Origin of the sequence: Paraburkholderia fungorum (genome assembly GCF_046027605.1) — a bacterium.
Taxonomy (GTDB): Bacteria; Pseudomonadota; Gammaproteobacteria; order Burkholderiales; family Burkholderiaceae; genus Paraburkholderia; species Paraburkholderia fungorum_F.
In genome coordinates, this window is the sequence record NZ_JAQQEF010000022.1 from 1 (window position 1) to 57,671 (window position 57,671).

The 57,671-nt window shown below is 62.2% G+C and carries 46 protein-coding genes and 3 pseudogenes (1 of these 49 running past the window's edge); 36 read left to right on the top strand and 13 right to left on the bottom strand.

All coding sequences use genetic code 11. The features are described 5' to 3' along the window. Positions 1–385 (top strand): hypothetical protein (locus PQR53_RS28705; protein WP_408461648.1); only part of this gene is annotated, 385 nt, incomplete at its 5' end. Between the two features lie 109 nt (positions 386–494). Beyond that, positions 495–1,346, top strand: a complete 852-nt coding sequence (locus PQR53_RS28710) for a hypothetical protein (protein ID WP_408461651.1) — start codon at positions 495–497, stop codon at positions 1,344–1,346. An 8-nt stretch (positions 1,347–1,354) separates the two neighbouring features. On the opposite strand, the pseudogene PQR53_RS28715 reads toward PQR53_RS28710, so the two are convergent. Then, positions 1,355–1,600, bottom strand: a pseudogene (locus tag PQR53_RS28715) (transposase); the annotation flags it as partial. Between the two features lie 168 nt (positions 1,601–1,768). On the opposite strand from PQR53_RS28715, the gene PQR53_RS28720 reads away from it, so the two are divergent. After that, complete coding sequence (locus PQR53_RS28720; RefSeq protein WP_408461654.1) at positions 1,769–2,935, top strand: porin; 1,167 nt, start codon at positions 1,769–1,771, stop codon at positions 2,933–2,935. Between the two features lie 142 nt (positions 2,936–3,077). Here the strand turns inward: PQR53_RS28720 and PQR53_RS28725 are convergent, their stop codons facing one another. After that, entirely contained in the window at positions 3,078–4,043 is a 966-nt protein-coding gene (locus PQR53_RS28725) for a LysR family transcriptional regulator (protein ID WP_408461657.1), read from the bottom strand. Between the two features lie 237 nt (positions 4,044–4,280). On the opposite strand from PQR53_RS28725, the gene PQR53_RS28730 reads away from it, so the two are divergent. From PQR53_RS28730 to PQR53_RS28745, 4 genes are read left to right on the top strand one after another with little or no spacing between them, the layout of a single operon-like run. Then, on the top strand, positions 4,281–5,621 hold the full coding sequence (locus PQR53_RS28730) for an MFS transporter (protein ID WP_408461660.1): 1,341 nt from the start codon (positions 4,281–4,283) through the stop codon (positions 5,619–5,621). Between the two features lie 10 nt (positions 5,622–5,631). After that, complete coding sequence (locus PQR53_RS28735; protein ID WP_408461663.1) at positions 5,632–6,411, top strand: SDR family NAD(P)-dependent oxidoreductase; 780 nt, start codon at positions 5,632–5,634, stop codon at positions 6,409–6,411. 57 nt (positions 6,412–6,468) lie between these two features. Continuing rightward, positions 6,469–8,196 carry a dihydroxy-acid dehydratase gene (gene ilvD, locus PQR53_RS28740; protein ID WP_408461666.1) on the top strand — a complete coding sequence of 576 codons (1,728 nt, stop codon included), beginning with the start codon at positions 6,469–6,471 and terminating at the stop codon, positions 8,194–8,196. Continuing rightward, positions 8,193–9,101 (top strand): NAD(P)-dependent oxidoreductase, encoded by a 909-nt coding sequence (locus PQR53_RS28745; protein WP_408461669.1) that lies wholly within the window; start codon positions 8,193–8,195, stop codon positions 9,099–9,101. The genes ilvD and PQR53_RS28745 overlap by 4 nt, the downstream gene beginning before the upstream one ends. Positions 9,102–9,662: 561 nt before the next feature. On the opposite strand, the gene PQR53_RS28750 is transcribed toward PQR53_RS28745, so the two are convergent. Both PQR53_RS28750 and PQR53_RS28755 read right to left on the bottom strand, forming a co-directional pair. After that, complete coding sequence (locus PQR53_RS28750) at positions 9,663–10,421, bottom strand: SDR family oxidoreductase (protein ID WP_408461672.1); 759 nt, start codon at positions 10,419–10,421, stop codon at positions 9,663–9,665. Positions 10,422–10,510: 89 nt separating this feature from the next. Next, entirely contained in the window at positions 10,511–11,473 is a 963-nt protein-coding gene (locus PQR53_RS28755; protein WP_408461675.1) for a GlxA family transcriptional regulator, read from the bottom strand. 149 nt (positions 11,474–11,622) lie between these two features. On the opposite strand from PQR53_RS28755, the gene PQR53_RS28760 reads away from it, so the two are divergent. The 4 genes from PQR53_RS28760 to PQR53_RS28775 all read left to right on the top strand — a co-directional run bounded on the left by PQR53_RS28760 (position 11,623) and on the right by PQR53_RS28775 (position 16,200). Beyond that, positions 11,623–12,564: a LysR family transcriptional regulator gene (locus tag PQR53_RS28760; protein WP_408461678.1), complete on the top strand. Its 942-nt coding sequence runs from the start codon at positions 11,623–11,625 to the stop codon at positions 12,562–12,564. Between the two features lie 105 nt (positions 12,565–12,669). Continuing rightward, positions 12,670–13,863 (top strand): CaiB/BaiF CoA transferase family protein, encoded by a 1,194-nt coding sequence (locus PQR53_RS28765; protein WP_408461681.1) that lies wholly within the window; start codon positions 12,670–12,672, stop codon positions 13,861–13,863. Further along, the gene (locus PQR53_RS28770; RefSeq protein WP_408461684.1) at positions 13,860–14,807 is read left to right on the top strand and encodes a hydroxymethylglutaryl-CoA lyase; all 948 of its coding nucleotides are present in this window, start codon (positions 13,860–13,862) and stop codon (positions 14,805–14,807) included. The genes PQR53_RS28765 and PQR53_RS28770 overlap by 4 nt, the downstream gene beginning before the upstream one ends. 61 nt (positions 14,808–14,868) lie before the next feature. Continuing rightward, positions 14,869–16,200, top strand: coding sequence for an MFS transporter (locus tag PQR53_RS28775; protein ID WP_408461687.1), 1,332 nt, complete (start codon positions 14,869–14,871; stop codon positions 16,198–16,200). Between the two features lie 1,300 nt (positions 16,201–17,500). On the opposite strand, the gene PQR53_RS28780 is transcribed toward PQR53_RS28775, so the two are convergent. Next, positions 17,501–18,226 carry a GntR family transcriptional regulator gene (locus tag PQR53_RS28780; protein WP_408461866.1) on the bottom strand — a complete coding sequence of 242 codons (726 nt, stop codon included), beginning with the start codon at positions 18,224–18,226 and terminating at the stop codon, positions 17,501–17,503. A 161-nt stretch (positions 18,227–18,387) separates the two neighbouring features. Between PQR53_RS28780 and PQR53_RS28785 the strand changes: the two genes are divergently transcribed. The 4 genes from PQR53_RS28785 (at position 18,388) to PQR53_RS28800 (ending at position 25,046) form a co-directional block, all read left to right on the top strand. Next, positions 18,388–19,608, top strand: coding sequence for a pyridoxal-phosphate-dependent aminotransferase family protein (locus PQR53_RS28785; protein ID WP_408461690.1), 1,221 nt, complete (start codon positions 18,388–18,390; stop codon positions 19,606–19,608). Between the two features lie 319 nt (positions 19,609–19,927). Further along, positions 19,928–21,214: an MFS transporter gene (locus tag PQR53_RS28790; RefSeq protein WP_408461693.1), complete on the top strand. Its 1,287-nt coding sequence runs from the start codon at positions 19,928–19,930 to the stop codon at positions 21,212–21,214. A 37-nt stretch (positions 21,215–21,251) separates the two neighbouring features. Then, positions 21,252–22,001: a 2-keto-4-pentenoate hydratase gene (locus PQR53_RS28795; RefSeq protein WP_408461696.1), complete on the top strand. Its 750-nt coding sequence runs from the start codon at positions 21,252–21,254 to the stop codon at positions 21,999–22,001. Positions 22,002–22,025: 24 nt separating this feature from the next. Then, the gene (locus PQR53_RS28800; RefSeq protein WP_408461699.1) at positions 22,026–25,046 is read left to right on the top strand and encodes an FAD-binding and (Fe-S)-binding domain-containing protein; all 3,021 of its coding nucleotides are present in this window, start codon (positions 22,026–22,028) and stop codon (positions 25,044–25,046) included. 13 nt (positions 25,047–25,059) lie between these two features. Here the strand turns inward: PQR53_RS28800 and PQR53_RS28805 are convergent, their stop codons facing one another. Next, positions 25,060–25,980, bottom strand: a complete 921-nt coding sequence (locus PQR53_RS28805) for a helix-turn-helix domain-containing protein (RefSeq protein ID WP_408461702.1) — start codon at positions 25,978–25,980, stop codon at positions 25,060–25,062. A 160-nt stretch (positions 25,981–26,140) separates the two neighbouring features. On the opposite strand from PQR53_RS28805, the gene PQR53_RS28810 reads away from it, so the two are divergent. The 5 genes from PQR53_RS28810 (at position 26,141) to PQR53_RS28830 (ending at position 31,389) form a co-directional block, all read left to right on the top strand. Continuing rightward, positions 26,141–27,040 (top strand): DMT family transporter, encoded by a 900-nt coding sequence (locus PQR53_RS28810; protein ID WP_408461705.1) that lies wholly within the window; start codon positions 26,141–26,143, stop codon positions 27,038–27,040. 871 nt (positions 27,041–27,911) lie between these two features. Beyond that, positions 27,912–28,628 (top strand): ABC transporter permease, encoded by a 717-nt coding sequence (locus PQR53_RS28815; protein ID WP_408461708.1) that lies wholly within the window; start codon positions 27,912–27,914, stop codon positions 28,626–28,628. Further along, positions 28,625–29,521, top strand: coding sequence for a glycine betaine ABC transporter substrate-binding protein (locus tag PQR53_RS28820; RefSeq protein WP_494471275.1), 897 nt, complete (start codon positions 28,625–28,627; stop codon positions 29,519–29,521). Before PQR53_RS28815 ends, PQR53_RS28820 begins: the two co-directional genes overlap by 4 nt. A 15-nt stretch (positions 29,522–29,536) precedes the next feature. Continuing rightward, positions 29,537–30,190, top strand: coding sequence for an ABC transporter permease (locus tag PQR53_RS28825; RefSeq protein ID WP_408461711.1), 654 nt, complete (start codon positions 29,537–29,539; stop codon positions 30,188–30,190). Beyond that, positions 30,187–31,389, top strand: coding sequence for an osmoprotectant ABC transporter ATP-binding protein OsmV (locus tag PQR53_RS28830; protein WP_408461714.1), 1,203 nt, complete (start codon positions 30,187–30,189; stop codon positions 31,387–31,389). The genes PQR53_RS28825 and PQR53_RS28830 overlap by 4 nt, the downstream gene beginning before the upstream one ends. A gap of 116 nt (positions 31,390–31,505) precedes the next feature. On the opposite strand, the gene PQR53_RS28835 is transcribed toward PQR53_RS28830, so the two are convergent. Beyond that, the gene (locus PQR53_RS28835; protein WP_408461717.1) at positions 31,506–31,895 is read right to left on the bottom strand and encodes an MFS transporter; all 390 of its coding nucleotides are present in this window, start codon (positions 31,893–31,895) and stop codon (positions 31,506–31,508) included. A 4-nt stretch (positions 31,896–31,899) separates the two neighbouring features. Between PQR53_RS28835 and PQR53_RS28840 the strand changes: the two are divergent. The 3 genes and pseudogenes from PQR53_RS28840 to PQR53_RS28850 form a co-directional block, all read left to right on the top strand. Further along, positions 31,900–32,052 (top strand): annotated as a pseudogene (locus tag PQR53_RS28840) (transcriptional regulator); the annotation flags it as partial. 118 nt (positions 32,053–32,170) lie between these two features. Then, positions 32,171–32,428 carry a hypothetical protein gene (locus PQR53_RS28845; RefSeq protein ID WP_179739730.1) on the top strand — a complete coding sequence of 86 codons (258 nt, stop codon included), beginning with the start codon at positions 32,171–32,173 and terminating at the stop codon, positions 32,426–32,428. 115 nt (positions 32,429–32,543) lie between these two features. Continuing rightward, positions 32,544–33,143, top strand: a complete 600-nt coding sequence (locus tag PQR53_RS28850) for a LysE family translocator (RefSeq protein WP_408461719.1) — start codon at positions 32,544–32,546, stop codon at positions 33,141–33,143. 79 nt (positions 33,144–33,222) lie between these two features. Here PQR53_RS28850 and PQR53_RS28855 read toward each other — a convergent pair whose 3' ends face one another. The 5 genes and pseudogenes from PQR53_RS28855 to PQR53_RS28875 form a co-directional block, all read right to left on the bottom strand. Beyond that, positions 33,223–34,446, bottom strand: coding sequence for a winged helix-turn-helix domain-containing protein (locus PQR53_RS28855; protein WP_408461722.1), 1,224 nt, complete (start codon positions 34,444–34,446; stop codon positions 33,223–33,225). 70 nt (positions 34,447–34,516) lie between these two features. After that, positions 34,517–36,229, bottom strand: a complete 1,713-nt coding sequence (locus tag PQR53_RS28860; protein WP_408461724.1) for an FAD-dependent oxidoreductase — start codon at positions 36,227–36,229, stop codon at positions 34,517–34,519. 93 nt (positions 36,230–36,322) lie between these two features. Then, positions 36,323–37,315 carry a DedA family protein/thiosulfate sulfurtransferase GlpE gene (locus tag PQR53_RS28865; protein WP_408461726.1) on the bottom strand — a complete coding sequence of 331 codons (993 nt, stop codon included), beginning with the start codon at positions 37,313–37,315 and terminating at the stop codon, positions 36,323–36,325. A gap of 338 nt (positions 37,316–37,653) precedes the next feature. Further along, positions 37,654–37,905: a hypothetical protein gene (locus PQR53_RS28870; RefSeq protein ID WP_007178686.1), complete on the bottom strand. Its 252-nt coding sequence runs from the start codon at positions 37,903–37,905 to the stop codon at positions 37,654–37,656. A gap of 590 nt (positions 37,906–38,495) precedes the next feature. Then, a pseudogene (locus tag PQR53_RS28875) lies at positions 38,496–39,222 on the bottom strand (chemotaxis protein); the annotation flags it as partial. A gap of 350 nt (positions 39,223–39,572) precedes the next feature. On the opposite strand from PQR53_RS28875, the gene PQR53_RS28880 reads away from it, so the two are divergent. Then, entirely contained in the window at positions 39,573–43,130 is a 3,558-nt protein-coding gene (locus PQR53_RS28880) for an ATP-binding protein (protein WP_408461729.1), read from the top strand. Positions 43,131–43,253: 123 nt separating this feature from the next. Here PQR53_RS28880 and PQR53_RS28885 read toward each other — a convergent pair whose 3' ends face one another. Beyond that, complete coding sequence (locus tag PQR53_RS28885) at positions 43,254–44,654, bottom strand: GntP family permease (RefSeq protein ID WP_323043656.1); 1,401 nt, start codon at positions 44,652–44,654, stop codon at positions 43,254–43,256. Between the two features lie 311 nt (positions 44,655–44,965). Here PQR53_RS28885 and PQR53_RS28890 point away from each other — a divergent pair, with 311 nt between their 5' ends. From PQR53_RS28890 to PQR53_RS28945, 12 genes are all read left to right on the top strand, one after another. Then, entirely contained in the window at positions 44,966–46,450 is a 1,485-nt protein-coding gene (locus PQR53_RS28890; RefSeq protein ID WP_408461732.1) for a sigma-54 interaction domain-containing protein, read from the top strand. Positions 46,451–46,551: 101 nt separating this feature from the next. Then, positions 46,552–46,812 carry a hypothetical protein gene (locus PQR53_RS28895; protein ID WP_408461735.1) on the top strand — a complete coding sequence of 87 codons (261 nt, stop codon included), beginning with the start codon at positions 46,552–46,554 and terminating at the stop codon, positions 46,810–46,812. Positions 46,813–47,322: 510 nt separating this feature from the next. Beyond that, complete coding sequence (locus PQR53_RS28900) at positions 47,323–47,526, top strand: hypothetical protein (protein ID WP_408461737.1); 204 nt, start codon at positions 47,323–47,325, stop codon at positions 47,524–47,526. A 94-nt stretch (positions 47,527–47,620) separates the two neighbouring features. After that, entirely contained in the window at positions 47,621–48,820 is a 1,200-nt protein-coding gene (locus tag PQR53_RS28905; RefSeq protein WP_408461740.1) for a serine hydrolase domain-containing protein, read from the top strand. A gap of 188 nt (positions 48,821–49,008) precedes the next feature. Continuing rightward, positions 49,009–49,299, top strand: coding sequence for an H-NS histone family protein (locus PQR53_RS28910; protein ID WP_408461742.1), 291 nt, complete (start codon positions 49,009–49,011; stop codon positions 49,297–49,299). Positions 49,300–49,914: 615 nt separating this feature from the next. Then, positions 49,915–50,439: a formaldehyde-activating enzyme gene (gene fae, locus PQR53_RS28915; RefSeq protein ID WP_408461743.1), complete on the top strand. Its 525-nt coding sequence runs from the start codon at positions 49,915–49,917 to the stop codon at positions 50,437–50,439. Between the two features lie 93 nt (positions 50,440–50,532). Continuing rightward, positions 50,533–51,570, top strand: a complete 1,038-nt coding sequence (locus PQR53_RS28920; RefSeq protein ID WP_408461744.1) for an aldo/keto reductase — start codon at positions 50,533–50,535, stop codon at positions 51,568–51,570. Next, positions 51,567–53,006 (top strand): NAD-dependent succinate-semialdehyde dehydrogenase, encoded by a 1,440-nt coding sequence (locus PQR53_RS28925; RefSeq protein ID WP_408461745.1) that lies wholly within the window; start codon positions 51,567–51,569, stop codon positions 53,004–53,006. The genes PQR53_RS28920 and PQR53_RS28925 overlap by 4 nt, the downstream gene beginning before the upstream one ends. A gap of 162 nt (positions 53,007–53,168) precedes the next feature. Beyond that, positions 53,169–54,557, top strand: a complete 1,389-nt coding sequence (locus PQR53_RS28930; RefSeq protein WP_408461747.1) for an MFS transporter — start codon at positions 53,169–53,171, stop codon at positions 54,555–54,557. Between the two features lie 378 nt (positions 54,558–54,935). Further along, positions 54,936–55,493, top strand: coding sequence for a fimbrial protein (locus PQR53_RS28935; protein WP_408461749.1), 558 nt, complete (start codon positions 54,936–54,938; stop codon positions 55,491–55,493). Positions 55,494–55,572: 79 nt separating this feature from the next. After that, complete coding sequence (locus PQR53_RS28940; RefSeq protein ID WP_408461751.1) at positions 55,573–56,316, top strand: fimbria/pilus periplasmic chaperone; 744 nt, start codon at positions 55,573–55,575, stop codon at positions 56,314–56,316. 135 nt (positions 56,317–56,451) lie between these two features. Beyond that, positions 56,452–57,671 carry the 5' end (the start) of a fimbria/pilus outer membrane usher protein gene (locus tag PQR53_RS28945; RefSeq protein ID WP_408461754.1) on the top strand. It continues 1,492 nt past the right edge of the window, so only the first 1,220 of its 2,712 coding nucleotides appear in the window; it begins with the start codon at positions 56,452–56,454; its stop codon lies off the right edge, out of view.

A 57,671-nucleotide genomic window follows, 5' to 3' on the forward strand; every position in this document is an offset into this window, starting at 1 on the left:
GGGGTTCGAGGCAGGAGCCTGGGTATACGCCGGAGTACTTCCTGACAAGCCGCTTGAGCCCGCCAGAGCAAACTTCCAGATGGAATACATCAACATAGGATGCCAGTACGGACCGTTCTTTCGGGCGTTCAATCCCGGCGATCCTGTCGACCAGAATCGCATGGAAGTCCAGTTGCACGAAGTGGCGCACCTTCGAAATACGGCTCACGCGAAGGATCAGAAGGTTGAACTGGCGGCTACGGTCGCGGACCCCCAGCTCTTCGATCAGCAAACTGCTTACGGCGCGAGTGCGGCACGCGTGCTGGCTGAATTCACACCCAACCGGGCATTGGCGAATGCCGAGAACATTGCATTTTTTATCGAGAGCGCGAAGGATGAAATCTGACCATTGGATGATGAACGGTATCCGGTCCGCCGCCCTTATTGCGGGTTTCGTGGCGACGTTGGCATGTTTCGCCTCACCCGCATCTACGACTCAAACTACGGATAGTTCCATGACAGACAAACAGACTTCAGGTCAAAGTGCCAACCAGACGGGTGTCGTGCCTGATGAACGGGTTAGCTGGGTCAAGAATCCGCTGATTACACAGATCAGGTGGGCGAGAGTGAACATTGACCCCGACTATCTGGAAATCAGGTATTACGTGATGTACATAAATCCGGGTGACAAAGACGTCAAAACAACAGGTCGGCCCACGCCGAGCGGTCCGGTCATGAGGCTTTATTCCGAGGGAAAGGAGATTCAGCCGGCACAGTCAAAAAAATTGGATGTTGAGCCGTATATGGCCGCTCCGCGAGACGCAGATATAGTGCGGTCTACTCATTTTATGAAGCCGCATGAGCGTTGGGATGGAGAAGTGGCGGATGAGTTCGTAATCATGAACAGCCAGTTCCTTCCCGGCACGCACATCTACGAGATCGTGTACTGGCAGACGCAACTGGACTGGATCGATGTCCGGAAAGTTCTCGAAGGCACCGACGCGCAGGGCAAAGGCCGGATGATGTATCCGATCACCGACAACGCACCGTCGAACCGTCTGTATTTCAAGGTCTATGTGCCGACCGATGAAGAAGCCAGAAACGGGCGCCACATGGAATTCCTTGGGGAAGTGGATGCCCGCACCCAGCTTCTTCCTGCCATGCCTTACGCGCGGCCCGGTGACTACGCACCCGCATCCGGCTACTGGTCGGCGACAGGCGAAAGCATCGAGCGTTTGGGCGGGTATCACGAAGTGTTCGTGAAGGACGGTGATTCGCTACCAAATCTGCCAGGCGACAGGGGTGTAGACCCTTTCGGCTTCAGGTGGAAGTACATGGGCGAACACAGTCAGACCGTAGGGAAATAGCGTCGCGTCGCCTCGAAGCAACCTGCGCTCAGCCAAGGTTGCGTTTGCTGGTAGACCAGCTCCCACGGCGGAAAGTTGGTCGGCAGCATACGCTACGATGCACCGGCTCGCGCCATCCAGCGCAGCGCGTTGAACATTTCGCGCTGTTCGTATCGGCGCTGCGGTGCGTCTTCGTTCATCAAGGTGAGGTAAGGAGCGGCGAAGCTCCATTCCTCGTCCGAAACATCCGTCGGGTATGGCTTGCATTCTCTCATCCCGCCAGGTTGCCAGGTCTGACCGGAAGTGCCTGACACGCTCTAGCAGCCATCGCGCGATTGTCGCTTTCATATTCATCGAAGAATTAGTTGGTTTGCCCACGCAAACCCGTCTCGTATCGTTTCGCCAGTTTTAAACAAATACAACATCGAAACGGGAATCTGAAAATGAAACGACTTTCTCTCCTCGCCTTGCCCGCGGGCCTTCTGCTCGCTACCGGCGCTCAGGCGCAAAGCAGCGTCACGCTGTACGGCATCGTCGACGCCGGTATTGCCTATGTGCACAACGCACAAGGCGCGAATGGCCAGAATCAATCGACGCTCGTGAAGTTCAACAGCGGCAACATGTCCGGCAGCCGCTGGGGCCTCAAGGGCACCGAAGATCTGGGCGGCGGACTGGCCGCGGTGTTCCAGCTCGAGAACGGCTTTAACGTCGGCACCGGTGCGCTGGGGCAAGGCAGCCGCGAATTCGGGCGCAAGGCGGTGGTCGGCCTCTCGAGCGGTACGTGGGGCGCGGTCACGCTGGGACGTCAATACGACCCGGTCGTCGATCTGGTTCAAGGCCTGACTGAAGACAACTACTTCGGTGGCGTGTTCGCTTCGCCCGGCGACCTCGACAACTACGACAACAGTCTGCGTGTGAGCAACTCGGTCAAGTACGTGAGTCCGCTGTTCGCCGGCTTCCAGGTCGAAGCACTGTATGGCGTGGGCGGCGTGGCCGGTGCAACCGGCAGCGGCCAGACGTACAGCTTCGGCGCGGCCTATGCGAATGGACCGCTGTCGCTCGGCGCAGCCTATTTCTACGCGAACGGCGGCAACACCACCACGGCGAATGTGCGCACGTGGACCAGCAGTTCCGATTCGCTGTTCAACACGGTGATCAACTCGGGTTTTGCGAGCGCGAAGTCGATTCAGATCGTGCGGGTCGGCGGACAGTATGTGATTGGCGCGGCCACCCTCGGCGCGGCTTACTCGAACACGCAGTACGCAAACGATGCGTTCTCCGCGTTCCACGACACGGCCAAGTTCAACAACGGTTCGGTGTTCTTCAACTATCAGATCACCCCAGCCTTGCGCACCGGTGTGGGTTACAACTACACGTCGCTCACCGGTCCGAGCTCGGCGCACTACAACCAGGTCAACCTCGGTGCGGATTACGCGCTGTCGAAACGCACCGAACTGTACGCGCTGGCCGCCTACCAGAAGGCGAGCGGCAATACGCTGAACGCGAGCGGCAAGGTGGTGAGCGCGCAAGCCTCGATCGGCAGTTATGGCGTGAATTCAGGGACGAACAGCCAGGAATTGGCGGTGGTGGGCATCCGTCACAAGTTCTGATGTCTGTATGATCGAGCCGGTTGCCTTGCTGGGGGCCGGCTTTCCGAAGGCCTTCCGACGCTCTTCCCGATGCCTTCAAAAAGCGCAAAGGTGAGGACATTCGGGAGGCGGTGCACAATCGCGATACGTGAGCCGCGCCCCATCACTCCGCCTCACCCTCCAGCAATTCCGACGACGACTCCCGCAAGCATTCGCTGAACAGATCCGCCGCCGGCGCCGCGGTATCCGCGCGCCACACCAGCACGACTTCGCCCAGCGGTTCGAGCGGGGCGAGCGGCAATACGCGCATGCGTCCACGGCTCACGTGATGCCGCGCGACCGACAGCGGCAGGATCGACACGAAGTCGCCGCCGATCAGCAGCGACAGATTCAATGTCAACGAACTCGATTCAACCGCGCCGCGATCGAGCGGAATGCCGTGCTCCGCTAACGCCTCCGCCAGCGTCGCGAAAGCGGGGGAACCGCGCAGCGGCGTAATCCAGCGCGCCGGGCGCAGATCGTTCCAGCTCACCGGCATGTCCACCTTGCCGAGCGGATGGCTCGCCCCCACGACGAACACGAACGGCTCGCGATGCAATGTCTGCTGGCTCAACAAGCCCGGGTTGCCGGTGATGCGGTTGCGGCCGAGCGCGAGATCGAGCTCGCCTTCGTCGAGCATCTTGATCAGCTTGTCGAGCGTTGCTTCCACGAACGACAGTGTCGCTGACGGCGCGCGCCGCATGAACAGTTCGACCGCATGCGCGATCAGCGGCTGCGGAATCGTGACCACTGCGCCGAGGCGCACGTGACCCGCCGTGCCGGTGGTCAGCGCGCTGACGTCGCGGCGCGCGAGTTCAATGTGCCGCAGAATTTCGCGGCCACGCGCGGCCATCACTTTACCGATGCTGGTCAACTCGACCGCATTGCCGACCCGTCGCGCGACCGGCACGCCGAGCGCCTCCTCGATTTCGCCGATCTGTTTCGAAATGGCCGGCTGTGTCACGTGGAAGGCGGCCGCGACTCGCGTCACCTGGCCAAGCTCCGCAAGGCTCACCAGGATGCGCAGATGCGGCAGCTTCAGGCCGCTGCGAAAGAAGCGGTCGATTGCGTCGTTTTCGGTGGTTGCCATCAGTGTTGACTCGATACACATAACTGAACAGTAATGACCTGCGCCGAAACGGTGATTTGCCGTACGGCGCTCAATCCGGCTAATCTTCAATATCGGCAGGACGGTAAGGCGTGAAGCGGGTGGGTCGAGGATAGCAGTTACGCTTCGATCGCATGACTCAGGGTATAACCGGAGCCGCTCCATGCGCCGCATCGCCGCGACCACAGCGCGCATTCAAGCGCGCGGAAGGAGACAAGTATGAGCACCCCTCTATACGGCGGCGCCGAGCGGCGCACTGTGCCTGATGAACCGTCGGAACCGGTGGAATCCGCTGAACGCGCGGCGTTGTATCGAAAGCTCGCCTGGCGCATCGTGCCGTTTCTGTTTCTCGCCTTCATCGTCGCGTATATCGATCGCGTGAATGTGAGCTTCGCCAAATTGCAGATGCTCACCGATCTCTCGTTGAGCGAGACCGTGTACGGCGCGGGCGCCGGCATCTTCTTTCTCGGTTATTTCATTTTCGAGGTGCCGAGCAACCTCATCTTGCATCGCGTCGGCGCACGCGTCTGGATCGCGCGGATCATGGTCACGTGGTCGATCGTCTCCTGTCTGACGATGTTCGCGAGCGGCGCGACCTCGTTCTATGTGCTGCGTTTTCTGCTCGGCGTGGCCGAAGCGGGCTTCTTTCCAGGCATCGTGCTGTATCTGTCGACGTGGTTTCCGTCGAACCGGCGCTCGCAGATCATTGCGCTGTTCATGGCGGCGATTCCCGTGTCCGGCGCGATCGGCGGTCCGGTGTCGGGCTGGATCATGCAGCAGCTGGCAGGCGTGCACGGGCTCGCCGGCTGGAAGTGGCTGTTTCTGATTGAGGGGATCGCCTCGTTGGTCGTGGGCGTTGCGGCGTTCTTTGTCTTGCACGACCGCATCGAGTCGGTGAGCTGGCTGAACAAAGACGAAAAAGCGTTGCTCGCACACGACCTCGAAGCCGATGCGCAGACTCGCGCGCATCAAACGGTACGCGGCGCGTTCACTAATCCAAAGGTGTGGCTGCTCGGCCTGCTGTATTTCTGCATCGCGATGGGCAATTACGGACTCGTCTTCTGGCTGCCGACAATGATCCGCGCAAGCGGGGTGGTGAGCGTGGCGAATATCGGTTTGTTGTCGGCGGTGCCGTCGCTGATCAGCGCAATCGCGATGATTCTGATCGCACGTCACGCCGACAAGCACGACGAACGGCGCAAGCACGTCGCAGTGTGCGCCGTGCTGGGAGCCGCCGGCATGCTGGCCTCGGTGCTGCTCGGTCAACACGTATGGCTTTCCATGGCGGCGCTGGTGGTCGCGGCGATCGGCATCAATTCGATTGCGCCGGTGTTCTGGGGCATCCCGACCGCGCTGATGGGCGGCGTGGGCGCGGCGGCGGCCATCGCGGTGATCAACTGCACCGGCAATCTGGCGGGCTTCGTGAGCCCGTACGTGATCGGCTTCCTGAAAGACGCGACCGGCACCTTGCTGCCCGGCATGATCGTGCTCGCCTGCGCGTTGGTGCTGGCCGCGGTGATTGTGATGGCCATGCCGGCTACGCGCAAAAATTCAGCATGAGGAGAGCAGGATGACGCAGCAGGTTTGTATGGTCACCGGAGCGGCCACGGGTATCGGCGCGGCCACTGCGTTGCGCTTTGCGAGCGCCGGTTGGGCGGTGGCGATCGGCAACTTCGACGACAGCACGCGTGAAGCGGCGCTGGCTGTCGAAGCGCAATGCCGGCAACTCGGCGCCGAGACGCTGGTGTTCGATGCCGATGTCGGTTCCGACGCCGCGTGTGTGCAAGCGGTCGATGCGGTGACCTCGACGTGGCAGCGCATCGACGCGCTCGTCAACTGTGCCGGTACGACGCGATTTATTCCGCACGGCGATCTGGCCGCCATCGACGAGATGGAATTCGAGCGCGTGTATCGCGTGAACCTGATCGGCATGTTTCAGATGACGCGCGCCGCGGTACCCGTACTGCGCGATTCGTCGACAGCTTCGCATAGCACGGCGGTGATCAATATTTCGTCGCTGGCCTCGCTGAACGGCACGGGATCTTCGATTGCTTACGCGGCCTCGAAGGGCGCGGTCAATACGCTGACGCTCTCGCTTGCGCGCAATCTCGCCCCGCGCATTCGCGTGAATGCGCTTGCGCCCGGCATGGTGGACGATGGCCTGCCGCGTCGCGTGCTCGGCGAAGAAGCGTACGCGAAGATCGTCGACAGCATGACGAAGGTCGCGCCGCTCAAGCGCGTGTCGCAGCCCGGCGAGATCGCCGACCTCGCGTGGTTCATCGTTGCGCATGCGCCTTCAATGACCGGCCAGGTGATCGCCGCCGAGAACGGCATGCTGCTGAACGGCTGAACGGCTGAACGGCTGAACGGCTGAACGCATAGCAGACGCACACGTACAGGAAAAACCATGAGCAATCTCCACAAACACCGTTCGCGCACCGTCACCGAAGGCATCACGCGCACACCGCATCGCGCGTTCCTCCGGGCGACCGGCATGGACGACGCCGCGATCGAAAAGCCCTTCGTCGCGATTGTCGATACGTTCGGCGAAAACACGCCGTGTTCGATGTCGCTCGCAGCCGTTTCTGACAACGTGCGCCTCGGCGTCGCGGCGGGCGGCGGTGTGCCGATTCGAGGCTCGGCGATTTCAGTGTCGGACGGCACCTCGATGAATCATTCGGGCATGCGCTTTAGCCTCGTGTCGCGCGAGATCATCGCGGACAGCGTCGAGGTGTTCGTGCGCGCGCATTGCTACGACGCGTTCGTCGGCGTGGCGGGTTGCGACAAGACGTTGCCCGGCATTCTGATGGGCATGGTGCGGGTGAACGTGCCGGGCGTGTTTCTGTTCGGTGGCGCGATGCTGCCGGGCATCGCACCGGACGGCACACAAGCGACGATCCTGACCGCGATCGAAGCCGTCGGCGCGGCGCAACGCGGCGACATGTCGCTCGAAACTTTGCGCGGCATCGAGAAGCGTTGCACGCCAGGTGCGGGCTCTTGTCCCGGGCAATTCACCGCGAATACGATGGCGATGGTCGCCGAAACGCTGGGTCTCGCGCCGCTCGGTTCAGCGATGGTGCCTGCCGTCTACAGCGAGCGTATTGCGATTGCCCGGCGTGCCGGCGAAACGGTGATGAACACGCTGAAAAACGGCGGTCCGCTGCCGCGCGATCTGGTTACGCGCAAGAGCCTGGAGAATGCGTGCGCCGCGGTGGCCGCGACCGGCGGCTCGACCAACGCCGCGCTGCACATTCCGGCGATCGCGCATGAAGCCGGCATCCGCTTTACGTTGGACGATGTGTCCGAGGTGCTCGCCCGCACGCCGTTGATTGGCGATTTGCAGCCGGGCGGCAAGTACCTCGCATTAGATCTGTATCACGTCGGCGGCGTGCCCGCCGTGCTGAACGCGCTGCTCGCGGGCGGTTATCTGCATGGCGATACGCTGACGCAAACCGGCGAAACGCTCGAAACCGCCTTGAAGGCGTTTGCGGGTCCTGATGGACGCGTTGTTCGTCCGCATAACGAGCCGCTCAGCGAGAACGCCGGGCTGGTCGTGTTGCGCGGCAATCTCGCGCCGGATGGCGCGTGCCTGAAGACGGCGGGATTGAAGTCGCTGGTATTCAGCGGGACTGCGCGCGTGTTCGAAACCGAAGAGGCGTGCATGTCGGTCGTATCGAAGCGCACCTATCAGGAAGGCGACGTCCTCGTGATCCGCAACGAAGGGCCGAAGGGCGGCCCGGGCATGCGCGAGATGCTCAGCGTGACGGCGGCGATCTACGGTCAAGGAATGGGCGAGAAAGTCGCGTTGCTGACCGATGGTCGTTTCTCGGGCGCGACGCGTGGCATGTGCATCGGCTACGTCGGACCGGAAGCGGCGGCCGGCGGCCCGATTCGTTTGCTAAGAGACGGCGATCGGATTCATATCGACGCGCACAAAGGCACGCTCGACGTCGAATTGAGCGATGAGGAACTCGCGCGGCGCGGCAAGGAAGTGGTGCCGTTCACGCGTGGCCGTCTGGGCGGCGTGCTGGAGAAATACGAAGCGCTGGTGCGGCCGGCGAATCTCGGTGCGGTGACGCATTCGGGCGCGGTGGACTGGCCGTATGAGGCTTCGATCGGTGAGGATGAGGCATGAGCGCCGGCGTCGTGCAAGATGTGGCGCGAGTGGGATTCTGCGGTATCGGCAAGATGGGTGGCCCGATGGCATTGCGGCTGATCGCGGCCGGGCATGCAGTCAGGGTGTGGAATCGGTCGCCGGGGAAGATGGCGGAATTGACGACACAGAGTGCCGTTATCAGTGCGTCGCCCGCGCAGTTGGCCGAGGCCAGCGATGCCGTGATGTTGTGTCTCGGCGACGCTCAGGCGGTTGAAGACGTCGTCTTCGGTGCGCAAGGACTCGCGCACGCATCAACCGCACCGCGTTTTCTAATCGACCATTCGACGATCACACCCGCCGAAACCCGGCGCTTCGCCCGGCGTTGGCACGAACTGACGGGCGGCGCGTGGATCGATGCGCCCGTGTCCGGTGGTACAGCAGGCGCAGCCGCGGGCACGCTTGCGATCATGTGCGGCGGCAGCACGCACGATATTGCCGCGATCGAACCGTTGTTGCGCGCCTATGCCTCGCGCGTCACACGCATGGGCGCCACTGGCGCCGGACAAGCGACCAAGCTCGCGAACCAGGCGATTGTCGTGACGACGATCGCGGGCATTGCCGAAGCTTGTGTCCTAGCTCAACGCGCCGGCATCGACGCGGCGTCGATGCCGGCCGCCTTGCAAGGCGGTTGGGCCGATTCGGTGTTACTGCAAACCTTGATGCCACGGATGCTGACACCGCCGTCGAGTCCATCAGGCACGATCAAAACGATGCTGAAGGATCTCGATGCTGCGGCGGAGTTGGCGCGCGAAGCTAACGCGCCGTTGCGCGCCGTCGGCGAAGTGCGCAGGATTTTGCAGGAAGCCGTGGCGCGGGAACTCGGTGATGAAGATATCTCACAGATCGTTCAGGTTCTGCTCGATCAGCGAGTGACGCAGTTGTGAGTAAGCGGTGGACACAGAGCGACGAGCACGGAGCACGGAGCACGGAGCACGGAGCACGGAGCACGGAGCAACGGGCACTGAGCGCTACGCGCGAGCGCCGCTCGCACCCCCTCTTACCTGGGTATGCAGATTACTCAGACCCATCCAAAGGTGAGGGTTTGCGGGAGTAGCCTGTTCTGGACCCTCGGTGCCGCGCCCAGCATGCCTTTGCGGCCTGTCCCCGAACGCTGGAGGTGAGCGTTTTCGGGAGTCGCCTGATGTGCGCTTCGCGCCTGGCCTCGACCGCTCCGCGTTAAAGGTGAGACTTTTCGGGACCCGACGCGCGCGTCGTACAGCGACTATGCGAGCCGTCCAATACCACCTTCCCTATTGAAGGCATTGCGCCTCTACACCGGTTGATCGACATCGATCTTCCTGAGCCGCGCTATTTGCAGAGGGTATTTGCGTGCCGCACGATGAGATTAGAGGCCGAGCGCGACGCAGTGGTTATCGCGCCCGGCACGTGACGATCGGCATGTCAGCCGAAAGGTGAGGTTTTACGGGAGCCTGAAGCTTGCCGCATCAGCCTTGCTTCGCGACCTCGCGAATATCGGCCACGGGCGTTTGCCCGAATGCATCGCTGAAGGCGTAGTCGAGCAGTTGGGTCGCGCATTGTTCGGGCGTCGACAACTGGCCGTTACGCTTGAGGTCTTCGAATCTTTCGCGCATCGGAAATTGCTCGATGCCGCTGCCGCGAATTTCCGCCTGCATGTTCGTATCGATCACGCCCGGCGCGAGGCTGCAAATACGCAGCGCGCGATTCGCGTCGAGTGCCACCGCGCGTGCGTGATGATCGAGCGCGGCTTTGGTCGCGCAGTAGATGCTCCAGCCGGGATACGCATTGCGTGCCGCGCCGCTGGAAATATGCACGATGCGCCGGTCGGTTGCGTCGACGCTGGCTGCGGTCACGGCGGCCGCCAGCATCAGCGGTGTTGCCACGTTCAGGCTGACGGCGGTTGCGATGTCTGCGGCGGCCTGGCCTTCGATCGGACCGATCGGCTGCACCATGCCCGCGTTGTTGATCAACAGGACGCTCTGCGCGCCGCTGACGAAGCCGCGTAATGCATCGGTTGCGACCCACTGCGCGACGCGGGCAGGGTCGGCAAGTTCGAGTTCGATTTCTTCGAGCAGGGCCGGGAAACGGTCTTTCAGCGTGGCGTGACGCGAGCGGGACAAACCCAGCACCGCGACGCCACGGGCCAGCAGTTGTTCAGCAAGAGACGCACCGAGGCCGCGATTATGGCCGGTGACGATCGCGCGGATCGGAGAAGAAGAGGTCATATTGTTTACTTGGGATCGTTGGCTGACGAGGCCGCTATTTTCTCACGCAATGTTTACGGCTTGCAGCGAGGCGGTTTTTCGAGCCGCATTCAGCCAGAGCGGAAGCGTTCCCGATACTGCATCGGCGTCGCGCCGATCCGCCTCGAGAAGACAATGCGCATCCGGTCGGCGGTGCCGAAGCCGCAATCGTAAGCAATCGCCTTGAGCGCCGCGCCACTGCTTTCGAGCAACTTGCGGGCCGCATCCACGCGAGCGCGCTCGACGAATTCGTGGGGCGTCACGTTCGTCTCCTGCACGAACACGCGCGCGAAATTCCGTGCGCTCATTCCCGCGACGTCGGCGAGTTGCTTCACCGTAAAACTCTCGCGAATCCGCTCCATCACGTGTGCCTGAACTTTGGCAACCGGCGAGGTTTCGTCGGCCGGTGCCGTGAGATAGGGGCTGAACTGCGATTGCCCGCCCTGGCGCTGTGCGAACACGACGAGGCGCTTGGCGACAGCCAGCGCCGTGTGCGGTCCGTGATCCTCCGCTACGAGCGAAAGCGACAGATCAATGCCCGCCGTGACGCCGGCTGAAGTTACGAGCTTGCCGTCACGCAGATAGATGCGGTCGAAATCGACGCACGCTTGCGGAAATTGCGCGGCGAGTTGCGCTGCATGCTGCCAGTGCGTGGTGACATTGCGCGCGTCGAGCAGTCCGGCGTGGCCGAGCGCGAAAGCACCGGTACAGATCGAGCCATAGCGTTCGCATTGCGTGGCCGCGTTGCTCAGCCAATCCAGCAACCGTGGATCGGACGCGTTGCCGTCGGGCAGCGCGGGTCCGCCGGCGACCAACGCCAGGTTGAAAGGGCGGCGCATCTGCTCGAAGGTGGCGTCGGCGATGAGCGCCATGCCGTTGGACGCGCGCAACGGACCGGGCTCCGCGCTGACCAGCGCGACCTCATAGCGCTCTTGCGGCGCGACGAACCGATTGGCTTCGGAGAATACATCGACGGGACCGGCGACATCGAGCGCCTGTACGCCGGGAAAGATCGCGATCGCGACGGTAGGCATCGAATGATTTCCTTTGATGATGGACGGAATCCGCAGGCCGCGCCAGTCGTCCTGGAAGGAATAGAGAATAGGGGTTAGGCCGGGCCCCGCACCTATTTTCGCACCAGGCGTCAAAATAGGCGCATTGCACAACCACGCGGCGCCTCGCCATGGTAATCAAAAACCTTCTACGAAGGCTCGACCTCACCACGCTTCAACTCTTCCTCGCCGTGTACGAAGAAGGCACGCTCACGCGGGCGGCGGAGCGTGAGGCGATTGCCGTATCCGCCGCGAGCAAACGTCTGCTCGAACTCGAACAGGCGGTCGGCGCCACGCTTTTCCAGCGCAACGCGCGCGGCATGACGCTGACGCCCGCCGGCGAAACGCTGCTGCATCACGCGCGCCGCGTGATGCGTGACATCGAAAACATCGGTATCGAACTGGCCGGCCATGCAAGCGGGGTACGCGGCTACGTGCGGATGATGGCCAACCTCTCGGCGATCGTCGAGTTTCTGCCGGAGGATTTGCGCGCTTTCCAGTTGCAGCACGAACGCGTCAAGCTCGATCTCGAAGAGCGGCCGAGCGGCGGCGTGGTGGAAGCCGTCGACGACAGCCTCGCCGACCTCGGCATCTGTTCCGGCGAGGCTGACACGCGCGATCTGCACGTTGCGCACTATCGGCACGATTCGCTGGTGCTGGTGATGCGCGACGACCACCCGCTGGCCGCGCGCGCCAGCATCATGTTCGCCGAAACCCTGGATGGCGATCACGTCGGCCTGCACGCGGCCAGTTCGATCAATGCCCGCACCCACATGGCCGCGCGCCAGGCCGGCAAGCCGTTGCGCTTGCGCATCCACGTGCCGGGTTTCGACGCGGTCTGCCGGATGGTGCAGGCCGGCATGGGCGTCGGTGTCTTGCCGCTCAAGGTGTATCAGCTCATGGGCCGCTCGCTTGGCCTCGTCGGCGTGCCGCTGGAAGACGAATGGTCCGAACGCAGCCTGGTGCTGGTAGTGCGCGATGTCGAGGCGCTGTCGCCGGTGAGCCGCCTGCTGTTCGACCACTTGGGTTCGATCGAAGCGTCCGAAGCCCCGCTGGCCGTCGCGGGCACCTGAGCGTTCGCCGTTCGCGAACGGTCGTTGGCGAATTGCGGTTGGACGCCGTTACAGTGCTGCTCCTAAGCTGTCTCTCAACACGAAACCAGCATCGGAGACAGCATTATGGGTGGACCCCTTCAGGGTATTCGCGTCATCGAGATCGGAACCCTCATCGCCGCGCCGTTTGCCGCGCGCCTCATGGCCGAGTTCGGCGCCGAAGTCATCAAGATCGAAGCCCCCGGCACCGGCGACCCCCTTCGCAAATGGCGCAAGCTGCACGAGGGCACCTCGCTCTGGTGGTATCTGCAGTCGCGTAACAAGAAATCCATCTGCGTGAACCTGAAATCGGCCGACGGGATCGACATCGTCAAACGGCTCGCCGCCGATGCCGACGTCGTGATCGAAAATCTCCGCCCCGGCGCGCTCGAAAAGCTCGGCCTCGGCTGGGACGTGCTGCACGCGATCAATCCCAAGCTGACGATGGTTCGCATCTCCGGCTACGGCCAGTCCGGCCCATATCGCGACCGGCCTGGCTTCGGCGCGATCGGTGAAGCGATGGGCGGCATCCGCTATACGACAGGCGAAGTGGACGGCGCACCGGCACGCGTCGGTGTCAGTCTCGGTGATTCACTTGCTTCGCTGCATGGCGTGATTGGTGCGCTGATGTCGCTGCTGCGCGTGAAGACGGGACAAGGCGAAGGCCAGGTGGTCGATGTCTCGCTGGTCGAAAGCGTGTTCAACCTGATGGAAAGCCTGGTGCCCGAATACGACCTGCTCGGTCATGTGCGCGAGCGCAGCGGCGGCGCGTTGCCCGGCATCGCGCCGTCGAACACCTATCCGACCGAAGACGACGGCTATGTCGTGATCGCCGGCAACAGCGATCCGATCTTCAAGCGGCTGATGCATGTAATTGGCCGCGCCGATCTCGCCGACGATCCCGCGTTGGCCCACAACGACGGCCGCGCGAAGCAATGCGCACTGCTCGATCAGGCGATCGCCGCATGGACTTCGCACCATTGCACCGACGACGTACTCGCCGCGCTCGAACGCGCTGAAGTGCCGGCAGGGCGCATCTATTCCGTGGCCGACATCGTCGCCGATCCGCACTACCAGGCGCGCGACATGTTGTTGCCAACGCAACTGCCTGGCGGCGCCTCGGTGAAGATGCCGGGCATCGTGCCGAAGCTGTCGGACACGCCGGGCGAAGTGCGCTGGCAAGGTCCCACGCTGGGTGAGCACACCGGCAGCGTGCTGAGCGGACTCGGATTCGCCAACGAAGATATCGAGCGGCTGCGCCGCGAGGGAGCCGTGCAATGAAAGCGAGCGACACGAATCTCGACAAGCTGATCGTGCAGGAAGTCGCGCCGCGCGACGGCTTGCAGATCGAACCCACCTGGGTCGAAACCGCCGACAAGATCGCGTTGATCAACGCGCTTTCCACGGCAGGCTTCGCACGCATCGAGGCGGGCTCGTTCGTCTCGCCGAAAGCGATTCCGGCGTTGCGCGACGGCGAAGCCGTGTTCCAGCAGATCGAGCGCCATCCGGGCGTGATCTACGTTGCGCTGATTCCGAATCTGAAGGGCGCCGAACGCGCGCTGGCCTCGCGTGCCGACGAACTGAATCTGGTGATGTCGGCGAGCCAGACGCACAACCGCGCCAATATGCGGATGAGTTGCGAGGCGTCGCTGGCGGCGTTCGGCGATATCGTGCGGCACGTCAAGGATTCGGGCGTGTTGCTGAATGCCTCGGTGGCTACCGCATTCGGTTGTCCATTCGAAGGCAAGATCGTCGAAGACCGCGTGATCGGCATTGTCGATACGTATCGCGAGATGGGCATACAGGGCATCACGTTAGCCGATACGACCGGTATGGCGAATCCACGCCAGGTGTCGCGGCTAGTCACGCGCGTGCTTGAACGACTGCCGGCTTCCGCGCTCACGCTGCACTTTCACAACACACGCGGTCTGGGTCTTGCCAACGTGCTGGCCGCCTACGAAGCCGGTGCGCGCCGCTTCGACTCCGCGTTGGGTGGCCTTGGCGGTTGCCCGTTCGCGCCAGGTGCCTCCGGCAACATCTGCACGGAAGACCTCGTGAATATGTGTGACGAAATCGGCATCCCGACGGCGATCGACCTGGAAAAGTTGCTCGCGTTGTCGCGGGGATTGCCTGCGCTGCTCGGCCATGACGTGCCCGGGCAACTCGCGAAGGCCGGCCGTAACTGCGACCTGCATCCCGTGCCCGAATACGTTCTGCAGATCTGACATTTCCCCTAACTGATTACACGACCGGACGGCATCGCCGAACCCGGCATTGGAGACAAGCATGAGTGACCTTGGCGCAATCGCAAGCGGCGGCCGTGAGTACAGCGCGGACGACGCCGTGGCAATCATCCGCAAAGTAGCGTGGCGGCTCATGCCGCTGATCATGGTCTGCTACCTGTTCGCGTTTTTCGACCGCATCAATATCAGCTTCGCGAAGTTCCAGTTGCAAAGCGACCTCGGGCTCTCCGATACCGCCTATGGTCTCGGCGCGAGTCTCTTCGTGATCGGCTATGTGTTGTTCGAGGTACCGAGCAATCTGTTTCTGTACAAGGTCGGCGCGCGTCGCTGGATTGCACGGATCATGATTTCATGGGGCCTCGCGACGGCGGCGATGGTGTTCGTCAACAACGAGTGGCAGTTCTATGGACTGCGCTTTGTGATCGGCGCGATGGAAGCGGGCTTTGCGCCGGGCGTGCTGTATTACCTGACACTCTGGTTTCCGCCGAGCTATCGCGGACGCATTACGTCGATGCTGTTTCTGGCGTCGGCATTCTCCGGTTTGGTCGGCGCACCGCTCGCGGGGCTGGTGATCGGGCATATGAACGGCGTGCTCGGCATGCCGGGCTGGCACTGGTTGTTCCTGCTTGGCGGCCTGCCGTGCGTTTTTCTCGGCTATCTCGTGTTGAAGCTGCTGAAGGATCGAATCGAGGACGCGGGGTGGTTGACGTCGAAGGAGAAGTCTTTTCTGTCGACGCAGATTGCTCAGCAAAGCCGGCATCCTGGCACGGGGCATTCGTTGCTTGGCGCAATCAGGACGCCCGGATTCCTGACCTTGGGCCTGGTGTACTTCCTGATTCAGGTGGCATCGTACGGCTTGAATTTCTGGGCTCCGCATTTGATTCGCGTCGCGGGCACGAACAATCCGACGGTGATTGGTTTGCTGACGGCGGTGCCTTATGTGTGCGGTGCGATCTGCATGGTCGTGGTGGGGCGGCTGTCTGACGCGAGCGGCGAGCGGCGCAAGTTTGTTTGCGGATTGCTCGTGATGGCGGCGGTTGGATTCTTTGCCGCGGGCTTCTTCGACAAGCAGACTACGTTGCTGGTTGTCGCGTTGGCGGTGATGGGCGCTGGGGTGGTTGCTTCGATTCCGGCGTTCTGGGCACTCCCGCCGAAGTTGGTCACGGGCGCGGGCGCAGCAGGCGGGATTGCGTTGATCAACACGCTCGGCCAGCTTGGCGGGATTGTCAGCCCGGTGATGGTCGGTCGGGTGAAAGATCTGACTGGCAGTACGACGCCCGCGTTGTACGTGATCGGCGCGATGAGCCTGGTTTGCGCGTTGATCGTGTTGTACGGGTTGCCTGATTCGCTACGGCAAAAGGATGCCGCGCTTTGATGGCGGCAGTGGCATGGACGAAAGCGCCGCCGCCGAGCCGCCGAGCGACATGACCGTCAGCCTCTGCTATGCAGCGCTGTGATCTCCTGCAAATCCGGATCGTGGGGTGTGGTTCTATGGGGTTGGCCTTTCCTTGATCTGGCTTTTTGGCCTTTCCTTGATTTGTTATTGGTCTATTAGCGTCGCCCCTGTGCGGGGCGGGCACTTACTTCTCTTTGCCGCCGCAAAGAGAAGTAAGCAAGAGAAAGCGGCTCAAACCGCCAATTCTTAAGCGGGTCCCCCGCACAGCCGCGGTAGTGGTCCATCTGGAATCCGTGCTCTCGCACATTCGGCGTTAGTGACTAGGCCGTCATCAGTTCCCACTCCGCACTGCGTGCGTCGCGGATGGGTATGCATGGGAAACCAGGAGCTTCGTTTGGGCGTAGTGGGGGCCATCGGCTTCGCCTCGGCCAAGCGCCTCCGCACTCTTCGGCAAACCCCCGCTTCGATTGAAATATCGAGGTGTTGCACTCGCACTCGCACTCGCACTCGCACTCGCGCCCAAAGCCAAAGCCAAAGCCAAAGCCAAAGCCAGCGCTAAAATTGAAGTCAAAACAAATCAGCCGAAGTCTCAGCTAGAGCTAGAGCTAGAGCTAGAGCTAGAGCTAGAGCTAGAGCTAGAGCGCGGCTAGGCTAGAGCGGCAATGGCAATGGCAATGGCAATGGCAATGGCAATGGCAATGATGCGCGAGGATACTAGGCGGAATGCGAGAGGCAAAACGAAGTGGGTGGTTTTAAGAGGAGCTCTTCGGCGCGCGCGGCGCCGCCGGAAGAATGACGGCTTTGTCACTGAGGCGGAATGTGCGAGAACACAGATTCCAGATGGACCACTACCGTGACTGTGCGGGGGACCCGCTTAAGAATTAGCGGTTTGAGCCGCTTTCTCTTGCTTACTTCTCTTTGCGGCGGCAAAGAGAAGTAAGTGCCCGCCCCGCACAGGGGCGACGCTAATAGACCGATAAGAAAACAAGGAAAGGCCAACGCCGTAGGCAACCAGACAATAAGCGCCGAGTAGGCAACCAGCTCAAGGAAAGGCCAACGCCGTAGGCAACCAGACAATAAGCGCCGAGCAGGCAACCAGCTCAAGGAAAGGCCAACACCGTAGGCAACCAGACAATAAGCGCCGAGCAGGCAACCAGCTCAAGGAAAGGCCAACGCCGTAGGCAACCAGACAATAAGCGCCGAGCAGGCAACCAGCTCAAGGAAAGGCCAACGCCGCAGGCAAACAGACAACAAGCGCCGCAAAGGCAAAAAAAACCCTTTAAACCTTCAGCGGCGAAGCCGCCACTTCCTCCCTCGACTGCACCTGCAAAACCGCATCCCGTTTATCCAGCAAATGCTGCCGAAGAATCGCACTTAACCTCTTCCCATCCCGCGCCTCGAGCGCCTTCAACATCTCATCATGATCATGAATCGCACTATCCCACTTCGGGACCTGAAAATTCGACCGAAACCTCAACGCCTGCAGGCGTCGATTAACCGCCATATAAGTCTGCCGCAGTGCTGAATTCCTCGCCGCTTCATTGATCTTGTCGTGAATCGCCTGGTTACGGCTGTAATACCCCGCCAGATCATTCTGCGTCCGGCACGCCAGCATCGCGTAATGCAATGCCTTGATCTCGGCAAGCTCGGCCGCCGTCATCCGCTGCGCCGCCAGTTCGCCGGAAAACGCTTCAAGACCACTCATCAATTCGAAAGTCTCGCGCAACTCCGCTTCCGACATCTTCGACACCGACGCGCCTCGATTCGGCGAAATCTCGATCAGCCCTTCCGCAGCCAGCACCTTTAACGCCTCCCGCAACGGCGTGCGCGAAATCCCCAGCGTCTCGCACAACTCGCGCTCGTTCAGCTTCTTGCCCGGCTCGAGCACCCCCTCGACGATAAAGCGGCGAATGTGCTCCACCACCGTGTCGTGCAAGCGCTGACGCTCAACCTTCGGCATCAGAGGGGAAGTAGTTACACCCATGTCGAAATTCGAATTTTGCATACAAAAGCCCTCAACCTCGTGTAATGGGATTTTATCGGAAGCATACAGATTAGTTAAGAGCGCGGGTAAACACTGGTGCCATCGGGCAAATTTCGCCTTGGGATCGTCGCCGATCCTCTGATATAGTTTTTTTGCATGCAAAATTCAATCGGAGGAGCCAAATGCTCAAGCTAGACTTTCATCCCGCTGGCCGTCACTTCCTGCAGATCCCGGGTCCGAGCCCGGTGCCCGATCGCATTCTTCGGGCGATGAGCTACCCGACCATCGATCACCGTGGCCCGGAATTCGGCGAACTTGGTCTGAAGGTGCTCGAAGGCATCAAGAAGATCTTCAAGACGCAGCAGCCGGTGGTGATCTATCCAGCCTCCGGCACCGGTGCGTGGGAAGCGGCGCTGTCGAACACGCTGAGCCCTGGCGACAACGTGCTGATGTTCGAAACCGGCCACTTCGCGACGCTGTGGAAAAAGATGGCGGAAAGCCTCGGGCTGAAGCCCGAGTTCCTCGGCCTGCCCGGCATCGAAGGCTGGCGGCGTGGGGTTCAGCCGCAAATGATCGAGGAGCGCCTGCGTGCCGACACCCAGCATGCGATCAAGGCGGTGTGCGTCGTCCATAACGAAACCTCGACGGGGGTCACGTCGGATATTGCCGCCGTGCGCCGCGCGATCGACGCCGCGGGTCATCCGGCGCTGCTGCTGGTCGACACGATCTCGGGCCTCGCCTGCGCCGACTACCGCCATGACGAATGGGGCGTGGACGTCACCGTGTCGGGCTCGCAAAAAGGCTTGATGCTGCCGCCGGGCATCAGCTTCAACGCCATCTCGCCGAAGGCGTTCGCCGCCAGCAAGCAGGCCAAGCTGCCGCGCAGCTTCTGGGACTGGGCCGACATCGTCGAGATGAACAAGACCGGCTACTGGCCGTACACGCCGAACACGAACCTGCTGTACGGGCTCAACGAGGCGCTGGAAATGATTCTCGGCGAAGGGCTCGACAACGTGTTTGCCCGTCACGCGCGTCTCGCCGAAGCCACCCGCCGTGCGGTGCGTGCCTGGGGCCTGGAGATCCAGTGCGCGGATCCCGCGGTGTATAGCCCGGTGCTGACCGGCGTGATGACGCCGGAGGGCATCGATGCCGACGCGGTGCGCAAGGTCATCTACGAACGCTTCGACATGTCGCTCGGCACCGGCCTCGGCAAGATGAAAGGACGCATGTTCCGCATCGGCCATCTCGGCGATTGCAACGACCTGATGCTGCTGGCAACACTCGCCGGTTGCGAAATGGGTCTGCGCCTCGCGGGTGTGCCGCTCAAGGAAAGCGGGTTGCCTGCCGCCATGGAGTGGTTGAGCCAGCCGAAGCAGGCCTCGGGGCTGAAAGCAGCGGCTTAAGCACCTGGGCGCGTGGTGCGTCACCGCACCGGCAACTGCAACTGCAACTGCAACTGCAACTGCCGGCGCTATGCCGCACTTCAATGCAGTCGCGGAGCGGCGCCGCGCGCATCAGTGCGTCAGCGCATCCGCACCACAGGCGACAAGCAACAGCTCATCTCGCACCCAAGGAAGGCGGGAAGTACTTCCCTCACGAAGCCGCGCATAGAACGCGGCCCATGAACACCATGCAAGGGTCCCGCAGCGTACCTCGCTGACGGGCGACGACGCAGCACGCCATTCCAGGCGCGCCGTCGATAGACTGCAACGGAGAGAGACGATGAAGCGGTTTCGTATAAGCAGTGCGACCAGTATCGTTCTAGTGATGCTAAGCATCATGTACTTCATCACTTACCTCGACCGCGTCAACGTCAGTACCGCGGCCGCCGGATTTGGCAAGGAGTTCGGACTCTCGCATACGGAAGTGGGCCTGGTGTTTTCGGCCTTCGCCTATCCGTATCTGATTTTTCAGATCATCGGTGGCTGGGTCAGCGATCGTTTCGGTGCGAAACGCACGCTGATTTTCTGCGGCGCCATCTGGGGCGTCGCGACTTTGCTGACCGGCCTTGCCGGCGGCCTGGCGTCGTTGCTGGCCGCGCGCGTGCTGCTTGGTTTCGGCGAAGGCGCCACGTTTCCCGCTGCCACTTCCGCGATGGCGCGCTGGGTCGCGAAAGAAAAGCGGGGTTTCGCGCAGGGCATCACGCATGCGGCATCGCGTATCGGCAATGCGGTGGCGCCGACTTTGATCGTGCTGGTGATGGCGACCTGGGGCTGGCGCGAATCGTTCTATATCTGCGGCGTGTTCAGCCTGCTGTGGGTGGCGGTGTGGTCGTTCACGTTCACCGAACATCCGAAAGATCATCCGCGTATCACGAGCGAAGAACTCGAGGTTCTGCCCGCGCCGAAGCCCAAAGTGGCCGCTGTGCCGTGGGGCAAACTGTTTCGCCGCATGTGGCCGGTCACGATCGTGTACTTCTGCTACGGCTGGACCTTGTGGCTGTTTCTCAGCTGGATTCCGCAGTACTTCCTTCATAGCTACCACCTGCAACTGCAAAAGTCGGCGATCTTCGCGTCGGTCGTGTTTTTTGCCGGAGTACTTGGCGACACGCTCGGCGGCGTCCTGACCGATTGGATCTTCACGCGCACCCGCAGCCTGAAGCGTGCTCGTAGCTGGATGGTGTCGGTGTGCATGCTGTTCTGTCTGCTCTCGCTCATTCCGTTGATGTTCACGCACAGCCTGTATCTGTCGATGGCGTGTCTCGCGTCGGGTTTCTTCTTCGCCGAAATGACGATCGGTCCGATGTGGGCGATCCCGATGGACATCGCGCCGGAATACTCGGGCACCGCGAGCGGCATGATGAACACCGGCTCGGCATTGGCCGCGATCATTTCGCCGGTGGCCGGCGGGTTTCTGATCGACTACTTCGGTAGCTGGGAGTTGCCGTTCGCCGGCAGCATGCTGTTGATGGCGATCGGCGTGGTACTCGCGCTTCGCATGCAGCCGGAAAGCAAATTCGAATTTAATGCGGCCGACAAAGCACACGTTACGACGGGTGCGGGCGCATAAACGCAATGCGTTATCCCCTCACTACGCTTTTAAAGAAATGACGACACTATTGAGTCAACGTCTCGCCGATGCACGCCGCCAGCACCTGACGCTCGATGCATTGCCGCCCGGGCAAACACCCGCTGACGGCGCTGCCGCCTACGCGATCCAGCACGATGTCCTGCGCATACTTGACGCGCCGATCGGCGGCTGGAAGATCGGCGCGAAGTCGGATAGCGGGCCGATCCAGGGCGCGCCGTTGCCCGCGAGTGATTTACATGCGGACGGCGCACGGCTACCGCGCGAAGCTTTTGCGCCGTTGGGGCTCGAACTGGAGATCGCATTCCGCTTTGGCCGCCGCTTCGAGCCCTCCGCCACCCCTTATAGCGAAGCAGAAGTGCGCGCGGGCATTGGCTCGATTGGCGCGGCCATCGAGATCGTGGCGAGCCGTTACGCCGGGTGGCCCAACGTCGACAAGCTCGCTCAACTCGCGGATTTGCAGAATCACGGCGCGCTGATCGTGGGCGAATTTACGCCGTATCACGAGGACTTTCCTTGTGTGGCTCCGCAACTGCGTTTCTGCTTCGACGGAGAGGACGTGGTCAAGGCGACGCCCGCCAACCCGGCCGGCGATCCGCGACGCCTGCTGACATGGCTCGTCAATCACGCCACCTCGCGCGGTATCGCGGTTACGCCGGAGATGGTCGTCACCACCGGTTCGTACACCGGTATGTTTTTTCCGCAGAGCGCGGGCACGGCAAGCGGGCACATTGAAGGGCTCGCGCCGCTCAGCCTGACGCTGTACTAGCCCGCTTTCTTATAGGCCGACGATATGACGAACCCCACTTCCGCTTTACTCGTCAAGCCGATCCATCTGGTGCCGTCGGCCGCACGCCTGACGACGCCGCTCGCGCAGCATCTGCGCAAATCATTGCGTGGCGACGTGTTGTTCGATGCCGCGAGCCGCGGCCGTTACGCGACCGATGCGTCGATCTATCAGATCACGCCGATCGGCGTGGTGGTCCCGCGCGATCAGGACGATCTGCGCATTGCACTGGAAATTGCACGCAGCGAGAAAGTGCCATTGCTCGCGCGTGGCGCGGGCACGAGCCAATGCGGTCAGACGGTCGGTGAAGCGCTCGTGCTCGACACCAGCAAATGGCTGAACAACATCGTCGCATTCGATGCCGACGCGCGCACGGTGACGGTCGAACCGGGCGTCGTGCTGGACCATCTGAACGCATGGTTGAAGCCTCACGGTTTGTGGTTTCCGGTCGATGTGTCGACGGCAGCGCAATGCACGATAGGCGGCATGGCCGGTAACAACTCGTGCGGTTCGCGCTCGATCGAATACGGCAATATGGTGCACAACGTCGAAGCCATCGACGCGATTCTCGCCGACGGCAGCGAAGCACGTTTCGCGTCATTGCGCGAAGCGCCGCAAGGTGTGCGCTTGCAGCAGATATACGAAGGCGTGAAGCGGATCGCCGGGCGGGAGCGCGATGAAATCGTCGAGCGCATACCGAAGGTGCTACGCCGTGTGGCGGGCTACAACATCGATGTGTTCGATTGTCAGAACCCGCGCGCCTATACCGACGACGGCATCGCGAACCTCGCGCATCTGCTGGTCGGCTCCGAAGGCACGCTCGCGTTCAGCCGGCAACTGACGCTGAAGCTTGCGCCGCTGCCCGCGCATAAAACGCTGGGTGTGGTGAATTTCCCGACCTTCTGGCAGTCGATGGATTGCGCGCAACACATCGTCAAGTTGAAACCGGTGGCCGTTGAACTGGTCGATCGCACGATGATCGATCTGGCGATGAGCAATCCCGCCTTCCGGCCGGTGATCGAGAAGGCGTTGGTCGGCGAGCCGCAAGCGATCCTGCTGGTGGAATTCGCGGGCGAGAACCGCGACGAGCAGCTTGCGTCGCTCAAGCAACTCACCGAACTGATGGCGGATTTGGGCTTGCCCGATTCGGTCGTCGAAATGCCGGCCGCGAATGAGCAGAAAGCGTTGTGGGAAGTCCGCAAAGCCGGCTTGAACATCATGATGAGCATGAAGGGCGACGGCAAGCCCGTCTCCTTCATCGAAGACTGCGCGGTGCCGCTCGAGCATCTGGCGGAATACACGAGCCGGTTGACCGAAGTCTTCCACCGCAACGGCACGGAAGGCACCTGGTATGCGCACGCAAGCGTCGGCACACTGCACGTGCGGCCGATTCTCGATATGCGGCGCGACGGCGCGGTGAAAATGCGTGCAATCGCCGAGGAAGCCGCTGCATTGGTCCGCGAATACAAGGGCGCCTATTCGGGCGAACATGGCGACGGTTTGTGCCGCGGCGAATGGGTCGCGTGGCAATATGGGCCGCGTCTGAATCAGGCGTTCAGCGAGATCAAGGCGCTGTTCGATCCGGATAATCGTTTCAATCCCGACAAGATCGTGCGTCCGCCGAAGATGGACGACGCGCGCAATTTCCGCTTTGCGCCGGGCTACGCGGCGCATCGGATCGAGACCGCGCTCGACTGGTCCGCATGGAATGTCGAACGCGATCCGTTGACGGGACAGGAGACGCTGCCGGGCAGCGGCAACGATCTGGCCGGCGGTCTCGCGAAGGCCGTCGAGATGTGCAACAACAACGGCCATTGTCGCAAGTTCGACGCGGGCACCATGTGCCCGAGTTATCGCGTAACGAAGGACGAACAACATGTGACGCGGGGACGCGCGAACACATTGCGTCTGGCGATTTCCGGCCAGCTCGGCGAAGCAGGACTTGCCAGCGACGAGGTCAAGGACACGCTTGACCTGTGCGTCTCATGCAAGGGCTGCAAGCGCGATTGCCCGACGGGCGTCGACATGGCGAAGTTCAAGATCGAGGCGCGGGCGGCGCGCGTCAAAAGCCACGGCCTGCGTCTACGCGACAAGCTGGTGGCTTTCATGCCGCGCTATGCGGCGACGGCGAGTCGCATGCCGGGCTTGATGGCGCTGGCCGACAACGTGCCGGTGTTGTCGGCGTGGTTCAAGCGAGCGGTTGGTTTCGCGCCTGAACGAACGTTGCCGCGTTTCAGAAAGTCGTTTTTATCCGGTGCTGTGACGACTGAACAGCCTCAAGGCGGCGCGCTGAAAGAAGTGCTGTTATTCGTCGATACATTCAACAACAACATGGAACCGGACAACGCGCGCGCCGCGCAGCAGGTGTTGGAAGCCGCCGGTTACACGGTGCATTTCAACACACGCCAAGGCGAACGGCCAGTGTGCTGCGGCCGTACTTTCCTCGCGGCAGGTCTGGTCGATGAAGCGAAGCAGGAAGCGCGGCGCATGCTCGATCTGTTCAAGCCGTTCGTGGAGCGTGGTGTGCCGATCGTCGGTTTGGAGCCGTCGTGCTTGCTATCGTTGCGCGATGAGTTTCTGCACTATGGTTTCGGTGAAGAGGCGCAGCGGCTGTCGCAACAGGCGTTTCTATTTGAAGAGTTTCTGGTGCGCGAGGAAACGGCCGGACGTTTGCAGCTTGCATTGAAACCGTTGGCCACGCAGCAGGCGCTGGTACACGGCCACTGCCATCAAAAAGCCTTCGACGCTTTCACGCCCGTGCAAACCGTGTTGAACTGGATTCCTGATCTCAAGGTGTCGACGGTGGAATCGTCATGCTGCGGGATGGCGGGGAGTTTCGGCTATGAGGCCGAGCATTACGCCACATCGCAGGCCATGGCGGAGCTCTCACTGCTGCCCGCGGTGCGCAAGATCGATGGAAACACGCTGATGGTTGCGGACGGCACGAGTTGCCGGCATCAGATTCATGATGGCGCGGGCGTCGACGCGATCCACGTGGCGCGCGTGCTGGCGATGGCTTTGCAGTGAGAGTGTCAGCGCGCTATTGCGCGCTGACCGCCTGCCGATACGCCGTTGGCGCGACGCCGACGCTTTCACGAAAACGATGGCTGAAATGGCTGGCGTTCGCATAGCCGCATTGTTCGGCGACTTGCGCGAGCGGCAGTCTCGTGATGCGTAGCAGCGTGCGGGCGCGTTCGAGCCGCTGTTGTGCGATCCACGCTGCGGGCGGCAGTCCGAACGATGCGCGGAACATGCGCGCCAGATGAAATTCGGACAATGCCGCTACATCGGCAAGCTCGCCAAGTGTGAGCGTTTGCGCGAGATGATTCTCGATGTAGTCGCGCAAGCGGCGCCGCGTCGCAACCGACAAACCGCCCTTGAGCGACGTATCCGTGCGACGCACGCCTTGTGCGCGCAGCAGCAGACTCAACACCTGATGCGCGGTTTCATTGGTTCGCAACCGGCAGTCCGGGTCCTGCCAGTCTTCATTGGCGAGCGACTGACACAGGCTCGCGATGTGAGCGTCTTCGAAATAGGTGCGATCGGCGAGGGTCAGTTCGCGCGGCTCGCGATCGAGTTCCTGCACGGCGCGCTGCGTGAAGTGTTCGGGCAGAAAGTAAAGATGCATGAAATGCATGTGGCCGCGCACCCACCAGCGCGACTCATGCTCGCCTGGCAACGCGCAGAGCCGCGACGGCGCGCCATAGCGTCCGGGCATTTTCTGACGTTCGGTGCGATAGCCGCCATCCAGATAGCACGACAGCGTGTGATGGCCCGGGCGGTCGTAGACGGTTTCGGCTTCTTCGGTGTCGCGGGTCCAGACGGCGATGGCGAGCTGGTCGCCGAGCCACGCGAAGCGTTCCAGATTTGCGTTGGCGCTGCGCAGCGTGTGACAGATCGACTGAAGGCCGAACGGCGTTTCGGTTGAGTTGATCACGGTGGCGGGCGGTCTGGCGTTCACGAAAGCGAGCGGGATGTATTTGGAGCACAGGGAAGCGCCAGTATACGGCGGGCGATCACTGGCGGCGCGACCCTCTGAAAAAGTGCGCAATCCTGGACAAGTACGACCGCTGGCGCTGCAGCATAGTGGGACTTCCTTTTTTGCTGCTGCAGGCTTCGCCATGAATCTCTTGCTGTATGCCGTCACCGTCCTGATCTGGGGCACCACGTGGATCGCGATCAAGTGGCAACTGGGGGCGGTACCGCCGCCGGTGTCGATTGCCTGGCGTTTCTGGATCGCCGCGCTGTTGCTGTTCGCGTTGCTGCGCATCATGCGCCGGCCGATCTGGCCGCCGCGCGCCGCATGGCGCTTCCTTTTCGCGCAGGGGTTGGCGCTCTTCTGTCTGAACTTTCTGTGCTTTTACTACGCCGAGCAGGTGGTACCGAGCGGCCTTGTCGCGGTGGTGTTTTCCACTGCGCCGCTGTTGAATTCGATCAACGGCAGACTGTTCATGGGCCGTCCATTGCAACCGTCGGCGATTGCTGGCGCGGCGTTGGGGCTCATCGGAATTGTGTGCCTGTTCGTCCAGCAGATGGCCGGCCACCTGGGCGATCACGCGGTGTGGCTGGGGCTCGCTATCGCGTTCCTGGGCACCTTGTGCTTTTCGGCTGGCAATTTGTTGTCGAGCCGGATGCAATCGATGGGCTTGCACCCGTTCGCGACCAATAGCTGGGCGATGTTGATTGGTGCCAGCATCCTGACGGTGGGCAGCGCGCTCGCGGGCTTTTCGTTCTCTATCGAGCCTGACGCGCGTTATCTTGGCGCACTCGCCTATCTAGCCGTATTTGGCTCGGTGATCGGTTTTACTGCGTACCTGATGCTGGTCGGGCGGATTGGACCGGAGCGTGCCGCCTATTCCACGGTGTTGTTTCCGATCGTGGCGCTGGCGGCATCGACGATCTTTGAGGGTTATCGCTGGTCCGCATTGGCGGTGGTTGGACTTCTGCTTGTGGTGGCGGGCAATCTGGTGGCATTCGATCTTACGCGACGACTTTTTGCGAGGCGGGTGAGGGCATCCTGAGGGGCAGCACCCTATCCGCGACATCGAGGCGAAAGGACAACCGCAGGCAAGAAAAAAAGCCGCGGTCGGCCTTATAAAGCACCCTTCGGCGCGCGCAGCGTCGCTGGAAGTATGACTGCTGTGCCACTCACGCGGAGTGTGCGAGAACCCGGATTCCAGATGCACCACTACCGTGACTGTGCGGGGGACCCGCTTATGAGCTGGCGGTGTGAGCCGCTTTCTTTTGCCTATCTTTTCTTTGCGGCAGGCAAAGAAAAGTAGGTGCCGCCCCGCACAGGGGCGACGCTAATAATCCAATAGCAAATCAAGGAAAGGCCCAAGCGCCGGATGAAGGAAAGCCCAACGTCACAGACGGATAAAAGCCAGCCCCCGACCGCGAGCAAAAAAGAAAGCGCCCCCGCGGCACGCGTCTAAACAAACAGCACCCGCGGGGTATGCATTAACCACATGGGTAGACGAACCCTCCCAACCCCCGTATAATCCCCCCATCCTAACCGTGAAATCCCAGCTACATAGCCAAAGTTAGAAGGGGTTGAATGCAACTTAGCAGCAAACTGCATCCAACCCACCGCAGGTAGAAACCCAGCACCAAGGGGCCCCAAACCCCTGCAAAACTCGGCCAAAGCACGCGCAGCAGCTTTCCGAACATCATCGATGGATCTGGCACCAGCCGGTTGTTAACAACGGGCAAGCCACCGAAGGCGAAAGCAACACCACCGCCCTCGCGCCGAGGTAACCAACAATCCCCCGGCACCACTCGGTTCAATTCGCGGCACTAGCCGCGTCCCGAACTTCCCATTCGCAGCGTCATCACGACGCCTGTGCGGCGCGGCTATTTCCGCGCGTCGCTCGAACAAGGAGGCGCATCTTCATGATTCAACGTCCTGCCAGACTGATCGGCAGTCTTGTCGCCATCGGCATTGTCATCGCGTTGCTATGCCGCGCGATCGACCCCAGCGCGCTGCACCAGTACGCGCCCGACCTCGTCTACTACACGAAACGGCACTTGCTGCTGGTCGGCTACTCGATGGCCTTGGCACTGCTCGTCGGCATCCCTTGCGGCGTGCTGTTAAGCCGCCCGTCCTTCACGCGTCACGCCGAACGCTTCATGCAGATCTTCAACATCGGCAACACGATCCCGTCGTTGGCCGTGCTGGCGATTGCGCTCGGCATTTTCGGGATCGGCGATATTCCGGCGCTGGTCGCGCTGTTCCTCGCATCGCTGCTGCCCATCACCCGTAACGCTTACGAAGGCATGAAAAACGTATCCCCGGCCTTGCGTGAAGCGGCCCGCGGTATCGGTATGACCGGCTGGCAGTCGCTCGTGCGTGTGGAGTTGCCCAACGCGATGCCGATCATCATCGGCGGCGTGCGCACGGCGCTCGCGATCAACGTGGGCAGCGCACCGCTCGCCTATCTGATCGGCGCAGACAGCCTCGGCACGCTGATCTTTCCGGGCATCTACCTGAACAATCAGCAGCAGCTTTTGCTCGGCGCCGCGGCCACCGCGATTCTCGCGCTGGTGCTCGACGGCATCGTCTCGGCCGGCAGCCGCTACCTGCTCGCGCGACGCGGGGTGACGGCATGATGAATCTGTTCAAACGCAGTCGCTGGATCGCAGCCGGCACACTGCTCATCACGAGCCTGCACGCTAGCGCAGCCGCCCTCGTGCTCGGCGGCAAGAACTTCACCGAGCAATACGTTCTGACCGAGATCACGTCGCAATACTTGCGCTCGAAGGGCTACACGATCGACGCCCGCACGGGGCTCGGCAGCACGCTATTGCGCAGTGCGCAGGAGAACGGCCAGGTCGATATCACTTGGGAATACACCGGCACCGCCGCGATCGTCTACAACAAGATCACCGAAAAGCTCGATCCGAAGACGATGTACGAGCGCGTGAAAGCGCTCGATGCAAAACGTGGTCTCGTCTGGCTCGACTGCTCGCCGCTGAACAACACGTATGCGCTCGGTTTGCCGCAGCAAGTGGCGCAGCAAACGGGCATCCGCACGATCTCGCAACTGGCCGCGAAGCTCGCCGCCGAGCCGAAAAAGAAGCATGTGTTCGCGATGGACGCGGAGTTCGCCAATCGTCCGGATGGTTTGAAGCCACTCGAAGCCGCCTACGACATGCAGTTCAGCCGCGCGGAAACGCGTCAGATGGACCCGGGCCTCGTCTACACGGCGTTGCATAACAACCAGGTGTCGATCGGTCTGATCTACACGACGGACGGCCGCGTGAAGGGCTTCAACATCATGCCGCTCGAAGACGATCGCCACTATTTCCCCGCATACAACGCAACGCCGGTGGTGCGCAAGCCGATCCTCGACCAGAACCCGCAACTCGCCACGCAGTTGAACGCGCTATCCGACGCGCTGAACAACGACGCCATGCTGGAGATGAACAAGCAGGTCGATATCGACGGCAAGCCGGTGCGTGAAGTCGCGGCGGATTTCCTGCGCACGCACAAGCTGCCCTGAGCGGAGACCTTTGACATGACTGTATTCGACTATCTATCGGCCAACTGGCCGGAACTGCTGCAACTCACCGCGCAACACGTGTGGCTGGTGGGGATCGCCGTGGGCTGCGCGATTATCGTCGGCGTGCCCCTGGGGATCCTGATCAATCGCCACGAGTGGCTGGCCGCGCCGTTGCTGAGCGTGGCAACCGTCGTGCTGACCTTGCCGTCGATCGCGCTGTTCGGCTTGATGATTCCGGTGTTCTCGCGCTTCGGCCAGGGCATCGGCGCGGTGCCGGCGATCACCGCCGTGTTCCTCTACTCGTTGCTGCCGATCATGCGCAACACCTACCTCGCGCTGCGCAACGTCGACGCCGGCATCAAGGAAGCCGGTATCGGCATCGGCATGACGGACTGGCAACGGTTGCGCCTCGTCGACTTGCCGCTCGCGGTACCGGTGATTCTCGGCGGCGTGCGCACGGCGGTGGTGATGAACATCGGCGTGATGACGATTGCCGCCGTGATCGGCGCCGGCGGTCTTGGCACCCTGATCATCCGCGCGATCGGCCAAAGCAACATGATGAAACTACTGGTGGGCGCTGTGCTCGTGAGCGTGCTCGCGATCATCGCCGACTTGCTGCTGCAAGCATTGCAACGCTTGCTGACACCGAAGGGAGTACAAAAGACATGATCGAACTCGACAAACTGACCAAGACGTTTACTCAGAAGGACGGCCAGCAGGTACGCGCCGTCGACTCGGTGAGCCTGACCGTTGGCGAAGGCGAAATCTGCGTGTTTCTCGGGCCGTCGGGTTGCGGCAAGACCACCACGCTGAAGATGATCAATCGTCTGATCGCGCCGACCTCGGGCCGCGTGCTGATCAATGGCGAGGACACCTCGGGACTGAACGAAGTGGAATTGCGCCGTCACATCGGTTACGTGATTCAGCAGATCGGGCTGTTCCCGAACATGACGATCGAAGAGAACATCACGGTCGTGCCGCGTTTGCTCGGCTGGGACAAGAAGCGCTGCCGCGAACGCGCGACCGAACTGATGTCGATGGTCGCGCTCGATCCGAAGCAATATCTGAAGCGCTATCCGCGTGAGTTGTCGGGCGGCCAACAGCAGCGGATCGGCGTGATTCGCGCGTTGGCGGCCGACCCGCCGGTGCTGCTGATGGACGAACCGTTCGGCGCGGTCGACCCGATCAACCGCGAGTCGATCCAGAACGAGTTCTTCCAGATGCAGCGTCAACTGAACAAGACGGTGATCATGGTGAGCCACGATATCGACGAAGCGATCAAGCTCGGCGATCGCGTCGCCGTGTTCCGTCGCGGTCAACTGGTGCAATACGATCATCCGGACACGCTGCTCGCCCATCCGCGCGACGAGTTCGTCGGTGCATTTGTCGGTCAGGACAGCACGTTAAAACGCCTGCTGCTCGTGAAAGCCGGCGACGCCGCGACGCAACCGGAAACCGTGCGCGCCGACACGCCGCTCGCGCGAGCGTTCCAGATCATGGACGATAGCGATTGCCGCTATCTGACGATCGTCGACGACAACCAGCACGCGCTGGGCTATGTGACGCGGCGCGCCGCACGCACGGGGCAGGGCGTGTGCGGCGAGCATCTGAGCGAGTTCAAGGCGACGGTGAGTGCCGACGAGCATCTGCGCATCGTGCTGTCGAAGATGTATCAGTTCAATTCGTCGTGGATGCCGGTGCTGGATAGCGACGGCCGTTATGTCGGCGAAGTCACGCAGGATTCGATCGCCGATTATCTGAGCTCGGGGCGCTCGCGCCGACAGACTGGTCAGCCGGCGATCGTGTCGCCTGCTATCGCCGCGGCGGAAGCGGCAGCTGCGCAGGTTGCTGCGATAGAACACCACTGAGGCCGCCAGGAGCAACCGCTGGTTGAACGGGCAGCGCGTGACGCACGCTACGCGCTGCGAGCAATCAACTGGCGATAGCCGGCAACGCATCCGGCCGCGCCACTCGATCAAGAAACTCAAGCCACCCGCCGCCCTTCGCTCCATGCCGGAGCGAAGGCCGCGAACCCAGCCAAAACCGCCGCGCTCGCATACGTCACCAGCCCGATTCCAGCAACCCACCACAGCGCAATCGACACATGCGGCGCCAGAATCGTCGCCGCACCCGCCATCGCGACGCCCACCAGCCCTCCCGCCTGCGGCAACGCATTCAGCAAGCCCGAAGCCACGCCGGCCAGTTCGCCGGGTACCTGTTCCAGCACCGTCGAAATCATCGGCGGCACCGACAATGCCGTGCCGCCGCCGAACATCACCATCGCCGCATACGTGACGATCCACGGCGCGTGCCATGCCAGACTCATTGCCATCAGCGGCACCGCAACGGCGGCCAGGACGAGCCCCGTTGTCATGAACTGCGCGGCGGCGCGCACCTGCCAGGGGTTTTGCCGCACGGAAATGCAACTGTTCGCGGAGATCGTCGGCGAGGACGGATCGATTGAGCGCGAGGAGCATGTGCTCGCCGGCGCGCGACGATGTGCTTATCGCGTGAGGGTTAAACGCAAATAGCGGCGTAGTGCCGCGCAGGTTCGGGTTGAGTCCGATCACGAATGGACGTCGGCGCACGATCGGTATATAACAACATGAAAGGATGGCTTTGTTCACCGATGCAATGGAGAGACGCTTCATGACGCAAGACGTAACGCCCAAGCCGCCCGCGGGCGACCGCCCCGAGCTGGAACACCTCGATGCAGCGCTCAGTCACGTGGATCAGCAGGTATCGTCCGGCAGCATTGCGTCGGGTGCCGCGAAGGGCATTCTGTATAGCCTGATCGAAACGCTCGGCGCGTTCGTCGGCGATCCCGATCTGCCTGAACACGCGCGCTCGGGTTACGAGGGACTGCTGGAAGCCGCTCGCGAATTGCGCGCGAAGCTCGACCACTGAAAACGGTTACGCGCTGCTTCCGGGCAGCGTGGTTCGCAGCGCATTCGCCGTCGCATTTCGGCGGTGCGGCTCTCTGTGATAAAAAGGCGCACTGTTTCCAACACTGCGCCTTTTTATGCTCTCCACGTCCGCTATCGCGTTACTGGCTGTCGGCATCATCGTCGTGCTGATTACGCCCGGTCCCACCAATACACTGCTGGCGGCGGCGGGTTTGCGTCAGGGCGTGCGGCTTTCCTGGCCGCTGATCGCTGCTGAACTGGCCGGCTATCTCGTGTCGATTTCAGTGTGGGGACATTTTCTTGTGCAAGCCGCGCGCGCGTTGCCGTGGTTGCCGTCGCTGCTGCGCGTGGCGGCCGGTGTGTACATCGCGTATCTCGCCGTCGACATGTGGCGCGCGGCGGTGGCCTTGCCCGATTCGACGCAGCGCCCAATCGGCATGCGCACGCTATTCGTGGCGACGCTGCTCAACCCGAAAGGCTTGTTGTTCGCCGGGACGATCTTTCCCGCTGTCGCGTTCGCGCAGGTGCCCGCGTATGCCACCGCGATGCTGATGTTCGCCAGCCTGCTGGTGCCGATCGCGCTGGCGTGGATCGCGTTCGGTGCGGCGCTCGGCAGCGGCAAACTCGGCTGGTTGAATCCGGTGAAGATACAGCGCGGCGCGTCGATCGTGCTGGGCGTGTTTTCCTTGTCGCTCGCATGGGCGGCGTTGCATTGACGGCGTCGCTATCGTAGCCTTCGGCGACGACATTGGCCGCTCGCGTTTGCTCGAGCGTGCAGGGCACTGAAGCACACGCTCATGCTTGCGCGGTGTTGTCCGCCGTCAACGCACCGAGCCACTCGGGCGGCGCCGAAGTGATCTCCAGTTGCGGCGTGCCGTGCCAATCCGCACAGCGTTGCAATGCGCGGCGCAGATCGCCCGCCAGCCTCGCACTGAGCCGCACACCGGGTTCGATATGCAGCGATTTCAATTCGAATACGCCGTGGGTCCGATGCGCTTTCGCATCCACGCGGCCGACGAAACGCCCCCGGCTCAACAGCGGCAACACGAAGTAGCCGTATTTGCGCTTTGCCGCAGGCGTATAGCATTCGATCGCGTAGTCGAAGTCGAATAGCGCGGCGGCGCGCTTGCGGTCCCATACCACTGGATCGAACGGCGACAGCACCGTGGTGACGGTCGAAGCCAGCTTGCCGTTTGCCGCGTCGTCGATCATCGGCGCGAATTCATGATGGACGAAGGTGTCCTGCTTCCAGCCTTCCACTTGCACCGGGATCAGCTCCCCCTGATCGGCGAGTGCACGCAGTTCGTCGCGATAGGGACGGCGCGGCAGCCGGTAGTAATCGGCGACCCAATCGGCGCGCACGACGCCAAGCGCGCGGCAGGTACGGCGTAACGCTGCCTCGACGACAGTGTCCCGTGGCGGCAGATCGCGCGCGTCGTCCCAGTCCGGCAGCACGCGTTCGGTGAGATCGTAGACGCGATGAAAATTGCGCCGCTCAGCCACCATCAATTGTCCGATGGCGAACAGCACCTCCAGATGGCGTTTCTCCGGCTTCCAGTCCCACCAGCCGTTGCCCTTGCCTGCCTCGCGGGCGAAATCCGCCGAACGCACGGGGCCCGTCGCACGGATATGCGCGAGCAGTTTATCGATCTCCTTGCGATGCTTGTTGTGCCACTCGGCAGCGTATTTCCAGCCCATGCCGCTCGGGTCGAGCATGCGGTGGCGTAGCAGGCCGTAGTCTTCGGTCGGGACGAAACAGGCTTCGTGCGACCAGTATTCGAACAGCTTGCCTTCGGCGAGATGCTCGTCGAGCCATTGCTGCGGGTACGCGCCGAGGCGGCTGAACAGCACGAGATACGGACTGCGCGCGACGACGTGGATCGTGTCGATCTGCAACTGCGCCATCCCGCGGATCGCGTCGAGCACGTCGGTTTTGACGGCCTTGCGACGCGGCGGTGTCAGCAAACCTTGCGCGGCCAGATGCAGGGTGCGGGCGGCGGATAGCGGAAGCGTCTTCACGCGGGCGTGGGTCACGTGCGCTGGGCGATGAGTACCCGCGAGAGCCCCATGCGCATTCGAGCGAAGCCGCTCAGGCACTCAAAGCAACCGCTTCGCCTGCCGAGACAGCCAGCAGCTGATGGATCTGCGCAACCACCGCCGCGCCTTCTCCGACCGCCGCCGCAACCCGCTTCGTCGAGCCGGCGCGCGCGTCGCCGATCGCGTACACGCCTTCGACCGTCGTCGCGAGATCGCAGACGGAGGTTCCGTCCGCGCTGGTGCCGGTCAGCACGAAGCCCTTGTCGTCCAGTTCCACCCCACAGGTGCGCAGCCAGTCGGTGTTCGGATCCGCGCCGGTGAAAAGGAACAGATGCCGCGTGTCGAGGCGCGTGGTGCCGTCCGGCAGCGGCTTTTTCAACGAGACCGACGCCAGCCCGATTTCGTCCGCCTCCAGCTGGCCCACTTCCGAATGCGGATGCACGAACACATTCGGCAACGAGCGGATGCGGTCGATCAGATAGCGCGACATGGTCGCTTCAAAGCCGCTTCGGCGAATCAGCACGTGGACCTTGGCCGCGTGCGTCGCCAGATAGACGATCGCCTGGCCCGCCGAATTGCCGCCGCCCACCAGCACGATCTCCTGGCGTTTGCACAGCTTGGCCTCGACCGGCGAAGCCCAGTAGTAGACGCCGCGCCCATCGAAACGGTCGAGTCCTTCGAGCGCGGGGCGCCGATAGACCGCGCCGCTCGCGATCACGATGGTGCGGGCGGTGATATGGCCGCCGCACTTGAGTTCCAGCCGGTAAGGCGAGGCCGCGCAATGCAGCGCCTTGACGTTGACCGGAATCGCCACGTGCGCGCCGAATTTTTGCGCCTGCACGAACGCGCGGCCCGCCAGCGCCTGGCCGGAGATCCCGGTCGGAAAGCCGAGATAGTTCTCGATCCGCGAACTGGCGCCCGCCTGACCGCCCGGCGCGCGACTGTCAAGTACGATGACCGACAGACCTTCGGACGCCGCGTACACCGCAGTGGCGAGGCCAGCCGGGCCCGCGCCGACGATCGCGACGTCGTACACATGCGAATCGTCGAGATCGGGCAGCAAGCCGAGGCAGGTAGCGAGTTCGGGCATGCTCGGATGACGCAGCACCGAACCGTCGGGGCAGATCACCAGCGGCATGTCTTCTCTCTGCGCGGCGAATTGCTCGATCAGACGCAGCGCGTCTTCGTCGCGCTCGTCGATGACGGAGTGAGGATGGCCATTGCGCGACAGGAAGCCTTGCAGCATGACGAGCCGCGAGTCGTTGCTGTTGCCGATCAGGATCGGGCCGCCCGCGCCCTTTTCGATCAGCGCCACGCGCCGCAGGATCAGCGCGCGCATGATGCGCTCGCCCAGTTCGGCCTCGGCGACGATCAACGCGCGCAGCTTGGCCGGCGGGATCAGCAACGCGTCGACCGTGCCGACCGCCATGCCGTTCACCAACGCGGGCCGTCCGGACAACTGGCCGACTTCGGCGAGAAAATGCCCGGCGCCATGTTCCGCGATCAAAACTTCACGCCCGATGCCATCGCGCTGATAAACCTTCACGCGCCCATTCAACACCACGAACATGCCCGGACCGGTGTGGCCGGTCTCGAACAGCAACTCACCGGCTTCCCAGTGGCTTAGCTCGCCGAACCGGCGCAGACGATCGATTTCCGCGCACGTGAGTTCGGGGAACATCTGATGCGCGCGCGACGCGAGCGACGAAAACGGCGCGTCGGCGACGACGGCTTGTTGCCCTTCTGTTTCTTGAATCGACAGCATTGAACCGCTCCTTCTGTGTTCATCCTGATTGATCGACACGGGTCGCGAAGCGGCGCGGGCGCGCGAGGGCGCCGATAGGGATGCGCTGCTGCGCTATACGGCCTTCGGCGCGATATCGTCAACCGCCACGTCGGGCGGCGGTATATCGGGCAGCGCGTCCACCGTCTTGCCCGAGTCGCGCCAGGCTTCCATGCCGCCGCGTAGCGGCAGCACGTCGGCGAAGCCGGCCTCACTCAACTGTTTGGCCATCCATGCCGCGGATATTTCGTTCGGACATGAACAGTAAATCACCACCTTCTGATCGTGCGGGTATGTCGCGACGATCTCGTCGAGTTGGCGCTCGTCGGCGAATTGCGAGCCCGGAATCACGAACGGATCGAGCACGCGCTTCTCCTGCGAGCGAATATCGAACAGCACCGGCGTGTTGCCGGCCGCGACCAGCGCCGCCAGTTCATCGACTTCGATCCGCTGGGTCGCGAGCTTGGCAATCAGCTGGCGCCGCCGAATCCAGCGATAAGCCGCATACAGCAGCAGCAACGCGACGGCCACCACTGCAGCCGTGCGCCCGAGGCGGCCGGCCATGGCGAACAGCATGTCGATTTGCCGGGCGAACAGCGCGCCGATGATCAAACCGGTTCCCGACCACAAGGCGGCGCCGATGCTGTCGTAAGTGAGAAACGTGCGGTAGCGCGTGCCCATTGCGCCGGCCATTGGAATCGACACAATCGACAGGCCCGGCACGAACTTCGCCACGGCCAGCACACGTACGCCCCAGCGGCCGAAAAAGCGTTCGGTCTTTTTTACACAGGTATCGCGCGACAACGAAAGACGGCAGATCGTTTTCAGCGTATTGCCGCCATACATACGGCCAGCGAGATACCAGGCGCTGTCACCGATCAGCGTGGCGAATATCGACAGGATCAGAACCGGCAATAATTGCGTGCCCACTGAGCCGGGATGCATGGCCGCCATTGCGCCAAACAGCACGAGCGACGGCATCGCGGGCACCGGCAGCCCGAGTGAAGCGGCCAGCACGTTCACGAAGACGAGCGCCGGTCCATATTGCTCGACAAGGTCATGTAGCATCGGCTTACATCCGTCGCCCTTTCGGGAACGGCGCGGGTAGGGAAAAGCAAAGGAGAATGCAAGGATTATGGACGCATTTTCAAGACGTGCAAACGCCGAGAAAACGGGTCCGCAATCGGGAGCTTAAAAGCACGTCTCCGGCATGTCCCAAGGATTAAAAGCGCGGCTTAGAAGCGCGAATGAAACAAAGCGAAATGGATTGAAGCGTGCGCGGCGAGAGGGCGGCGAATAACGCGCTACAGATTCGCGTAGGAAACCCTGCAGTGCCCAAACCAGAGCGGGCGGTATGAAACTGCGCCCGGCATTCGCGCGTAAGCGCAATGCCGGGCGCAGCAGCTTTACTGACGATGATTGTGTTGTTCGCCCGGCAACTCCGCGCCATGCGCGCGAATCGCCGCAATCAGTTCGGCAGGCGTGATTTCGTAGCGCACTTCGCGGTGAATGCCTGGCTTGCGCTCGTCGACCTCGATCAGAAGAATGCCTTTGCCGTCTTCTGTCGATTCGAGGCGCAGCGAGCGAAGTTCGCGCGCCGTTGCGTCGTCGTATTCGGTGAGCAGGGCCATTGACCCGGAGGACCCGGTAGTGCGCATCGAAGTTGTCCTTCTTCCGTTGTTGATCGAACCATTGTACGGGCAGTTGTCGCGCCGCGTGTCGCGCGAGGCTCACACCGCGTGTCTGCCCGTTTACCTGTCTGTTTGCCGGGGCGCCGCTGCGCCGTGTTGGCCAATCGCTGGCGAGGCACGCCGCTCAATGCGGGCCGTGACGCCCGACTGTGACAACCAGTTTAACGCGACTCCCGGCACCGTCGGCTGCATTTTTCGTGCCCCGTGGCGGTGCAACTATTGTCTCCCCAGCTGTCACGGCGCTGACGCGCGTTTGGGTTAGGGCCGGGTGCGACGCGCGAAACTCTCGGCAAAAAAAAGCCCGTCCTCGGAGAGGACGGGCTGCTAAACGCCGTTGTTACTCGGGTCAGCCTGCCCTTGCAACTTATTGGGCGCTGACGCTTGCATCGTGATGCGTCAATTCCGGGCTGTCGAGGTGGGAGTAACGCCGATCTATCAGATCAATGCAATGCCAAATCTCCCGGCTCGACCTCGTGCGCGGTTCCCTGTGCCGCGTCGCGCTTGAATCCGGCCGCCGGCTTGTGGGCGGGATGCGGCGCCATGTCGCGCGCAAGTGCCTGCCGCAGCGGCTCTGCAGCTCGCCGCGGGGGTGTTGCATCGGCGACGGTGAAAAGGCTCACCGCTTCGTCGAGCACGCGCATCTGCGAGGTGGTGCGTGCCACCAGTTCGGTGCCGAGCGCCACTCCGGTCGCACTCGCCTCGACCACTGATTTGATTTCCTTCGAAGACGCCGCGCAGCGTTGCGCGAGCATCCGCACCTCGCCCGCGACCACCAGATCGGCGGTCAGATCGCCCGCCGCGAGGCGGGTCGCGAAGCCGGACATATCGCGAATCGGTTCGGCGAGCTGGCGCGTCAGCACCCGCCAGGCCACGAGGTTGAATGCGGCGGTGACGCCGAACGCAATCCAGAATGGCGCGGGCGGTGTGCCGCCCCATGCCGCGAGACCGGTCAGCAATAACGCCAAGGGCGTGATCGCATAGCCGGCCGCCGCACGCGTCGCAACCGGCAGACGCATCAGCGATTGCACACGGCCGGGCAACCCCGTGCGCACCACCACGCCACGGTGCAGTTTGAACGCTTGCGATGCGCCGGTGCGCAGGCGCGTGTACAACGCTTCGGCGGTACGCACCGCGTCGCGTTCCGGCTTCACGCGCACGCTCAGATAACCGACCACCGCGCCTTTGTCGACCACGGGCGTAACGTTCGCGAGCACCCAGTAATGGTCGCCGTTCTTGCGGCGGTTTTTGGATGCGGCCGGTCAGGTCGGTCGCGGAAACAAGCATCTGTGACGAAGGGAATTCGTACTCGTGCCCGGTGACAGGCTGTTGTTGCGCATGGCTTTCCTTGCAAGCGCGAACGCGCGTCCGCACGGTCCTTACGTCGATGCAAGGAATAACGGCATTAACCCCGCGGGCTTGAGGGTTTCCCAGTAAACCACTCAGGTTTATCCGGCGCACAGCCGTTAATACAGGGTTATTTGATGCGTGCCGAATCGCCGTGGAAAACGGTGCCGGATGGCGTGCCGCCGTACCTTCAAAAGCGTTACACTGCGCCGGATAAGGCCTGCAGACGCATCTCGTCACCCTGACACTCGCAGCGGTCTGCCTGCGCGAATCCGCTACTCAAGTGACCGATGCAGAAGATCCTCGACCGTACTCAGGAGTCACTGGCCCAGGCGTTCGCTTCGCTTGCGCAAAGCGCGAAGCGTCAACAACGCCTGTATCTCGCAACGATCGGCTCGCTGATGCTGATCGTGGTGATATTCACGCTGCTTCTCGCGGTTCTCGGCGCGGCCAAACAACTGGACTACCGGCGCGCCTTAGCTACGGTGAATGCCGCCGATATCAGAGCGCTGCTGCATCGCGAGGAGGCGTTTCTGGCGCGTGCGGAGTTGACGCTTGCTTACTACGACGCTTTCGAAGGTCAGTTGCCGCTGCCTGAGGGCATGGCGGAATCGGTCCAGAAAACGGGCGCGGCACGCAGTCTTGTGGAGACGGGCGGCGCGCATATCGATCTGCTGGTTGGCGACGCGACTCGGGCAGCGTGGGGGCCGCAGCTGAACACCCGACTCTGGCGCCTGTACCAGACCGGCGTCTCGACGCTGGCGACCGAGCAGGCCTTCACACTGCGCCAGCGCGCGATGCTGATCGGACTGAACGAAGACTACGCGGTCATGCTCCCCGCCGCCGACGCGCCGGGCGCCGCATCGGGCGCCGATGCGTCGGGCGCCGGTGCGTTGCTGCTGCAACCCGCAACGATCGGCACGCTGCGCGATGAGATCGAGCGTCAATTGCAGGCTCAGACCGGCAAGCGCGTGCCGGGGAAAGGCGAGCGGATATGGCTCGGTCCCTATCGCGACCCGCTGCAAGGCGTACCCGTGATCATTGCCGTGAGCGCCTACTATTCGGGGGACACGCCGGTCACGCTCATCACGGCCAGCATCCCGGTCAGCACGCTGCCCGACTATTTCACCCGACCGGCGGTCGACGGGACGCTGCTGATCGCGACGCCAGACCGTCGCGTGATTGTGTCGTCGCCGCCGGTCGACGCGGGCACGTCGCAAATGCTGCGCAACCTCGTCGCCGATATGCCCGCCGACGGGTATCGCTACACCCGCCACGGCGCGGTGCTGGTCGAGCCGCTCGCGCCGGACTTCGGCTCGCTGGTGGGTTACCTGCCGTGGCGGGCACTAGTCTGGGCGCTACGCTGGCAACTGGCGACGCTCGCCGGCCTTGCCCTGCTCGTACTGGGAGCCATCGCGCTCACCGCTCGCCTATGGGGGCTGCGGCTGTTACACAAGACGTTCGTCGAAACGACGCGCGCGCTGGAAAGCGAAACCATCAATCACATTCTCGTCAGCGCGACGCCGATCGGTTTATGCATCGTTCGGCAAAGCGATTTTTCGATCCTCACCGCCAATGCGCTGGCTAACGAGTTGTTGCATATCGAAGCGGGCAGCAACCGCCTGCCGCCGCACATCGTCGGCGAGTTCTCGGCGCAGGCGCCGGACAAGCCTTCGCTGACGGCGTTTGCGAAGGTGGCCGCTTTTGTCGCGCCTGCACAACCGTTGCCGTCGCAGTCGCATTTATTGCAAGCGGTCACTCAAGCCGCAACCCAACCGGTCGCGCTAGCGCAGCCAGACCAGGGCGACGCGGCGTCCGCGCAGTTCCTGCAGTTCACCTACGGCGCCGCGCGTTATGCCGACGAAGACGTGTTGTTCTGCGCGATTCTCGACGTGACCGCGCAGCATGCGCTCGAACAGCAATTGCGGCTCGCACAGCAGACTTCCGAGAGCATGATGCGGGCGCGTTCGAATTTCTTCGCGTCGATGAGCCACGAAATCCGCACGCCATTGAACGCGCTGCTCGGCAACCTCGAACTGTTCGCGCGAACCCCGGGCCTGGAAGCGCACACGCGACGGCTCGTCACGCTGGAGGTGGCGGCCGGCGCGCTGCGCCGCATCGTCAACGACATTCTCGACTTTTCGAAGATCGACGCCGGCGAGATGCGGCTCATGACTGAATCTTTCCGGCCAATCGACGATTTCGAAAATATCGCGCTGTCCTACGCGCCCATGACGGCGGATCGCGCGATCCGTTTCTATTCGCACCTCTCGCCGACGCTCGACCAGACCTTGCGCGGCGATCGCACGCGCATCGCGCAGATCGTCAACAACCTGCTGAGCAACGCGTTCAAGTTCACGTCGTGCGGCAAGATCACGTTGAGTGCCGACGTGAAGGACGATCTGCAAGGCCGCCCGATTTTGACCTGCCGGGTCTGCGATTCGGGCGTCGGCATGGATCAGGCGCTGGTGGCGCGCATTTTCAATCCGTTCGAGCAGGGCGAGGCGAGCACCTCGAGCCGCTATGGCGGCACCGGTTTGGGTCTGTCGATCTGCGCGCGGCTGTGCGAATTGATGGGAGGACATATCTCCGTCGAGAGCGTGCTTGGAGTGGGCAGTGCGTTCAGTGCCTCGATACCGCTTGCGTTGCCGCCCGATGAATTGCGCGTGCCGGCCGTCGAGCCGGCACGCCGTGGCAGCGTGCTGGTGTTGTGTCAGGAGCGAGAGTCAGGACAACTGCTCGACGGCTGGTTGCAGCGCGCGGGCTGGTCGACCCACACGGTGACGTCGACGCGCAGCGCGTTGGCCTGGTTACGCGTGAACCGGCCGCACGCGATGCTGATCACCGGGGAGTACAGTCTCGACGCCATTGCCGGATTGCGCGCGGTCCAACCGGTCGGCGCGGCGTGGATCACGCGAACCGGGCCGCATCGTCCCGCGGCGCGTGGCGAGGGCGTGCTCGAAGCCACTGAATTCAGCCGCACGGCGATCCTGTCCGCCATCGAACTTGCGGCCGAGGGCGGGGTGGCTACCGATAGCGCGGAGGCGCTCGCCGGCGAGCTTGCCGAGGCACTGCCGCCGGCTGTGAATCCGGCATTGCACGGCCTGACGGTTCTCGTCGCCGAAGACAACCCGCTGATCCAGACCTTGATCGTCGAGCAGCTCGAGGCGCTCGGCTGCCTGCCGACGATCGCCGGCGACGGACGCCAGGCGCTGGCGGCATTCGAGCAGGGACACTTCGAGGTCGTGCTGACCGATATCCACATGCCGGTCATGGACGGTTACGGATTGCTCGCGGCGTTGCGCAAGGCGCATGTGGACTTGCCGGTGCTGGCCTTTAGCGCGGTCACCGACAACCGGCAGCAGGAAGGCTGGCTCGAGCGCGGCTTTACCGGCTATGTCGCAAAGCCGGCGTCGTTGGGCGAGTTGGAGACGGCGTTGCTCGCGGTGACGTCGGCACGAGCCGGGGTGTCGACGTCAACGGCGAGCGCGCCGGTTGCTTCAGCAACCTCCGCAACCGCCGGCGCATCCGCTGAGCCGGCCAACCCGCTCAGCGCGGACGACAAGACGCGTTACACGGCCATGCTGAAAGAGCACCTGCAAAATGATTTGCCGAGGCTCATGGCGATTGTCGAGCAGGAGGACCGGACGGCATTGGGTGGCTGGGCGCATAGCGCCGCCGGCGCGTTTCTCGTGGTGCAGGAGCGGCAGTTCGCGCAGCTATGCCGTGAGCTTCAGCGGCTATGTGAGAACAGCGAAAGCTGGACCACCGAAATGGACGAACGTGCGATCTCGTTGCACGAGGCGATCGGCGATCAGTTCGGATTGGATGAAGCGTCGATGCATTGATGCGCCTCGCCGCGGCGGCGTGGCGCATCACGCACACTGCTTGCATCGCGTGTATGGCGACAAGGGCGCCCCGATGTGCCGGCGCGCCCGGTTCTAGATCAGCCGTCTCTCAGAGCGGCAAAGTTAAACCAGCCCCGTCATGTAATACACCGCGATCACAAAGAAAACCGCCAGCGTCTTGATGACTGTCACCGCGAAAATATCGCGGTACGACTGACGGTGCGTCAAACCCGTCACCGCCAGCAACGTGATCACCGCGCCGTTATGCGGCAACGTGTCCATGCCGCCGCTCGCCATGGCAACAACCCGGTGCAGCACTTCCATCGGAATGTGCGCGGCTTCCGCGCCCTTGATGAACGTGTCGGACATGGCCGCGAGCGCGATGCTCATGCCACCCGATGCCGAACCCGTAATACCCGCCAGCGAACTCACCGACACCGCCGCGTTGACGAGTGGATTCGGAATACTCTTCAGCGCATCGCTGACCACCAGGAAGCCCGGCAAAGCCGCGATCACGCCGCCGAAGCCATATTCCGACGCCGTATTCAACGAAGCCAGCAGTGCGCCGGCCACGGCAGCCTTGGTGCCGACCGCGAAGCGTTCGCGCACGCGACCAAACGCCGTCACCACGACCATCACGATACCGAGCAGCAAGGCGCCTTCAACGGCCCAGATCGCGACGACGCTTTTGATCGTCGTCGTGACCGGTGCATGGATGCCCGGCAGGATGTCCGGTGCGATGGTGTACGACGCGCCGTACCAGTCCGGAATCCAGCGGGTCAGCAGGAAGTTGGCCACGCCGACCAGCACCAGCGGTGCGACCGCGAGCAGCGGATGCGGCAGGTGCTTCGATTCGACGCGTTCCGGTTCGTTGACGAGATCCGTGCCGTAGCCTTCACCGGTCGCCATGGCCGCGCGGCGGCGCCATTCCAGATACGTGAGACCAACCACGATGATGAACAGCGAGCCGATCACGCCCAGTGCGGGAGCGGCCCACGAGGTTGTCTTGAAGAAGGTGGTCGGGATGATGTTCTGGATCTGCGGCGTGCCCGGCAGCGAATCCATCGTGAACGAGAACGCGCCGAGCGCGATCGCACCCGGCATCAGGCGTTTCGGAATATTGCTCTGGCGATACAGCTCGGCGGCGAACGGATACACCGCGAACACCACCACGAACAACGATACGCCGCCATAGGTGAGCAGCGCGCACACCGCGACGATCACCGCATTCGCCCGTGAACGGCCGATATAGCGAATGGCTGCGGCGACGATCGACTCCGAGAAGCCGGACAGTTCGATGACCTTGCCGAACACCGCGCCCAACAGAAACACGGGGAAGTAAAGTTTGACGAAGCCGACCATCTTCTCCATGAAGATGCCGGAGAACACCGGCGCGACGGCGCCTGGATCGGTGAGCAGCACCGCGCCGAGGGCGGCGATCGGTGCGAACAGAATGACGCTGTAGCCGCGATACGCGGCAAACATCAGAAACGCCAGCGCGGCGAGGACGATGACAAAGGACATTGAGTCTCCAAAGCTTGATAGTTCTACGTGTACGCCGTCCCGATGGTGCGACGACCCGGCGCCCGCAAATGCAGATTCCGTGCCACGCGCGCCGCAGGGCCTGGCCATTGATTTCACAGGCCAAAGTTCGAAACGGGATGCGCCCGATTGTACCCAAATGTCTCTAAAACGGGACGCTAATCACCCGAACTTGGGCCGAATCGAGGTTAAACCCTTATCTGTAGAGCTTGCTGGCGATCTCGTCGATGAGATAAGCTTGTCTACGAAATGAGACACGCATAAATAAAACGATAGCCGGAGACAGCGACACCATGATGAACGACTGGGCAGGCCTTCCTGCCACCTACGGCGACGTGTTGCGCCGGGCGTTGGATTCGCTCTTCCGTACGTTCGAAAATTCCAGCGAAGGCACGTTCATCGTCGACGCCGAGGCGCGCGTCGTCTGGATCAACAAGCGCTACGCGGCGCGCTTCGGTTTTTCGGATCCGGAGCAGGCAATTGGCCGGGATTGCGAGGAGGTGATTCCTAACAGCCTGATGCGCGAGGTGGTGAACACCGGCAAGCCGATTCTGCTCGACATCCTCGAAACGGACCGCGAGCCGCTGGTCGTGACCCGGCTGCCGCTGAAAGACGATGCGGGCGAAACTGTCGGCGCGGTGGGTTTCGCGTTGTTCGACGAGTTGAAGGCGCTGACGCCGCTTTTTTCCCACTACTCACGCGTGCAAGCCGAGTTGATCGCGACGCGTCAGTCGCTTGCGCAAGCAAGACGGGCGAAGTACACGTTCGGCAGTTTCGTCGGCACGAGCGCGGCCAGTCTCGAAGTGAAGCGCCAGGCGCGCCGCGCCGCGCAACTCGAGTCGCCGGTGCTATTGCTCGGCGAAACCGGCACGGGCAAGGAATTGCTGGCGCATGCCATTCACGGCGGCTCGGCGCGGGCAAATCAGCCGCTCGTGACCGTCAACGTCGCGGCGATTCCGGATACCTTGCTCGAAGTTGAATTCTTCGGCGCCGCGCCCGGCGCCTATACGGGTGCCGACCGCAAGGGACGCGTCGGGAAGTTCGAGCTCGCGAACGGCGGCACGCTGTTTCTCGACGAAATCGGCGACATGCCGCTGCCGTTGCAGGGCAAGCTGCTGCGCGTGCTGCAGGACAAGGAATTCGAGCCGCTCGGCTCGAACCGGATCGTGCGCGCGGATGTGCGGATCATCGCGGCGACGTCGGCCGATTTGCCGGCGCTGGTCGCGGCGGGGCGTTTTCGCGCAGACCTGTTCTATCGGTTGAACGTGCTGACGATCCAGGCGCCGGCGCTGCGCGAGCGTTCGTCCGATATTGAGGCGCTGGCTTACGCCATGCTCGAGGACCTGGCGACGCAAGCGCGCGGCGCCAGTCACTTCGAATTGCAAGACGATGCGTTGCGGCTGCTGTGTGCCTACGGATGGCCCGGCAATGTGCGCGAGTTGCGCAACACGCTGGAGCGGGCGGTGATGCTCTCGGACAGCGAGCGAATCGACGCACGCGCGTTGGCGCCGTTCATTGGTCCGGCGCAGGGCGGCGGCCGTCGTCCGCAGGTGCCGAGCGCGCTCTCCGGCGCGCACGCTTCAGGTGCGGCTGCGGAGGCGGAGGCGGAGGTGGGCGAGGCGGCGTCGTGGAGCGACGCCATGGCGGCGTTCGAAAAGCGCTTCCTGAGCGACGCCTTGCGCGCCAACGGCGGACGCGTGATCGAGACGGCCGCGCAGATCGGCATGGGGCGCGCGACACTCTACAAGAAGATCGCGGCACACGGCATCGAGATGTGACAACGTCCGGCGGCATAGTCCAGCGGCATCAAGTGACGCAGCGCAATTGCCGCGTGGCACAATCGCGGGATCGAAAAAACAAGACGTGATCGGGGTTTCAAATGAAACGCAGTCTCTTCTCTTTCGCGCGCCGGGCCTGTGCCGGGCTGGCGCTTCCCGCAATCGCCATGCTGGGCGGTTGCAGCAGCAGCGCACCGCTGTTTCTGCCGGACGGCCGGCCGACCACGCTGGTTCAATGTCCGGCCGGCTCCGACTCCTGCTCGCAGCAGGCAAGCGCGGCGTGCGGCGGCGCTTTCGACGTGGTGCGCCAGTCCAGCGACAACGGCACGCTCAGCCTGATTTACGCCTGCCGGGCGAAATGACGTCACGCCGGCCAACGGCTGGCGTTTGTCAGAGGATTATCAACTCCCTTTCTTTATCCCCGTTCGCCCAGAACGGCGGGCGTTTGCCCCTTTCAGCGGATATTATTTGACCGGACAAATCCGGGCCTACGGCTTACCGCTGTCACGCAATAAACCCATGGTCGTCATAACTATCTGCCTCTAATGCGTATTTATTGAAACGGCTATGATCCACATTGGATATTTGCCGTGCTGCTTCGATATTATTTGCTTTTACTGGTTGAGCCGATAAACGGGGACTCCGGTCTAGCCGTTAGGCCAAGTCCGTGCGCCACCTAACGGAACGCGAAGATTCTTCGCAGTATTGTCTTCTGGCCGGCTCGAAGTTAAACCTATACGAAGAATTTGCCGGCTTGCGGCAGGGCGGATTAGCCGTTAAAGAAAGATTTTCCGTTTGAGAGACTGGATGGCGTAATTGCGGCACGTTTCATGCTGTTTAAACGAGTTCAATGAGTAATTCCGGGGAAAACAATGAATCACCGCCAACTCGAAAAAGATATCGAGCATCTTGAACATGTAATTTCGCATATCTCCGCTGAAGACCGTATTCCGCTGTCATATTGGCGCAACCGCATTGCGTCGGTGTCCGGGGCGGTATTGGTGCCCGCGCAAGCCAGTCGCGTCAAACGGCTCAGTGCAGCACTTTCGGCCCTGGAGGCGCGGCGGAAGGCCTGACTGTCCCTCGGAACGAAGATGACGTGTACCTTCTGATCGGGTAACGTTCTCTGCAAAAATAAGGGAACGTAGCACCTACCGATTCAGGAGGAACATGCAACCAGCAGGACTTTCAGCAACACGGCTCTCCGCGCTCACGAATGCCATGCAAGGCTATGTGGAGCGCGGCGAAGTGGCAGGCGTCGTCTCGCTGGTCTGGCGGCGCGGCGAAATCGGCTATTTCGAGCCGCTCGGCTTGCGCGATGAAGCCGCGCAATTGCCGATGGAACGCGACACGCTGTTTCGCATCGCGTCAATGACCAAACCGGTGACGAGTGCGGCGATCCTGATGCTGATCGAAGAGGACCGGCTCGCACTCGACACGCCGATCTCCTTGTGGCTGCCGGAACTGGCTGCGCCCTCCGTGCTGCGCGATCCCACCGGCCCGCTCGACGAAACCGACCCGGTCAGAGCGCCGCTTACCGTGCTCGATCTGCTGACGCATCGCGCCGGCTACGCCTATCACTTCACGGCCACCGGTCCGTTGGCCGAAGCTTACGCGGCCGCTTTCAACGGGCTTGAAGCGCATGGGGACGCCAGCGCGTGGCTGGCGCGTATAGCGGGTTTGCCATTGATGTTTCAGCCCGGCTCGCGCTGGCACTACGGCATCGCGACCGATATCCTCGGCGTGCTGATCGAGCGCGTGGCAGGCATGCCGCTCGGCGAGTTCTTCCGCACGCGGATCTTCGAACCGCTCGGCATGCGCGACACAGCGTTCTGGGTGCCCGGCGCGCAGCTGACGCGTTTGGCGACGGCTTACGGCGTCGAGCCAGGCACTCGCCTGCGTGTGGTCGAAGATCATCCGTCGGCAAGCCGCTGGGCGAATCCCGAGCGATTTCAGGGCGGCGGTGGCGGTCTTGTCTCGACTGCGCAGGATTATCTGCAGTTCGCGCAACTGTTGCTGGGACGTGGACGGCTGGGGTCGACGCGGTTGCTGTCGCATCGCTCGGTCGATCTGATGCGCTCGAATTTTCTGACCCGCGACCAGCGCCGCGTGCCGGCGTTCGGTCATGTGCTGTGGGCGGGACAGGGCTTTGGCCTTGGCTTGTCCATCGTCGATGATCCGGCGCAGCAGTTGCCGCTCGGCTATCGCTCGATGGGTTCGTTCGGCTGGCCAGGCGCGTTCGGCACAAGCTGGTTCGCCGATCCGGTGGAAGACATGATCGGGCTTATGCTGATTCAGCGGCGTGCTGTCGAACCCTTTCCGATGTCGGTCGATTTCGAACGCCGCGTGTACGATGCGATTGACGATTGAGTGCATTGGCTACGGTCGTTGAGCGGGAAGCCCGGGACGGCGGTTAGTCGGGGCCGTCCTGCGCACCACCTTCCGCCCTGCGCGCGCGGCTCTATCCGGCACTTTATTCGTCTGATAGTGTGCGCCTAAGGAGACTTCCTTCGGAGCGTCCGCACTGCAGTTCGTCAAAATCGATCGGAGTACCCGCCATGGCCTCATACAAACAGTTGACCGCCCAACTCGAAAAGCTCCACAAGGAAGTCGCCGTGGCGCGTGAAAAGGAGATCGCCCAGGCGATCGCCGAGATCAAGCAGAAGGTCGCCGAATATGACCTGACGGCCGAAGAACTCGGTTTCACCAGCAAGCGCGCGGCGGGACGCAAACTGGCAACGGTCGCCAAGTACCGCAACCCGAAAACCGGCGAGACATGGAGCGGCCGTGGCCGCTCGCCTGGCTGGCTCGTGGGCAAGAATCGCGAACGCTTTCTGATCGAAGACTGACGTCGTGCGTCCACGGCGCCTGTGCTTGCAACGCGCCGAGTTTTTACTGAAGTGAAGTTGCGTTCGGTTTTTCTCGCACCGTAGAGAGGGTCCCGAAAACGCTCACCTTTCGCGTGAGCCTGCCGCGCGCGCCATGGATTTCGCGAGGCGCCTCGAGCCATCATTTGTTGTTTCGGTGAGCCTGGTTTTGTCCGATGACGCACCTTGCGGCGTGATCGCCTCTGCTGTTCCTCATAGCGGCACCCGTTCCCCGAAACCCGCGCCAGCCTTTGCTGGCGGGCGTTCCCAGGCTATGCGAAGCAACCCCTGGCGCGTCGCGTGGTTCTCACGCTTTGTTTTCCACGGACTTTACTTTGCTGCTGAACTTCGCGCTGCGGGTGCGTGAGCGGCCGTCCGCGTCATCACCTTTCATGGCGATTCGAGCTTCGCAGTCGCGAGTCCCGAAAACGCTCACCTTTGGGTTCGTGCGCGTGCGACGTGGCGCACCCACCGCACGCGTCTGCGGGCAAACCCGGAGATGAGTTCGCCTCATACCCCGCATCAAAACTCATCGATACAGGGTCGCGAGGACCGGACAGCACAATCGGTCATCCACTCAACCTCGACGGAAAGACCATGAGCGTATCGACGGACAAACAACTCTTTATCGGCGAAGGATTCGAAGGCCCCGGCGTCAACCTCGCGCACATCAACGTACTGGTCGGGCCGCGTGCCGGTCCGGCTGGACAGGCCTTTGCCACCGCATTGGCGACGCCTTCAGCGGGGCACGCACCGTTCGTCGTGATCGCGCGTCCCGGCGTGCCGACCAAACCGTTGACGCTGTACGTGAACAAGGCGCAGATCGGCAGCGACTTTCACGGCAACGCGACGTGGGGCGCCTCGCAAGCCGGCATTGCCAAGGCGGTCGCCGAGTCGCTCGAGAACGGCACGCTGCCGCCCGAAGCGGAAAACGATTGGGTGGTGGTGTCGGCGAACTGGGTCAACCCGGCGACCGACGATCTCGACGCCGTCTTCGAGAACAACTACCGCGCGTGCAAGAACGCGATCCTGGCGGCGATGAAGGGCTTGCCGCATCGCGACGAGGTGTTTGCCGCCGCGCGCGATGTATCGAATCCGTTCTACACCCCCAAGCAACGTTAATCACGCGCCACGCGGTTCGCGGTTCGCGCGCCATGCGTGCGATGCGACTGCCGGCGCGACCGAACGCGACCTGGAAGCAAGGAGACCAACCCTATGGAATACATTCGCCTCGGCCACTCTGGCCTCAAGGTATCCCGTCTGTGCCTCGGCACCATGAACATGGGCACGCCGCAATGGAAGCCCTGGATTTTCGACGAAGCGCAGAGCGAACCGATCGTACGTCACGCGCTGGAGGCCGGCGTCAATTTCATCGACCTCGCCGATTTTTATTCGACAGGTGTCGGTGAGGAAGTGGTAGGCCGCATTCTGAAGCGCCTCGCACGACGCGAGGAAATCGTCGTGACGACCAAGGTCGGCTATGACATGGGCGCGTATCAGAACGCCGGCGGCCATTCGCGCAAACACATCATGGACGGTATCGACGGCTCATTGAAACGGCTCGGCATGGAGTATGTCGATATCTACATGCTGCATTTCTTCGACGTGAATACGCCGCTCGAAGAAACCATGGGTGCGTTGAACGATATCGTGTGCGCCGGCAAGGCCCGCTATATCGGTGTCTCCACGATGTACACCTGGCAGTTCGCCAGGATCATGCAAGTGTGCGAGCGCAACGGCTGGCACAAACCGATCAACATGCAGTTGCAATTGAACCTTGCATACCGCGAAGAAGAGCGCGAAATGATTCCGTATTGCCAGGATCAGGGCGTGGGCGTCTCGGTGTTCAGTCCGCTGGCGCGCGGTCTGCTGACCTGCGATCCGAACTCCACGCGTAATCAGACCGACTTTTTCACCGCGCAGATGTACGGCGATGCGGCTTCGCGTGAGATTGCTGCTTCGGTGGCGCGCGTGGCGGCGCGGCGCGGCGTGTCGGCTGCGCAAATTGCGCAGGCGTGGGTGCTGAATCATGGCGGCGTCGCCAGCATGCTGGTTGGTGCGGACACGCCCGCGCAATTCGATAGCGCCGTGGCCGCGCTCGGCACGAAGCTCGATACCGATGAACTGTTCGAACTCGAACGCAATTACACCCCGTGCGACCTGATCAACGACTACACCGCCGGCAAGCGCATCGCCCGCGAAGCGCGGCTTGCGCAAGGTACGTTCGTCGAGCACCTGGAGAAAGCGGCATGAATGCATTCCTCCGAACCGGACACTATATTGCCGGCGAGTGGTACGAAAGCGCGAGCACGTACCCGGTGCTGAATCCGGCGACGGGCGAGGTCATCGCTCAGGTCGCGAAGGGCGGCGCCGCTGAAACGAGACGGGCCATTGCCGCTGCCGCACGCGCTTTACCCGCATGGCGCGCGATGACCGCGAAGGAGCGCGGTGCACGCGTGAAGCGCTGGGGCGAACTGATGCTGGAGAACCGCGACGCGCTTGCCGAGCTGCTGACGCTCGAACAAGGCAAGCCGCTTGCCGAAGCGCGCGGCGAGGTCGGCTATGCGGCGAGCTTCTTCGAATGGTTCGCCGAGGAGGCCAAGCGCGCGTATGGCGACGTGATCCCGAGTCCGAATCCGAACGCGAAAATCATCGTGACGCGCGAACCTGTCGGCGTGGTCGCGGCCATCACGCCGTGGAACTTCCCGCTCGCGATGATTACGCGCAAGGCCGGTCCCGCGCTCGCGGCAGGCTGCACGATGGTGCTCAAGCCATTGGAAGAGACGCCGTTGTCAGCGTTTGCGTTGGCCGTGCTGGCGGAGCAGGCCGGCATTCCACCGGGCGTCTTCAACATCGTCTCCGGCGATGCGGTAGCGATCGGCGGCGCGCTGACGGAATCAGATGTGGTGCGCAAGCTGTCTTTCACCGGATCGACGCGCGTCGGCAAGTTGCTCGCGAAGCAGTCGGCGGATACGTTGAAGAAGCTGTCGTTGGAGCTTGGCGGCAACGCGCCCTTCATTGTTTTCGACGACGCCGATCTCGGCGCCGCCGTACAAGGTGCGATGGCCTCGAAATTCCGCAACACCGGACAGACCTGTGTTTGCGTGAATCGCTTCTATGTGCAGGAGGGTATCTACGACGCGTTCACCTCGGCGTTGTCCCAGGCCGCGCAGAAGATGCTTGTGGGCAACGGACTGCAAGGCGAAGTCGAGCAAGGTCCGCTGATCAACCAGGCGGCGTTGAAGAAGGTCGAGGCGCATGTGGCCGATGCGTTGCAAAAGGGCGCGAAGGTGCTGACTGGCGCAAAGCCGCATGCGCTCGGCGGTACGTTCTATGAGCCGACTGTACTGGCCAACGCTTCGAAATCAATGTTGATCGCGGAGGAAGAAACCTTCGGGCCAGTGGCGGCGTGTTTCCGTTTCAAGTCCGAAGAGGAAGCCATCGCCGCGGCCAACGACACCCCATTCGGCCTCTCCGCGTATTTCTACACGCGCGATCTCGCTCGCGCGTGGCGCGTTGCCGAAGCGCTGGAAAGCGGGATGGTCGCGATCAACGAAGGAGTCTTGTCGACCGAAGTCGCGCCGTTCGGCGGCGTCAAGCAATCGGGCCTTGGCCGTGAAGGTTCCAGGTACGGTCTCGATGAATACACCGAACTGAAATACATGCTGATGGGCGGCCTCGGCCGCTAGCCCTACGCATTGAACGTTTATGTGCCCGCCTCGCGCTGCATCCGCGCGGCGCGGACGAAGCAGCCCTGCGTAGCTGAAGCCGGTTGCACGTCGGATACAAACCGCACACCCGACGCACACGTGCTGGTCACGCAGCGCTGCCCACACAACGAAGGAGACAGCGTGAGCAATCAGGATATCCAGACGGCCACTCTTGGCCTTGCACCCACTTTGCCGTCCACCGCCGCGGCGGTATTGCGCGGCCCCATTTCCCTCGACGATGTTCCGCTGAACGCGTTTCACGTCAAGATCGCCGGGCTCACATTCGGCGCTCACTTTACCGAAGGGTTTGCACTCGGCACGATCGGCTATGCGCTGGCGTCGCTGAATCGTCAGATGCCGCTCGACGCATTCTGGATGGGCATGATCGGCAGCTCTGCTTTGATGGGCATCTTTGTCGGCAGCCTGGTTTTTGGTTGGCTGTCGGATCGGTTGGGACGGCAGAAGATCTTTCTACTGAGCTTCCTGATCATCACCGCAGCGGCGTTTGCGCAGTTCTACGTGCGATCGCCGTTGGAACTCTGCGTGTTGCGCGTGCTGATCGGCTTCGGCATGGGCGGCGATTTTGCGGTCGGGCACGCGATTCTCGCCGAGTTTTCGCCGCGCAAGCATCGTGGCACGTTACTCGGTTCGTTTAGCGTGGTGTGGACCGTCGGCTATGTGGTGGCGAATGTGCTCGGCATGCACTACGCCGATGCGTCGCCCGATGCATGGCGGTGGTTGCTTGCATCGGCCGGTGTGCCGGCGCTGATCGTGCTGGTGCTGCGAATGGGCACGCCTGAGTCACCGCGCTGGTTGCATGGCAAGGGTCGCGTCGCCGAAGCCAGGGCGATCGTGCTCAAGCACTTCGGTCCCAACGTGACACTCGACGACGGCATTGATGAACCCGCAGTTCACGGACATACCGGCTTTGCGCGGCTTTTCAGAGAGGACCTGATTCGCCGGACGATTTTCAATTGCGCGTTCTTCGTGTGTCTCGTGATTCCGTACTTCGCCATTTACACATTCCTGCCTACGATCCTCAAGGCCATTCATCTGAACGACGGTTCGGGCGCGGACTTCCTGCTGAACGGTTTCCTCGTGCTGGGCGCGCTGATCGGTATCTGGCTCACGATCAAATTGTCGCGCCGCGTGTTTCTGATTGGTTCGTTCGCGGTGACTTGCTTGTCGCTGGTCGCGTTGAGTGTGCTGCCGGAGTCTGCAACGCTGGCGACGATCGTCGCGTTTGCCGTTTTCACGCTGACGATGTCGGCATTCTCGAATCTGGTCGGCGTGTTTCCGCCGGAGTGTTTCCCAACCGAGGTGCGCGCATGCGGTGTTGGGCTTGCTATTGCGTGTAGCCGCCTTGGATCGGCCGTCGGCACTTTTCTGTTGCCGCTCGGGATCGTCCATCTAGGTTTTCACGCGACCATGATGGTGCTTGCGACTGTTTTGCTGATCGGGATGGTTGTGTCGATCGCCTGGGCGCCTGAAACAAAGCACCTGACGCTGAACGAAGCTAGCGGCGCGTAGCGCACCTACACGTTCAGATAAAACCCGCCGCACCGGCAACGGTGCGGCGGGTTTTTTTTATGCGCGCCGCTTGGGAAATCTACGTTTCGCCCAGCATTTTTAAGAACAGTCTTATTCCCAGTTTCGGGACGTAGTCGTCTGTCAGAAATATCTCATGTCGCGTAGGGCGATTCTTAATTAAATAGGAATCGTCCTACGTACTTATGTCGCCGCGAATTTTAATATTTGTTTGCGCCTGAACGAGAGGCCAATAGTTCGAAACAAAGAGCGCCGCTTACCGGCGCAGAACATTGGAGCGTGAAGGGGCGAACGGCAGGTTGAACCAATCACGCATCCACCGTTGACTTGAACTTTTATTAATTCACTGGAGCAGCAAACATGAAAGCAATGATCCCCGCACTCGCAATCGCAACCGGCAGCCTGTTGGGTCTCGCATCGTTCGGCGCCAACGCCGCAGACGGCACGATCACCTTCACCGGTACCATTTCCGATACCACTTGCTCGATCAATAGCGTCGCATCGGGCAGCCCGTCCGACAAATCGATCACGCTGCCGACCGTTTCGGCAGGCACGCTGTCGACCGCGGGTGCTACTGCTGGTACGTCGAGCCCGACGGACCTGGCATTTACGCTGAGCGGCTGCTCGGGCTCTGCAACGAAGGCGATCGCTAACTTCGAAAACGGCCCGCAGGTCGACCAGACCACCGGCAACCTGAAGAACGCCGGCGATGCAGAAAACGTGCAAGTTCAGTTGCTGAATGCAAGCATGAACCCGATCAACATCACGACGAACTCGAACAACCAGTTGGCAACCGATGGCGTGACGATCACTGGCGGTGCAGCCAGCCCGAAATACTTCGCACGCTACTACGCGACGGGCAAAGCGACGGCCGGTTCGGTGAACACCTCGGTTCAATACACGATGCAATATCAGTAAGCAATGACCGAAGGCGTTCGCTTAGGTGAGCGCCTTTTTTAACGGCCTTATTTCAAGATTAAATTTTGAGGTGATTGTGATGAAGATGCTCAAAAAAATGACGATGGGAATCGGTTTTGCATGTGCGCTGCTTGCAGGCAGCGCACATGCAAGCGTAACGATCGGCGGTACACGAGTGGTGTATCCGCTCGAGCAGCGCGAAGTCACGGTCAAGCTGGATAACGACAGCAACAACCCATCGCTCGTGCAGGTGTGGATGGACGACGGCGATGCCAATGCGAAACCGGGCGACATCAAGGTGCCGTTTGTGATTACGCCGCCGATTTTCCGCATGGATCCGAAGAAAGCGCAGACGCTGCGCGTGATGTATAGCGGCGACGCGGTACCGCAGGATCGCGAATCGGTCTACTGGCTCAACGTGCTGGACATTCCGCCTAAGGCAAGTGCGGCCCCGGATGTCAATTCGCTGCAGCTCGCCTATCGCACCCGCATCAAGGTGTTCGTGCGTCCGGCCAAGCTGCCGGGCAAACCAGAAGACGCGCCGGCGCAGTTGAACTGGAAGGTTGCCGCGTCGGCGGACGGCAAGGGCCAAGCCGTGAGCGTATCGAATCCGACGCCGTACTACGTGTCGTTTAGCGAAGTCGATGTCGAAAGCAGCGGTCATACCTTCAGGAATGAAAAGGGCGGCATGGTTGCGCCACACGCGTCTGTAGTTCTGGCAGTCGAAAAGATGAATGCCGTACCAGCAGGCGCGAAGGTTCACTACACCGCCATCAGTGATTACGGCGGCGCCATCAACGGCGACGCGACGCTCGGCCAATAGACCGCAGCAGTATTGCCGGTCGGGCGGCAGCCTCCCGCCCCATAGCTCAACTCTTTCTCGACAGCGGCGTGCATTGCACAGGCAATGCATGAAGGACGACGCACGTCCGTTGCAGGACATTGGATCAGTTAAATCATGAAACTCTCACCTCGTCATCAATCGCATGCTCGCACCAGTGAATGTCCTGGTTCGTTCGGCCTGAACCCCGTCACCGCCGTTGTTATGTCGGTGTTCGCGGTGCTGGGCGGCATTCAGCCGGCGAGTGTGAGTGCAGCAGAAAGCACCAATGCCGCCGCAGCGGTTCAGTTCGATACGACGTTCTTGCGTACCGACCCGAAGCAGACAGTGGACGTTACGCGTTTTGCGCGGGGCAACATGGTGTCGGCAGGCGTCTATTCCGTCGACCTCTGGGTCAACGACGTTCGTGTGGCGCGCCAGGATGTGCGCTTTGTGGCGGCTAGCGAAGGGCAAAGTGCGCACCCGTGCTTTAGTCGCCCGATGCTTGAAAAGCTTGGTGTCGATTTCGCGAAAGTCGGTGCGGATACTGGAGTGAAGGTGGCAGAACATGCTTCAGCCGCAGCAGGTGCAGCGAATGACACACACGACGCCGCAGGCGCTGAGGCGGCGCCCGTTAGTGCGCAATCCGATAAAACCGCTGTAGCCGCTGCGGGCGCTGACGAATGCGTCGACTTGGGCGCAACGGTGCCGGGCGCGACCGTCGACTTCAACTTCGAAGAGCAGAAGCTCGTGCTGAGCGTGCCGCAGAAGTACATGCGCAACGCCGCGCGCGGCTACGTGCCGCCGGACATGTGGCAAACCGGCGTGAATGCGGGCTTTGTCAGCTACAACGCGAACACTTACCACACCGCTGGTTCGGGCACGCAGTCGACGCAAAGCTATCTCGGCCTGAATGCCGGCGTGAACATTGGCGCGTGGCACTTCCGCCATCAATCGTCGTTGTCGCAAGCGACGGGCCAAGGCACGCATTTCGACAACATCGCAACCTATTTGCAGCACGACGTTGCCGCGTTGAAATCGCAAGTGACGGTGGGCGACGGCTACACGACGGGTGATGTGTTCGACAGCGTGCAATTCCGCGGCGCGCAGATCGCTACCGACGACCGCATGTTGCCCGAATCGCTGCGTGGCTATGCGCCGGTGGTGCGTGGCACGGCGGAGTCGAATGCGCGTGTCACGGTTCGCCAGAACGGTCAGGTGATTTATGAAACCAGCGTGTCGCCGGGCCCATTCGAGATCAACGATCTGTACGCAACCGGTTACGGCGGCAATCTCGACGTGACGGTGACGGAAGCCGATGGCCGCACCAAGACCTTTACGGTGCCGTTTGCTTCGGT

Coding starts and splice junctions, on each gene's coding strand:
- PQR53_RS28710 (WP_408461651.1), top strand. CDS start 495: ATGACAGACAAACAGACTTCAGGTCAAAGTGCCAACCAGACGGGTGTC.
- PQR53_RS28720 (WP_408461654.1), top strand. CDS start 1,769: ATGAAACGACTTTCTCTCCTCGCCTTGCCCGCGGGCCTTCTGCTCGCT.
- PQR53_RS28725 (WP_408461657.1), bottom strand. CDS start 4,043: ATGGCAACCACCGAAAACGACGCAATCGACCGCTTCTTTCGCAGCGGC.
- PQR53_RS28730 (WP_408461660.1), top strand. CDS start 4,281: ATGAGCACCCCTCTATACGGCGGCGCCGAGCGGCGCACTGTGCCTGAT.
- PQR53_RS28735 (WP_408461663.1), top strand. CDS start 5,632: ATGACGCAGCAGGTTTGTATGGTCACCGGAGCGGCCACGGGTATCGGC.
- ilvD (WP_408461666.1), top strand. CDS start 6,469: ATGAGCAATCTCCACAAACACCGTTCGCGCACCGTCACCGAAGGCATC.
- PQR53_RS28745 (WP_408461669.1), top strand. CDS start 8,193: ATGAGCGCCGGCGTCGTGCAAGATGTGGCGCGAGTGGGATTCTGCGGT.
- PQR53_RS28750 (WP_408461672.1), bottom strand. CDS start 10,421: ATGACCTCTTCTTCTCCGATCCGCGCGATCGTCACCGGCCATAATCGC.
- PQR53_RS28755 (WP_408461675.1), bottom strand. CDS start 11,473: ATGCCTACCGTCGCGATCGCGATCTTTCCCGGCGTACAGGCGCTCGAT.
- PQR53_RS28760 (WP_408461678.1), top strand. CDS start 11,623: ATGGTAATCAAAAACCTTCTACGAAGGCTCGACCTCACCACGCTTCAA.
- PQR53_RS28765 (WP_408461681.1), top strand. CDS start 12,670: ATGGGTGGACCCCTTCAGGGTATTCGCGTCATCGAGATCGGAACCCTC.
- PQR53_RS28770 (WP_408461684.1), top strand. CDS start 13,860: ATGAAAGCGAGCGACACGAATCTCGACAAGCTGATCGTGCAGGAAGTC.
- PQR53_RS28775 (WP_408461687.1), top strand. CDS start 14,869: ATGAGTGACCTTGGCGCAATCGCAAGCGGCGGCCGTGAGTACAGCGCG.
- PQR53_RS28780 (WP_408461866.1), bottom strand. CDS start 18,226: ATGCAAAATTCGAATTTCGACATGGGTGTAACTACTTCCCCTCTGATG.
- PQR53_RS28785 (WP_408461690.1), top strand. CDS start 18,388: ATGCTCAAGCTAGACTTTCATCCCGCTGGCCGTCACTTCCTGCAGATC.
- PQR53_RS28790 (WP_408461693.1), top strand. CDS start 19,928: ATGAAGCGGTTTCGTATAAGCAGTGCGACCAGTATCGTTCTAGTGATG.
- PQR53_RS28795 (WP_408461696.1), top strand. CDS start 21,252: ATGACGACACTATTGAGTCAACGTCTCGCCGATGCACGCCGCCAGCAC.
- PQR53_RS28800 (WP_408461699.1), top strand. CDS start 22,026: ATGACGAACCCCACTTCCGCTTTACTCGTCAAGCCGATCCATCTGGTG.
- PQR53_RS28810 (WP_408461705.1), top strand. CDS start 26,141: ATGAATCTCTTGCTGTATGCCGTCACCGTCCTGATCTGGGGCACCACG.
- PQR53_RS28815 (WP_408461708.1), top strand. CDS start 27,912: ATGATTCAACGTCCTGCCAGACTGATCGGCAGTCTTGTCGCCATCGGC.
- PQR53_RS28820 (WP_494471275.1), top strand. CDS start 28,625: ATGATGAATCTGTTCAAACGCAGTCGCTGGATCGCAGCCGGCACACTG.
- PQR53_RS28825 (WP_408461711.1), top strand. CDS start 29,537: ATGACTGTATTCGACTATCTATCGGCCAACTGGCCGGAACTGCTGCAA.
- PQR53_RS28830 (WP_408461714.1), top strand. CDS start 30,187: ATGATCGAACTCGACAAACTGACCAAGACGTTTACTCAGAAGGACGGC.
- PQR53_RS28835 (WP_408461717.1), bottom strand. CDS start 31,895: ATGACAACGGGGCTCGTCCTGGCCGCCGTTGCGGTGCCGCTGATGGCA.
- PQR53_RS28845 (WP_179739730.1), top strand. CDS start 32,171: ATGACGCAAGACGTAACGCCCAAGCCGCCCGCGGGCGACCGCCCCGAG.
- PQR53_RS28850 (WP_408461719.1), top strand. CDS start 32,544: ATGCTCTCCACGTCCGCTATCGCGTTACTGGCTGTCGGCATCATCGTC.
- PQR53_RS28860 (WP_408461724.1), bottom strand. CDS start 36,229: ATGCTGTCGATTCAAGAAACAGAAGGGCAACAAGCCGTCGTCGCCGAC.
- PQR53_RS28865 (WP_408461726.1), bottom strand. CDS start 37,315: ATGCTACATGACCTTGTCGAGCAATATGGACCGGCGCTCGTCTTCGTG.
- PQR53_RS28870 (WP_007178686.1), bottom strand. CDS start 37,905: ATGCGCACTACCGGGTCCTCCGGGTCAATGGCCCTGCTCACCGAATAC.
- PQR53_RS28880 (WP_408461729.1), top strand. CDS start 39,573: ATGCAGAAGATCCTCGACCGTACTCAGGAGTCACTGGCCCAGGCGTTC.
- PQR53_RS28885 (WP_323043656.1), bottom strand. CDS start 44,654: ATGTCCTTTGTCATCGTCCTCGCCGCGCTGGCGTTTCTGATGTTTGCC.
- PQR53_RS28890 (WP_408461732.1), top strand. CDS start 44,966: ATGATGAACGACTGGGCAGGCCTTCCTGCCACCTACGGCGACGTGTTG.
- PQR53_RS28895 (WP_408461735.1), top strand. CDS start 46,552: ATGAAACGCAGTCTCTTCTCTTTCGCGCGCCGGGCCTGTGCCGGGCTG.
- PQR53_RS28900 (WP_408461737.1), top strand. CDS start 47,323: ATGAATCACCGCCAACTCGAAAAAGATATCGAGCATCTTGAACATGTA.
- PQR53_RS28905 (WP_408461740.1), top strand. CDS start 47,621: ATGCAACCAGCAGGACTTTCAGCAACACGGCTCTCCGCGCTCACGAAT.
- PQR53_RS28910 (WP_408461742.1), top strand. CDS start 49,009: ATGGCCTCATACAAACAGTTGACCGCCCAACTCGAAAAGCTCCACAAG.
- fae (WP_408461743.1), top strand. CDS start 49,915: ATGAGCGTATCGACGGACAAACAACTCTTTATCGGCGAAGGATTCGAA.
- PQR53_RS28920 (WP_408461744.1), top strand. CDS start 50,533: ATGGAATACATTCGCCTCGGCCACTCTGGCCTCAAGGTATCCCGTCTG.
- PQR53_RS28925 (WP_408461745.1), top strand. CDS start 51,567: ATGAATGCATTCCTCCGAACCGGACACTATATTGCCGGCGAGTGGTAC.
- PQR53_RS28935 (WP_408461749.1), top strand. CDS start 54,936: ATGAAAGCAATGATCCCCGCACTCGCAATCGCAACCGGCAGCCTGTTG.
- PQR53_RS28940 (WP_408461751.1), top strand. CDS start 55,573: ATGAAGATGCTCAAAAAAATGACGATGGGAATCGGTTTTGCATGTGCG.